The organism is Streptomyces sp. NPDC006997 (assembly GCF_040635175.1).
Taxonomy (GTDB): domain Bacteria; phylum Actinomycetota; class Actinomycetes; order Streptomycetales; family Streptomycetaceae; genus Streptomyces.
The window spans coordinates 1-57,671 of the sequence record NZ_JBEYHH010000035.1 but is presented as its reverse complement, the minus strand read 5'-3'; the positions used below and the strand labels follow the sequence as shown (position 1 = coordinate 57,671).

Genomic DNA, 57,671 nt, shown 5'->3' with positions numbered 1-57,671 from the left:
CAGCAGGGCCTCCGTGAGGTCGATCGCCCGCGTGTTGACCGCGTACAGCCGCTCGATGAGTTCGCCCCGGTCCCGCGTGGGGTCCTCGCGGGCCACGTCGAGGAGCGTCCGGGAGATCGCCAGCGGGGTGCGCAGTTCGTGGGAGGCGTTCGCGGCGAACCGCCGCTGCTCCGCGACATGGGACTCCAGCTGTTCGAGCATGGTGTCGAACGCGTCGGACAGTTCACGGAACTCGTCCTGGCGGCCCGCCATCCGGATCCGGTGGGACAGCGAACCGCTCCCCGCCCGGCGTGCCGCGTCGGTGATCCGGCCGAGCGGGGCGAGCATCCGCCCGGCGAGGAGCCATCCGCCGACGAGGCCGAACGCGAGCAGGAACGCCATCGCCACGGCCGCCGCGGGCCCGAAGGTGTGGATGAGGAGGTAGCGGTTGGGTGAGACCCCGAGGAGGCCTTGCGAGTTGTCGGGCACGTAGCGCAGCAGGTACATCCACACCACGGCCAGCAGCAGCGCGCCCGCGACCATGAGGAACCCCGCGTAGCTGAGGGTCAGCTTCAGCCGGGCGCTGAGCCCCGGCCGCCTAGTCACGGTCACCGCCGGTCCCGTCGGCGTCGATGCGGTAGCCGACCCCCGGCACCGTGGCGATGACCCACGGCTCGCCGAGCCGTTTGCGCAGCGCCGACACGGTGATCCGCACGGCGTTGGTCAGCGGGTCGGCGTGCGCGTCCCACGCCCGCTCCAGCAGCTCCTCGGCGCTGACGACCCCGCCCTCGGCGGCGACCAGCACCTCAAGCACCGCGAACTGCTTGCGGGTGAGCGCCACGTACCGTCCGTCGCGGAACACCTCCCGGCGGAACGGGTCGACCCGCAGCCCCGCGATCTCCCGGACCGGGGGCCGGGCGTAGGCGCGCCTGCGGTCGAGCGCCCGCAGCCGCAGCACCAGCTCCCGCAGGTCGAACGGCTTGGTGAGGTAGTCGTCGGCGCCCAGCTCGAACCCGGACGCCTTGTCGTCGATCCGGTCGGCGGCGGTGAGCATCAGGATCGGGATGCCGCTGCCGGAGTCGACGATGCGCCGGGCGACCTCGTCACCGGAGGGGCCGGGGATGTCACGGTCCAGGACCGCGAGGTCGTAGGAGTGGACGCCGAGCATCTCCAGGGCCGAGTCGCCGTCGCTCGCGATGTCGGCGGCGATCGCCTCCAGCCGCAGTCCGTCCCGGACGGCCTCGGCCAGGTAGGGCTCGTCCTCCACGATCAGTACGCGCATGGGCGCAGCCTAGGCAGCGCGGCATATCGCCGACGTATGCGCACGCTGCCTCCCCCCCTACGCCGCGGGTGCCAGCGCCGGACGGTCCCGGTCCGAGGGCGCCGGTGCCTGCCGGCCCCGCCACCAGCGGCGCGACGCCAGCCCGGCCAGTACGGCACCGGCGGCGTTGACCAGCACGTCGTCCACGGACGACACCCGGTCGAGCTGGAACACGTACTGCGCGGTCTCCACCAGCACCGAGCAGCCCGCCCCGAGCGCGAGCACCCGCGGCACGGACGCCAGCGCCGCCCACCGCACCGGCCCGAAGAACCCCAGCGACGCGAAGACCAGCAGGTTGCCGACGATGCCGAGCGGCCCCATCACCAGCAGGTCCCGCAGCGGCACCAGACTCACCCGGGCAGGGGCCACCCCCGGCTGGGCGCCCGGCATCAACGTCAGCCACACGAACGGCACCGTCCCGTGCACCATGCCCACCTCGGCCAGCGACATCCGCCACGCCCCGGCGACACCGGCGGCGCGCCGACGCCGCGCCAGCGCCCACGCCAGCAGCACGGCCAGCGGCACCGAGGCCAGCGTGACCAGCACCACCCCGTTGAACGTGTCGAGGCAGCCGTGCCACCGCCCGGCCACACAGGTGGGGGCGGCCATGAAGAGCGCTCGCCGCATGACGAACAGGACGACTGCCGGGCCGAGGACCATCACACTGAGCAGCACGGTCCCACGCGCACGGCGGACCGCCGCCGCCACTGATCTGTTGTGGTTCATGCCCCCATTGCAGACGGCGCCCGGTTGCGACGGCGTATGCGGTTTCCGATACGCCCGCGATACCCGCCCGGCCCGGACCCTCGGTTCAGGAGCCCCGGCACCGGCGCAGCCGCTCGTTGTGCCAGGCCACGGCGCGGCGGATGTCGGGTTCGTGCAGACCGGTGCGGCAGCCGAGCTGCTCCAGGGTGAGCACCGGCGGGCCGGAGGTCAGCGCCCGGGTGATCTTCGCCGCCCAGAGCTCCTCCTCGACGAAGGGCCGCCGCCGGTACGTCTCCCGCAGGGCCTCCAGATGCGCCTCGCAGCAGGCCGTCAGACGGCGTGTCCCGTCGAACCGGTCATGGGTGGGGTGGGTGGCGGAGGAGTCGGGCGCGTACCCGGTCACCGCCTCGCTCTCCGGGAAGGCGGCGGCACACAGGTCGCACAGCTCCAGACGGCTCACCGCGCTCACGCGGGCCGCCTTCCGGCGTCTCCGTCCCCACATCGGTGCTCCCTCCGGGGACGCTCAGCGCAGGGCCTGGTAGACCGAGGCGGTGGTGAGGCCGTAGGCGAGGTGCGGCACCACGTCGGACGCCCACGACGACCCGCTCCACGACGTCGGGTCGGTCACGCCCAGCGCGGTCGCCGGGCCGTCGCTGCCCGCCATGGCGGCGATGCCGAGCAGCGGGGTGGCCGCCCACGCGGGCAGGGCGCCGTCCCGGCGGCGGCTCAGCAGGCCGTACGCCGCGCCGACGCCGAGGCCCGTCACGTAACCGAGGAGCGTGCCGACGGCCTGCTCGCGGTTCGACCTGGACTCCTCGTCGCCGAGTTCCACCCCGGTGCGCTCGACGAGCCGGTCCGCGACCTGGGTGGGCACGTCGCTGGAGCCCCGGCCGCGCAGCAGCATGTCGCCGTAGGTCACGACGTTGAGGGCGACGGTGCCCGCGGCGCCTGCGAGCAGACCCTTCGTGACGGTCCTCATGGGTGTCCTCCTGGAGGTGCGGACGGGGCGGCGTCCGGGCCGGGTGCCCGCCGGTGCCGGGCCCGAAAACGACCGGAGCGGCAGGACCCGCGCCACGGCGGACGCCGTGGGTCGGTCCACGGCCGGTTCGGTCCTGCCGGGCGGGGTACCTCGGGCACGTTGTGATGATTCACCGAACGACGGGCGTCGGCCACCGGTGGACGGCGAGCGTCAGAAAGGCGGAACCATGCGGGACCGTCCGGCCTCCCCCGGCACCCTGCCCCCGTCCGTCTCCCGGGCCGCGTTCGCGGGCGGGCTGCGCGACCTGGTCAGCATGGGCCTCGTCGCGGTGGCGGTGTGGCTGTTCCTGGGCGGCTGGGTGCTGGCCTACCCGTCCGGCGACCCCACCAACGACGCCCGCCTGACCGAGACCGTGGTGTGCGTGGTCGTGCTGATCACGGCGGTCACCCGGCTGGTCAGGCCCTCCGGCCTCCCCTCCGACCTGGTGCTCCTCGCCGCCGGCGGGTGGCTGGTCGCGGCGCCCTTCGCGCTGGGCTACGGCGACACCCCCGTGGCCGACGCCGCCCGCTACAACGACGTCGCCCTGGGCGGCGTGATCGTCCTGGCGGCCCTGGTGTCCATGGCGCTGCGCTCCGCCGCCCGCCGCCGGCGGGACGTTTCATCCGCCGGTTCCCGAGGCACCCCAGGCTCGCAATGACCCACCGCTCGTTCAGGAGAAGCCCATGAGCCAAGTCGCCGACTACGTACTGCAACGTCTGACCGAGTGGGGCGTCCAGCGCGTGTACGGCTATCCGGGCGACGGCATCAACGGCCTGCTGAGTGCCTTCGACCGGGCCGACGGGAGCCCGGAGTTCATCCAGGCCCGGCACGAGGAGATGGCGGCGTTCATGGCGTGCGCGCACGCCAAGTTCACCGGTGAGGTCGGCTGCTGCACGGCGACGTCGGGTCCCGGGGCCGTACACCTGCTCAACGGTCTCTACGACGCCAAGCTGGACCACCAGCCGGTCGTGGCCGTCGTCGGCCAGCAGAAGCGGCTCTCGCTCGGCGCCCACTACCAGCAGGAAGTGGACCTGGAGAGGCTGTTCGCGGACGTCTCCGAGTACTGCCAGATGGTCGTGCACCCGGGGCAGGCCCGGCACGTGATCGACCGGGCCTTCAAGACCGCGCTGACCACGCGCGGGGTGGCCACCGTCATCATCCCGAACGACATCCAGGAGGAGGACGCCCAGCCGTCCCCGCCGAAGAAGCACGGCTCGGTCTTCTCCAGCGTCGGCTGGAGCCGCCCGCGCGTCCTGCCGGACCCGGACGAGGTGCGCCGGGCCGCCGACATCCTCAACGAGGGCGACAAGGTCGCCATGCTCGTCGGACAGGGCGCCGCCGTGGCCGAGGCCGAGGTCGTGGAAGCGGCCGAACTGCTCGGCGCGGGCGTCGCCAAGGCCCTGCTGGGCCGCGAGGTGCTCCCGGACGACCTGCCGTTCGTCACCGGCCCCATCGGGCTGCTCGGCAGCAAGCCGAGCGACGAGATGATCCGCGGCTGCGACACCCTGTTCATGATCGGCAGCAGCTTCCCGTACGCGGAGTGGCTGCCCGACGAAGGGCAGGCGAGGGGCGTCGAGATCGACATCGACGGACGGATGATCGGCATCCGCTACCCCATGGAGGCGCACCTCGTCGGGGACGCCAAGGAGACCCTGAAGGCGCTGATCCCGCTGCTGCGGCGCAAGGAGGACCGGTCCTGGCGGGAGAAGATCGAGAAGGGCGTCGCGGAGTGGAACGACCTGTGTGAGCGCTGGGCCTCCCAGCACTTCGGCGGCGTCATCAACCCGCAGGCGGTCGCCGCGGAACTCTCGCCCCGGCTCCCGGACGGCGTCATCCTGACCGCCGACTCCGGCTCCGGCACCAACTGGTGGGCCCGGCACATCAAGCTCCGCGACGGGATGCAGGCGTCGCTGTCGGGGACCCTGGCGACGATGGGCCCGGGAACGCCGTACGCCATCGCCGCGCGGTTCGCCTACCCGGACCGCCCGGTCATCGCGTTCGTCGGGGACGGCGCGTTCCAGATGAACGGCATGAACGAGATGATCACCGTGAAGCGGTACCTGGACCGGCTCTCCGGTCCGGCGCCGTTCGTGTTCTGCGTCTTCAACAACCAGGACCTCAACCAGGTCACCTGGGAGCAGCGCGCCATGTCCGGCGACCCCAAGTACCCCGGCTCGCAGGACATCCCCGACATCCCCTACGCGTCCTACGCGGAGCTGATCGGCCTCAAGGGCATCCTGTGCGACGACCCGAAGAAGATCGGGGCCGCCTGGGACGAGGCGCTCGCCTCCGACGTGCCGGTGGTCCTGGAGTTCAAGGTGGACTCCGAGATCGCGCCCATCCCGCCGCACATCATGGCCGAGCAGGGCAAGAAGGCGGCCAAGGCGGCCCTGCACGACCCCGAGAAGGCGGGGATCGCGGGCAAGGGAATGCGCCAGAAGCTCACCCAGTACGCCGAACACCTGCCGGGCCGGGGGAAGTCATGACGGCACGGCACCAGGACGGCGAGCACCCCGAGGTCGTGGTGGTGACCGGCGGCAGCGGCGGCGTCGGCCGCGCCACCGCCCGCGCCTTCGCCGCGCGCGGCGCCCGGGTCGCCCTGCTCGCCCGGGGCGAACGGGGCCTGGACGCGGCGGCCCGCGACGTCCGGGAGGCGGGCGGCCAGGCGCTGCCCCTGGCCGTGGACGTCGCCGACCCGGAGGCCGTCGACGCGGCGGCCGACCGCGTCGAGCGGGAGCTGGGCCCGATCGACACCTGGGTGAACGCGGCCTTCTCCACCGTCTTCGCCCCCGTCCAGGAGGTACGCCCGCAGGAGTGGCGGCGCGCCACGGAGGTGACGTACCTCGGCTTCGTCTACGGCACCCAGGCGGCCCTCAGGCGGATGGTGCCGCGCGACCGGGGCACCATCGTCCAGGTCGGCTCGGCGCTGGCCTACCGCGCCGTCCCCCTCCAGGCCGTGTACTGCGGGGCCAAGCACGCCATCAAGGGGTTCACCGAGTCACTGCGTTGCGAACTGCTCCACGAGGGCAGCGGGGTACGGGTCACCATGGCCCAGCTGCCCGGTGTGAACACGCCGCAGTTCTCCTGGGTGCTGGCCAAGCTCTCCCGGCACCCGCGCCCCGTGGCGCCGGTGTACCAGCCGGAGGTCGCCGCGCGGGGCATCCTGTACGCCGCCGACCACCCCCGGCGGCGTGAGCACTGGATCGGCGGCTCCACCGTCGCCACCCTGCTCGGGCAGCGCGTCGCCGCCGGGCTTCTGGACCGCTACCTGGCCCGCACGGCGTACGACTCCCAGATGACCGACGAACCCGTCGACCCCGACCGTCCGGTGAACCTGTGGGAACCCGTCGACGGCGCCGACGGCCGGGACCACGGCGCGCACGGCGTCTTCGACGACGAGGCGCACGGCCGCAGCGTCCAGCTGTGGCTGTCCCGCCACCGCGCGCCCCTGGCGGTGGGCGCGGCCGTGGCCTCGGGCGCCGGGACCGTGCTGGCCGCCGGACTGCGCTCCCGTCATCACGGCAGCGGACCGGTGCCGTCGCTGAGGCGGACCGCGCACTCCAGCAGGAGGGCGTGGACGAACGCCTGGGGCAGGTTGCCCCTCAGCTGACGCTGCCGCACGTCGTACTCCTCGGCGAACAGCCCGGGCGGCCCGCAGGCGGCCCGGGTCCGCTCGAACCAGCGGAACGCGCCGACGCGGTCGCCGAGGCGGTGGGTGGCCAGCGCCATGTGGAAACCGCACAGCAGGAAGGCGCCCTCCTCGTCGCCGAGGGGGGCGTCGTGCTCGAAGCGGTACAGGTAGCCGTCCCGCGCCAGCCGTTCCTCGACGCGGGCGCGGGTGCGCGCGGCGCTCGGCTCGTCGCCGGACGTGCAGCCGCGGGCCAGCGGCACCAGCAGCGCAGCCTCGGGTCCGTCGTCGTCGGCGGCCCGGCGCCAGTACCCGTCCGGGTGCAGACAGCGTGCGCGGGTCTCCTTGAGGACGGCGTCGGCGGTCTCCGCGCAGCGGCGGCCGTCCGCGCCGGGCAGCACCTCCGCGATCCGGCGCAGTCCGCACACCACGCTGAGCCGGGAGTGCGTCCACCAGCGCTCCTCCAGCTCCCACAGCCCCGCGTCCGGCTCCCGCCAGCGCCGCTGTACGGCCTCGACGGCGACCCGCGCCGCCCGCACCGTGTCCGCGTCGAGCCGGTCGTGGCGGGCCGCCGCCGCGAACAGTTGCAGCACCTCGCCGAAGGTGTCGAGCTGGAACTGCCGGGCGGCCCGGTTGCCGAGCCGGTTGCCGCCGCCCGGGTAGCCGGGCAGCGGCAGCTCGCGCTCCGGGGGCGTCGGCCCGCCGGTGACGGTGTAGGCGGGCCGCAGGTCGTCGCCGTCGGCGAGGACCCGCTCGGTGGTGAACCGGACGGCGGAGTCGAGGAGTTCGTGCGGCCCGTGCGCGGCGACGGCCAGGCCCGCGTAGCACTGGTCGCGCAGCCAGGCGAAGCGGTAGTCGTAGTTGCGGCCGGCGTTGGCGCGCTCCGGCAGGGACGTCGTGGCGGCGGCGACCATGCCGCCCGCGCCGCTGGTCAGTCCCCGCAGGACTGCGTAGGCGTGCCGCGCGTCGCGAGGGGCGACCAGGTCGGAGCAGTCCGGTACGGCGCGCCGCCACTCCCGCTCGGTGGCCCGCCACAGCGCGGCCGGGTCGAGCCGGTCCACGGGCTCGGCGCCGGTGTCCGTGGACAGCTCCAGCACCAGGTCGTGTTCCTCCCCCTCGGCCAGGCGGAACTCACCGCGCAGCCCGTCCCGGGGGTCCCACGTCGCCTGTGCGGCCCCGGCCAGCCGCATCCGCAGCCCCGGCCCGGCGGCCGTCCACAGCCCCTCGCGCAGACGGGGCTCCCGCATCCGGTGGGCGCCGAACCCCGGGCGGGGGTCCAGCTCGAGGCGGAGCGGCGCCCCGCCGCGCACGGCCCGCATCCGGCGCAGCAGACGCAGCCGGTCCGGGGCGGCGGGCAGGGCCAGCGCGTCGCGGCACTCGACCACGGCGTCGGCGGTCACCCAGCGGTGCACCCGGATCAGGGTGCCCTCCTCGTAGGCGCCGCCCCACACGTGCCAGCGGTCGGCGGGCCGCACCGCGAAGTGCCCGGGAGCGCCGACCAGCGCGGAGAACACCGCCTCACTGTGCCAGCGCGGGGCGCACAGCCACACCACCCTCCCGTCCGGGCCCACGACCGCCCCGCGCTCGCCGTCGGCGAGGACGGCGTAGTCCCGCAGCACCCAGGGCGGAGCGGTCCCCGGGTGGGCGTCCGGCATGTCGGCTCTCTCGTTCATGCGGGCGGAGTGTCCCGCCCGGGCGGCCGGAAACCGCCGGGCCAGCAGCGGGAACCCCTCCGGACGCCGGTCCGCGACGGTGACGCGGGCGGGTCCGGCGGCGCCCCGGCACGCTCGCCGCGCCACGAGGCCGCCGCGAAGGCGGAGGCCACGCACAGGTCCGTCAGGGCCGCCGCGCGCCAGCGGTCACCGCGCAGGGCCAGGGCGGCCATGCTCGCGGCGTGCACCGCGTCGGGCACCGCGGCCCAGGCCGGGGGCAGCGTGCCGCGGGCGGTGACGGCAGCCTGGAGCAGGTGGCGTACGCCGAGCACCCGCGCGACGGCGGCACCGGTCCCGTCCTTAGGGGTCGCCGGGCAGCGGCGCAGGAGGGCACGCGGGAACAGGACGAGGGCGGTTCCCCACCCGACACGGGCGGCCTGGACGAACGGCATCGGGGTCACCTCACGCGGGGGGCGATTGTCTCGGTCGGGTGGGCGGGGGCGGTCTCCCGCGCGGGGTCGCCGCCGTCCGTCCGGCTGCCGACCACCTCGGCGGTCACCGCGTCGACGTCGTAGGTGCGGGTGCGCCGTGGGTCGATGGCGGCCACGGTGACGGACCAGACGGCGCGGTTCTCCCGGTCCCTGGCCAGCCGGACGCCGGTCACCTTGCCGTAGTGGGGGTCGTGGACGGCGCCGGCCGCCGCCTTCTCGACCGCGTCCTCCGGCAGCACCTCGGCGTCCGAGACGAGTCCGGCCGTACGGGTCCGCTCCGCGGGCGGCCGGTCGGCCGGTTCGGTGGGGCCCAGCACGTCGCCCAGCGACGCGTCGACCCGGACCACGCGCAGGCTGTCGTCGGGAGCGACCACCTCCGCACGCCAGACCGGCTGCGCGGTGGCGCCGTCGCGCAGCCCGACCGCGTACAGCTTGGCGCCGGGAACCTCGGCGAGCGCCTTGCGCACGGCACGGTCGTAGGTGGCGTCGACCTGCCGGAGCACCTCGGGGCGGTGGGCGGGCGGGGGACCGTCGCACGCGGCCACCAGCACACCGGTGGTGAGGAGCAGCGGCGCGACGGATCTCCACCCGCGGCGGTCGACGAGGGGCCGCCTGCTGGTGCGAGCCATGCGCGTCTGCCTTCCGCTCGGGTGCGCGTTCCGCGGGGGTGCTTCGCCGAGGCGGGGCGGCGGCCGGGCCACCGCCGCGGAGGGAGTGACGCGGCTGGGCGCGGTTGCCGCCGTCCGGCGCCCCGCACGCCGCCGTACGGGGTCTCCGACGGACGACGGCACGGCGGCGCCCGCGCGACGGGGGGCCGGTCGGGCGCGCGGCGGACGCCGCCCCGGACCACCCGCGGGCCCGGCCGCCGTGGCCCGGCGCACGGGCACCGCCCGGCGCGCGGGGCAGCGGTCCATGGGCTGGCGTCGCGGACGCCGCGCGGGCGCCGCCGTCGGACGTGCCGGGGGCGGCGTTCGGCGCCGGGGCGTCGCGCCGGGCGGGGAGGCGGCCGGCGGGGGAGTGGCGGACGCCCGCCGGGGGAGTCCTCCGCGGCTGCTCGCCGGTGCGCGGCGGTTCGGTCGTCAGCAGGGCCTCGCGCAGGCGGTCGTAGCACTGCCGGAGGATGCGGGAGATCTGCATCTGGGAGACGCCGACGGCGTCCGCGATCTGCTGCTGGGTCTGTTCCTCGTAGAACCGCAGACGGAGGATCCGCTGGTCGCGGGGTGGCAGGAGCCGTACCACGGCGGTCAGGGCCGCGTGGTCGACGACGCGGTCGAGAGCGGGGTCCTCGGCGCCGACGAGGGCGGCGAGCGGGGGGCCGTCCTCCTGGTCCACCGGTGTGTCCAGGGACCGCGGGCGGCACTCGTGCACCGCCCGCAGCGTGGCGCGCACCCGCTGGTGGTCGAGGCCCGCGTGCCGCGCGATCTGCTCGCTGGTCGGCGTCCGGCCGCCGTTCCGCTGCTCCAGTTCCTCGACGCTTCGGAAGACCTGGCCGCTCGCCTCGTACAGCGGGCGCGGCAGCCGCACGGCGGGTGTGCGGTCGCGCAGGTGCCGCCGCAGCTCCCCGGTGACCTTGGGCAGCGCGTACGACAGGAACGCGTGGCCCAGCGCGGGGTCGTAGCCGTCGACGGCCTTGATCAGACCGAGGACGGCGATCTGGGCGAGATCGTCGGCATCCTCTCCGCGGCGCCGGTAGCGGCGCGCCACGCGGCGGGCGAACGGCAGCAGCAGCCGGATCACCCGGTCCCGCAGGGCGGCCCGCCGCGCGCCGGGAGGCTGGGCCGACATCTCGCGCAGCAGCGCGTCGAGGTCGTCCGAGGTGGGCCCCGGCGGGGCGGCGCCGTTCGACGTCCGAGGCTGGTCGGTGGCTGGGGAGCGCATGAGCCTTCGTGGGGGACGGGGACTTATGGCGGCGGAAGAACAGATCTGGGGGACGGAAGGACAAATCGCGTCATGGAGTGACCCTCCATGCGCACTCCGAAACATCCGGTCACCCGAAGCCACGGAAGTCGTAGGCCACCGGAGTGACCCGGAACCGCCCCCGCGGGTCCGGCCATGCGGGTGGGGGAGCCCTCCGGGACCGTTTGAACGTCGGCAGCCCGGTCACCCGCTGGTGTCGTCAGAGACGTGTCCCAGGGAGTACGAACATGAGGCTGGTCGCCGATCCCGCACCGCGCCGCCCGTCCGGTCCGCCGGAGCGGCGCGCGTGACCGCCGCGGGCGCGCGGCTCGACGGGTGCCGGGTCGAGTCGGTCGACGTGCACGCCTTCGAGGTGCCCACCGACGGACCGGACGGCACCGAGCAGGACGGGACGCTGGAGTGGGACTCCACGACCCTGGTCCTGGTGCGGGCGCACGCCAGAGGCCGCACCGGCCTCGGCTACACCTACGGGGACGTGTCGGTGGCCTCCTTCGTCGCGTCGAAGCTGGCCCCGCTCGTGACGGGCCAGGACGTGTCCGCGCCCCCGGCGGCGTGGCACCGCGCGGGCCGGGCGATCCGCAACGCCGGGCGGCCCGGCGTGGGCGCGATGGCGCGCAGCGCGGTCGACATCGCGCTGTGGGACCTCAAGGCCCGGCTGCTGGACCTGCCGCTCACGCACCTCCTGCCCGCCTACCACGACCGGGTCCCGGTGTACGGCAGCGGCGGCTTCACCAACTACCCCGTCGGCCGTCTCGCCGAGCAGCTCGCCGGTTGGGTGGAACAGGGCGTCGGGCGAGTGAAGGTGAAGACCTCCCGCGACCCGGAGGCGGACCCGCGGCGGCTGACCGCCGTACGCGAGGCGATCGGTGACCGGCCGGAGCTGTTCGCCGACGCCAACGGAGCCCTCGCCCGCAAGGAGGCCCTGTACTGGGCCCGCCGGTTCCACGAGGAGTGGGACGTGCGCTGGTTCGAGGAACCCGTCAGCTCCGGGGACCTGGAGGGGCTGCGCCTGCTGCGCGAGCGGGGCCCGGAGCGGCTGGAGGTCGCGGCGGGGGAGTACGCCTTCACCGCCACGGACTTCGTGAACCTGCTGGAGCCGCCCGCCGTGGACTGCCTCCAGGCCGACGTCACCCGCTGCGGCGGCATCACCGGCGTCCTGGAGGTGGGCGGTCTGACCGCCGCCCGGCACATCGACCTGTCCGCGCACTGCGCCCCGGCCGTCTCGGCGCACGCCTTCTGCGCGGTGCGCCGACTGCGGCACCTGGAGTACTTCCACGACCACGTCCGCCTGGAGGGGTTGCTGTTCGACGGCACCCTCGCCCCGGACGGGGGAGCCCTGCGGCCCGACCCGGGCCGCCCGGGACTGGGCCTGGACGTCCGGTGGGCCGATGCCGAGCCCTACCGCGTGTACGGATCGCGACCGGCCTGACCGGGTCGCGACGCGAAGGAGAGATGGAGAGCCGATGGCGAAGGCAGCACGGCACGCGACGCGTGACATCCCGGCCAAGACGCACCCGGGGATCGCCGGGCCGCCACGGGCCCGGCAGACCCTGGACGTCGGCGCCCTGGAGCGCGCGCTGCGCAAGGCGGTCAAGGGCGAGGTCCGCTTCGACACCGCCTCGCTGGGCCTCTACGCGCAGGACGCGTCCAACTTCCGGCAGGTCCCGGTCGGCGTCGTCGTCCCGCGCTCCGTGGACGACGTCGTGGCCGTGCACCGGGTCTGCCACCGCTTCGGGGCGCCGGTCCTCAACCGCGGCGGCGGCACCAGCCTGTCCGGCGAGACCGTCAACGAGGCCGTGGTCATCGACCACTCCAAGTACCTCACCGCCATCGGCGAGACGGACGCGGACCGCCGCCTGGTCACCTGCGAGACCGGCGTCATCAACGAGGACCTCAACCGCCACACCGGCCGTCACGGCCTGGTCTTCGGCCCCGACCCGTCCTCCCACTCCCGCTGCGCGATCGGCGGGAACATCGGCAACAACTCCTGCGGCATCCATTCCGTGCAGTCCCAGCTCTACGGCCCCGGCCCGCGCACCAGCGACAACGTCGACGCCCTGGAGATCGTCACCTACGACGGCGCCCGTTTCTGGGTCGGCGTCGACGAGGAGGACCAGCTCGACGCGATCATCGCCGAGGGCGGCCGCAAGGGCGAGATCTACGCGGCGCTGCGCGACCTGCGGGACCGGTACGCCGACACCATCCGGGCGACCTTCCGCTCCGAGACACAGGTGCCGCGCCGGGTCTCCGGCTACAACCTCGACGAACTGCTCCCCGAGCGCGGCTTCAACGTCGCCCGCGCCCTGGTCGGTACCGAGAGCACCTGCGCGACCGTGCTGCGCGCCCGGCTGAAGCTGACCCCCGCGATGCTGGAGCGCACCACCGTCGTGGTCGAGTACGAGGAACTCGCCGACGCCGCCGAACACTGCCTGGAGATCATCGAGCGGTTCCGGCCGATCGGTCTGGAGGCCCTCGACCACGAGCTGATCCGCAGCCAGCAGCTCGGCGGCATGAACGTCGAGGACATCGAGGAGCTGCCACGGGTCGGCGGCGGCGCGTGGCTGGTCACCCAGTTCGGCGCCGACACCGCCGAGGAGGCGGTCTCCCAGGCCCACGCGTTCGTCCGCTGGCTCACCGACGACAAGGGCTACGCCCCGGACCGGGTGCGCGTCGCCAGGAGCCAGCAGGAGGGCGGCACCAGCGAGCACCTGTGGGCGATCCGGGAGAGCGGCCTCGGCGCCACCGCGTTCCCGCCCGACGGCCGCGACCACTGGCCCGGCTGGGAGGACTCCGCCGTACCGCCGGACCGGATCGGCGCGTACGTGCGCAAGCTGCGCGAGGTCATGGACCGGCACGGCATCACCGGCGCCATGTACGGCCACTTCGGCCAGGGCTGCATCCACTCCCGCCTCAGCTTCGACCTGCGGACCGCCGACGGCCTGGCCACCTACCGCGCCTTCATGGAGGAGGCCGCCGACCTGTGCGTCGGCATGGGCGGCTCGGTCTCCGGCGAGCACGGCGACGGACAGCAGCGCGGCGAACTGCTGGAGAAGCAGTACGGGCCCGAACTGGTCCGGGCGTTCCGCGAGTTCAAGGCGGTGTGGGACCCGGAGTGGAAGATGAACCCGGGCAAGGTCGTCGACGCCTACCGCATGGACGAGAACCTCAAGCTCGGCACCGACTACAACCCGCCGCGCCCCGAGGTGAAGTTCGCCTACGAGGAGGACGGCGGCGACTTCGCGCACGCCACCCTCCGCTGCGTCGGCATCGGCAAGTGCCGCGTCCCGGAAGCCCAGACCACCATGTGCCCCAGCTACCAGGTCACCCGCGAGGAGAAGCACACCACCCGCGGCCGGGCCCGGCTGCTGTACGAGATGCTCAAGGGCGACGTCATCAAGGACGGCTGGCAGTCGAAGGAGGTGTACGACGCCCTCGACCTGTGCCTGTCCTGCAAGGGCTGCACCAACGACTGCCCCGTCAACGTCGACATGCCGACCTACAAGGCGGAGTTCCTGCACCACCACTTCAAGTCGGCCCGCCGCCGGCGCCCCCGCCACGCCTACGCCTTCGGCTTCATCGACCAGGCCGCCCGGCTCGCCTCCCGCATCCCCGAGGTGGCCAACCTCGCCACCCACACCCCGGGCCTGGCGTACCTCGCGAAGCTGGTCGCGGGCATCGACCGCCGCCGCCCGCTGCCCCGTTTCGCGCCGATGAGCCTCCAGGAGTGGTTCGCCCGGCGCGGCGGCACCGCCAACCCCTCCGGCCGCCCGGTCGTGCTGTTCCCGGACACCTTCAACAACTACTTCCACACCGGCGTCGGCGTGGCCTGCGTCGAGGCGATCGAGGCGGCGGGCTGGCGCGTCATCATGCCCGAACGGCACGTCTGCTGCGGACGGCCGCTGTACGACTACGGCTTCCTGGACGCCGCCGAACGCTATCTGCGCCACGTCCTGGACGAACTCCGGCCCCACCTGCGGGCGGGCGTGCCGGTCGTCGGCATGGAGCCGAGCTGTCTGGCCGTCTTCAAGGACGAACTGCCCAAGCTGCTGCCGCACGACGACGACGCCCGGCGCCTGGTTCAGTGCGCCCACCACTTCGCCGAGTTCTTCCAGAGCTTCGGCATCCAGCCCCCCGCCCTCGACGGCGGCGGCGAGGCCCTGCTGTGGGGCCACTGCCACCAGCGCGCCACCGGAGGCATGACGCCCGACCAGCAGGTGCTGGAGAAGATGGGCATGGAGGTGCGCAACCTCCAGGGCGGCTGCTGCGGCCTCGCCGGTTCCTGGGGCTTCGAGGACGGCAAGTACGGCATCTCCATGGACTGCGGCGAACAGGCCCTGCTGCCCGCCGTCCGCGCCGCCGACGAGGACACCCTGGTCGTCGCGGACGGGTTCTCCTGCAAGACGCAGATCAAGGACGCGGGCACCGGACGCCACGCCCTGCACCTCGCCGAGGTGATGAAACGGGCCCGGGACCGCACGGACGGGCCCACGCCCCGCCCGGCCCCGCCGCTGCGGGAACGCGCGCGTCGGGTCGCCGCCGCCGGAGCCCTCGGCGCCGCCGTCACCGCGCTCGGCGTGCGCGCGGCGCGCCGGACGGGGGGCGGCGGCTGACGGGGCGCCCGCGGCGCAGTGTGTCTGCGCCCAGGCCACCCAAGCTGCCCGTAATGTCCGGATAGCTCTGCTCGGAAGGGCGCAACGCCCGGCACGGTTCCGCCCGACAGGTGGAGGAGGAGGCGCGAAGTGCGGCAACGTCACATCTTCGGCGAGGTGTTCACGGTCGAGTCGATCATCGCCGGGGTGGTGTTCGCCGTCGTCCTCGCCCTGTTCCTCTACGCACTGCTGCGCCGCCGGGCGACACGGCGCGTGACCCCGTCCGAGCGCGCCGAACGGCCCCGGCTGGAGGCGTACTACGTCGGCGGCCTGGCCGCGTTCGCCGTGTTCCTCATCGCGTGGACCGCCTGGCAGAACAACCGGGAGCACACGGCCGCCGGCTCCGGGCGGCCCGTACGCGTGGACGTGTCCTCCTTCCAGTGGTGCTGGGCCTTCGCCTACCCCCAGGCAGCCGACCGGCGCGGCGTCTCCGGCACCTGCCGGGAGGGCGACGTGCCCACCCTCGTCGTACCGACCGGCCGCCCGGTGGAGCTGCGGCTGACCTCACGGGACGTCATCCACTCGCTGTGGGTGCCGGAACTCCGCTACAAGATGGACGCCTTCCCCGACCACGTGAACTCCTTCACCCTCACCCTGGACAAGGAGGGCCGCTGGCTCGGCAAGTGCGCCGAGTTCTGCGGGATGCGCCACCACGTCATGAACTTCTGGATCAAGGCCGTCTCCCCCGAGGAGTACGACGACTGGCTCCAAGGCCAGCAGGACGGCGCGGGCCGGGGAGCCGCCGTATGACCGTCGCGCCCCCCGCCACCGAGGAGACCACCGGCGGACGCCCGGTGTCGCCGGGCGGCTGGCTGGGCTGGATCACCAGCACCGACCACAAACGCATCGGCGTCCTCACCACCGCCACCTCCCTCGTCCTGATGCTGGCCACGGGCACCCTCGCCCTGACCATGCGCGCCCAACTGGCGCAGCCCGCACAGCACCTGGTGAGCACCCACACCTACGACCAGCTGTTCACCATCCACGGCTCCGGCATGATCTACATGGTCGTCACGCCGTTCGCGCTCGGCATGGGCCTGTACCTGGTGCCCCTCCAGATCGGCGCACCGGGAATCGCCATGCCCCGTACGACCCTGCTGGGGTACTGGCTCTACGCGCTCGGCGCGCTGGTCATGCTGGCGGGCTTCGCCACCCCCCGGGGAGCCGCCACCAGCGGCTGGTTCTCGTACCCGCCCCTGGCCGACAGCGTCAACTCACCGGGGCTGGGCGGCGACCTGTGGATCGCGGGCGTCTTCCTGGCCACCACCGGCACCATCATCCTGGGCTGGGCGGTGCTGTGGACCGTGCTGCGCAGGCGGGCGCGGGGCATGACGATGCTGCGTCTGCCCGTCTTCTGCTGGTCGATGGTCGTCTCCTGCCTGATGGTCATCGGCGCCTTCCCCGCCCTCCTCGCCGCCCTCGGCCTGCTCGCCGCCGGACGCGCCGACCCGTCGGTCTTCGACGCGAACGTGTGGAACATCGGCTACCAGCACCTGTTCTGGTTCTACGGCCACCCCGTCGTCTACGTCATGTTCTTCCCCTACCTCGCCGCGGTGGTGGAGGTGCTCGCCGTCTTCTCCGGGCGCCGCTTCTTCGGCTACAAGGGGACTGTCCTGTCGCTGCTGGTCTTCGCCGCGCTGTCCATGAGCGTGTGGGGCCACCACATGTTCGCCACCGGTCAGGCGGCCAACGACTACTACTCCCTGACGTCCCTCGCCCTGCTCGTGCCCGCGGGCGTCGAGTACTTCGCGATGCTCGGCACCATCGTCGGCGGACGGCTGCGGCTCACCCCGCCGATGCTGTTCGCCCTCGCCTTCATCCCGCAGTTCCTGGTCGGCGGCCTCACCGGCATCATGGTCGGCACCCCGGTGATCGACTACCACGTCACCGACAGCTACTTCGTCGTGGCCCACCTGCACTACGTGCTCTTCGCGGGCAGCGCCTTCGGACTCTTCGCCGCCGTCTACTTCTGGTTCCCGAAGGTCACCGGCGTGATGCTCGGCCACGGCATGAGCCGCCTGCACTTCTGGCTGCTGGTGATCGGCACCAACCTGACCTTCCTGCCCATGTTCGCCCTCGGCTACCGCGGGATGCCGCGCCGCGTCTCGACGTACGCGGAGTTCGAGGGGTTCGGCTGGCTCAACCTGCTCTCCAGCATCGGGGCCGCCTTCCTCGCCGCGGCGATGGTCGCGTTCGCCGTCAACGTGCTGTGGACGCTGCGCGCCCGGGCCCTCGGCTCCGCGGAGCGGGCACCGGACGACCCCTGGGGCGGCCACACCCTGGAGTGGGCCACCACCTCGCCCCCGCCCCGGCTGAACTTCCCCGCGGACCGCCCCCTGCCGCCCGTCACCAGCTTCGCCCCCCTGCTCGACCTGCGGCAGCGGCAGGCCGCCGAGACCGCCGCCGAGGGGAGCCGGGCGTGAGGCGCCACCAGTCCGCCGTGGTCGTGGCCGGATGGGCCCTGCTGAACGCCGTACTGCTGACCGTGCTGGCCGTCTACGGCGAGAACACGCTGGTGTACTGGCTGTGGGGCGGCGTCGTCCTGCTGCTGGCGCTGACCGCCGGACTCGTCCTGGTGTCCTCCCGCTCCGGCCCCGAACAGCACACCCGCTACCGGGTCCCCGACCGCGGCGCCGCCGCCGTACCGGCCGCCGCGTTCGGCTTCGTGCTCGTCGCGCTGGCGTTCGTCCACGGCTGGTGGCTGCTCGCCCTGGCCGGACCGCTGCTCGCCGTCGCCGCGGCCCTCGCCGTGCGCGGCACGACCGCCCGGGAGGAGTGAGCCCGCGTGGACCACCCCACCCACGGCACGGACCTGTGGCCCGTGGCCGCCATGGCCTGCTCGGGCCTGCTGCTGACCGTGGCCGTACCCGGCGTGGTACGGCTGCTGCGTCGGGCGCCGTGCTGGGAGCGGCTGAGCCTGCACCCCGGAGCCGCCCTGCCCCTGCTGGTCCTGGCGCACGCCTGGGTGGTGCTGGCCGACCTGTTGGCGTCGCTCCCCGCCGCGGTCACCCTCGTATCGGAACTGGCGCTGCTCTGGGCCGCGGTGCTGTTCTGGCTGCCCGTGGTGGCCCACACCCGGCACCGCCTCAGCGACCCCGGACAGTGCCTCTACCTCTTCCTCGCCGCGCCGCTGCTCGACCTCCCCGCCCTCGGCGTGATCGCGGCCGGGCACGCGGCGGAAGGTCTCGCCATGATCGTGGGCATGTTGCCGCTCGGCATCGCCGCGGCGGCCGTCACCTGGTCCTGGATCCACCGCGAGGAGCGCGGAGCCGCCGCCGTCGCCCTCCCGCTCACCCCGGAGGCAGCCCGGTCCCATGGCGGCTGACAGACTCCCGGACGTCGTCGTCCTCGACGTCAACGAAACCCTCACCGACATGTCCCCGCTCACCGCCCGCCCACGCACCGGGCGGCCGGGCTGGCGGAACTGGCCCGCCGCGCGGGCGCGGCCTGACCGCCGCCGCTCGGGGCGGCGGCAGGGGGTCACCCGTCCTCCTCGCCCTGCCCCTCCTCAGCGGGCCCGGCCCGCAGTGTCTCCACCTGCCGCCGCTGCCACGGGGTGGCGGGCATCTCCACCCGCCTGCCGAAGTACCACCGGCTGAGCGCGTTGCGGATCCGGTGCTTGCGGAAGAAGCGCCACACCTCCGTCCCGTGGGTGCGCGGCTCAGGCTCGGCGCGTACGAGGATCCGGTACGCCTCCTCCCGGGGCGGCGTCGTCCGGCGGCGCGGCGCGTAGCCGCCGTCCCCGGCGCGGACCACCTCCGCCGTGGGGCGTCCCTCCAGCAGGCGTCGGCGGTCGGCCGCCTGGAGGCCCAGACACGCCCGCTTCGTGACGTGGTAGGCCAGGAACGGCACCACGAACAGGGCGGTGCGCAGCGCGTAGTTCAGGAACTCCAGCGGAATCCCCAGCACGTAGGAGATGACGTCCTGGCCGCCCGTCAGCAGCAGCACCCCGTAGCAGCTGAGGGCGGCGACCCCCAGGCCGGTGCGGGTGGGCTGGTTGCGGGGGCGGTCGCACAGGTGCTGCTCGGGCACCGGTCCGGTCAGCCACCGTTCGACGTACGGATAGCCGTACAGCACGACGAAGAGCAGCGTCGGCAGCACGACCGCGGGCAGGAAGACGTCCCAGACGACGGTGTGCCCGGCCACGTTCGTCTCCGCGGCGGGCATCGTGCGCAGCGCGCCCTCCAGGAAGCCCACGTACCAGTCCGGCTGCGAGTCGAGCGAGACGTGGTCGGGCCGGTAGGGGCCGAACGACCAGATCGGGTTGATCTGGAGCAGCGCGCCCAGCACCGACAGCACGCCCGCCACCAGGAAGAACAGCCCCACCGACTTGGTGGTGTACTGCGGCACGAACGGCTTGCCGACCACGTTCCGGTTGGTCCGTCCGGGCCGGGCCCACTGGGTGTGCTTGTTGTAGATGATCAGCGCCAGGTGCACCGTGACCAGCGCGACCAGCAGGGCGGGCAACAGCAGGATGTGCGCCACGTACAGCCGCGGGATGATCTCGTCCCCCGGGAACTGGCCGCCGAAGAGGAAGAACGCCAGATAGGTCCCGACGACGGGGACCGACAGCACGATGCCGTGTGCCGTGCGCAGACCGGTGCCGGACAGCAGGTCGTCGGGGAGCGAGTAGCCGCAGAAGCCCTCCAGGATGGCCAGGAGGAACATCGTCACCCCGACCGTCCAGTTGGCCTCGCGCGGACGACGGAACGCGCCGGTGAGGAAGATCCGCATGAGGTGCACGCCGATCGCCGCGACGAAGACCAGCGCTCCCCAGTGGTGGATCTGACGGATCAGCAGGCCACCGCGCACGTCGAAGCTGATGTGCAGCACCGAGGAGTACGCCTCCGACACCAGCACACCCTGGAGCGGCACGTAGGAGCCCGTGTACGGGCGCTCCGCCATGTCGGGGTGGAAGAAGAACGTCAGGAAGACACCCGTCAGGACCAGCACCGCGAAGCTGTACAGCGCCAGCTCGCCCAGCAGGAACGACCAGTGGTCGGGGAACGCCTTGCGCAGGAACTTCCTCGCCGCGGAACTGACCGGCAGCCGCCGGTCGAGGACGCTCACCACGCGCTCCCCGGGCTGGGCCGAATTGCCGCCGTCAGCCACCGTCACGGTGCGTTCGCCCTCCTGCCGCGCGCTTCGGCGACCGCTGCGCGTGTGCGACCGCCGACTGCCTGTTGTCGAGCGTGGCACGGGTGCCCTCGGCGCGCGCGGCCGAAACGGCGTTGGGGGGACGGCGGGACACCACCCCTGCCGACACCGCGTCAGACGGTCGTGGCGTACGCCGCCTCGATGGCCGTGTCGACCCGCGCGTGCACCACCAGCCGGTGACCGCCCGTGTCGGGGTGTGCCTCCAGGAGCCGTCGCACGGGGGCGCTGTGGGTCGCCACGGACAGCAGGGCGCCGAGCCGGTCGCACGTCCGGTGGGCGCGCAGGACCGCGCAGACCGCCGCCTCGTGCGGGACGCGCTCGTCCAGGACGATGACGACGGGCCCCCGGGCGTAGGCGCGGACCAGGTCCTCGATCCCGGCCGACGGCGCCGCCCGCTCGGCCGCGGGACGACCGGGCGCGGGCCGCCGCGCACCGGTCGGTCCCCACCATCGGCGGTGATCCATGTCCCGGCTCCTTGATGACACCGGCTCCCTGTGGCAGACGGCGGCCGAGGCGGTGCCGCGCGGTTCAGACCGCGACCGGCGCCTTGATGGCCGGGTGGTGCCGGTAGTCGAGCACGCTCACGTCGGAGTAGGCGTAGTCGAAGAGCGAGTCGGCCCGCCGCAGCCGCAGCCGGGGAAAGCCGAACGGCGTGCGCGTGAGCTGCTCGGCCACCTGGTCGACGTGGTTGTCGTAGATGTGGCAGTCACCGCCGGTCCAGATGAAGTCACCCGGTTCGAGGTCCGCCTGCTGCGCCACCATGTGGGTGAGCAGGGCGTAGCTGGCGATGTTGAAGGGGACGCCGAGGAAAAGGTCCGCGCTGCGCTGGTACAGCTGGCAGGAGAGCCTGCCGTCCGCGACGTGGAACTGGAACAGCGCGTGGCACGGCGCGAGCGCCATCGCGGGCAACTCGGCGACGTTCCACGCGGACACCAGCATCCGGCGGGAGTCCGGGTCTCGCCGCAGCGTGTCGAGTACGGTGCTGATCTGGTCGATGTGCGTACCGTCCGGCGCGGGCCAGGACCGCCACTGGGCGCCGTAGACCGGGCCGAGGTCGCCGTTCGCGTCGGCCCACTCGTCCCAGATGGTGACGCCGTGCTCGCGCAGCCACCGCACGTTGGAGTCGCCGCGCAGGAACCACAGCAACTCGTACACGACGGACTTCAGGTGCACCTTCTTCGTCGTGACCAGCGGGAAGCCCCGCGCGAGGTCGTAGCGCAGTTGGTGCCCGAAGACACTCCGGGTGCCGGTGCCCGTCCGGTCGCCCTTGGCGGTCCCGGACGTGAGCACGGTCCGCAGCAGGTCTTCGTACTGGGTGTCGGCCACGGTGGGCGAGTCTAACCGGCGGCCCGCGACGCCTGCGCCCCGCCGACCACGTCGTACCCCCGGAACAGCGGCGCTCGACGGGTGTCCGCTGGCCAGAGGCGGTCCAGGACGGCGGCGGAGGGCGGGAAGAGCAGCGTGGACGGGGGCACGGCGGCGCGGGCGAGCCACTCCCACCGCACGATCTTGTCGGGCTCGGTGACCCGCGCCGTCCCCGCCACGCCCTCGGCGACGGCCGCGGCCGTCACGCGTGTCAGTCCGTGCAGCCCGTCGACCAGCACCGCCAGCACCCGCACTCCGGACGGCGGTACGACCAGCCCGGTCTCCTCGGTCAGCTCCCGCGCCGCCGCCGTCTCGAAGTCCTCGCCCGCGTCCACCTTGCCGCCGGGCAGCTCCCACCGGCCGTCATGCGCCAGGCCCAGCAGGACCCGGCCCTCCCGGTCGAGGACGGCGACGCCGACTCCCGTCAGGCTGCTGGCGGCGGGACGCGCCCGCTCGGGACGCTCGGTGGTGTGTCGTGGCGTGTTCACGTGGGCCATTCCACCCCATCCCGCGTCCGGCGGTCACCAGAGCCGCGGCCGGGCCGTCTGGGCCGCGGACCGACCGGAAACCCGGCACGGGCCGGAAGCACACCCCTCGACGCCCGGAGGGACGGAGCAGGCAGGCCGTCGTGTGGCCCGGAGTCGGTGACATCCGGCTCGACAACGTGCCCGAGCCCCCCGTCAAGGACCCCGCACGACGCGATCGTACGAGTCACCGCCTCCGCGATGCGCGCTACCGACCTGCGGAGGCGACGCTCGTACGCGCGGCAGGCCGGTGTGGCCGGGTGGGCCCCGCCCCGCTCGCCTCCTGGCTGCGGTCACCTGGTGGACCCGGCGAGGACGGCGTCCAGCCGTCTGCCGAGGGCCGCCAGAGGCGGGCGGCTCACGGCGTCCCGGACTGACTGAGCACGCCGCGCGGGCCAGCGAGGGGTGTGCCGGGCCGAGCTGTTCCCGGCACGGAGCCGGGCGGGACCGTCCTGGTGTGGTGATCCGGTGCGGGCGCCAGGCGCAGACGGGCGCTGATCCACTTTCCCGTCCCGTTCACCGTGACGGCGACTCGGTCGCTGACCGTGTGCACCAGGTACAGTCCGTGGCCTCCCACGCGGTGCGGGTCGCGCGGGTTCACCGTCGGCGCTGTCGCCGAGGTGTCCCACACGCTGATCGTCAGGTCATCCGCAGACAACTCCAGGGTCATCGCGCAAGGGCCGGGCGCGTGTCGGACGGCGTTCGTGACCAGCTCGCTGACGACGAGTATCGCGTCGACAGCGAGGCCAGCGCGCAGGGGGCGGGGGGCGCTGGCTGGCAGGGCGCGGCCGAGGAAGGCGCGCAGGGTCTGACGAGCGTCCCCGGCGCGGGCCGCGCCGTCGGCCCAGACCGCGCCACAGCGCGGGGTGGGCTGCCTGTCGTCCCCCTGCTCATCCTCCGCCTGCTTCATAAGCGGGATGACCATACGTGCTCTTTCGTTGTGTCCGCCGCACCTGGGCGCTTTTCGCCTGGCGTTTACCCGGGTGACGCGTGCGCACACCGGGGACGGGCTCCCGAACCGCCGTCGCGTACGTCGTGGCAGGTGAGCCGCGTGGGCGCGGAGAGCATCCACCCGAACAGACCGCGGGCGGATGCCCAGCCGCCGCCCTCGCCTCTTCCAGGACGGAGGCTCCCGCCCGGCTGCCTCCGCACTCTCACGGCCCCCAACTCCCCGTACGGGGACCGCCGGGCGCGCCAAGCCGCCCGGCGGCCTCCTCGACTCCCGGGAGGACGGGGGTCAGGCGGGGTCGGTGCGGTCGGTGCGGACTCGCTGGGCGACGTCACGGAGTTTGATGTTGTGGTGCTGGGAGATGCGGCGCAGCACCTGGAAGGCGTCGTCCTCGCTCAGCCGGTGGCGTTCCATCAGGATGCCCATGGCCTCGCCGATGGCGTGCCGGGTCTCCATGGCGTGCTCAAGCTGGTCGATGGTGCGGGCGTCGGCCAGGGCGACGGCGGCGTGCGAGGCCAGCAGCCAGCCCGCGACCTCGATGTCCTCCCCGAACGTCCCGGGCTGACGGGCGTACAGGTTCAGCGCGCCGAAGTCCGCGTCGTCGGTGTAGAGCAGGACGCCGGTCATGCTCCCGACGCCCAGCTCACGGGCTCCCGAGGCGTACCGCTCCCAGGCGGGCTGCGGCTCGGTCAGGTCCGCGATCCGGTACACGCGCTGGCCCCCCTCACCGTGGGCGAGGTCGAAGCACGGGCCCTCGCCCAGCTCACCCTGGAGGCGGTCCGACTCACGCACCATGTCGCCGTGGGCGGCCAGGGTCACGGCCCGGCCCTTGCGCACCGCGAGGATGCCGGCCGCGTCGCAGCCGTCCACCAGCCTCACCGCGCTCGCCGCGATCTCGTCCAGCGTCGCCTGGACGGAATCCTGGGCCAGCAGGTTCCGCGCGAGCAGGGCCATCTGCTCGGCGTACTCACGCCACTTCACCGCTACCACCCACTCGATCGAGGTGCGGCCACCGTACCGCCGGGGTGCGTCTCCGGCCCTGCCGCGGCGCCGGGAGCGGGTCCGCCTGTGCGGCCGTACGGGACCCGCTTCACGTCGCGAGGGGTGTGCGCAGGGTGAACAGGACGACGTCGTCGTCGTTGTCGGCGGGGCGGACCCGGCGCAGTAGCCGGTCGGTGAAGAGGGGCAGGGGGCGGTGGACGAGGGCCGCGGCGTGTCGGCGCAGTCGGCGCAGGCCCTCGTCGAGGGACTGGCCGGGGGCTTCGATGAGGCCGTCGGTGTAGAGCAGGAGGGTCGATCCGGGCGGGAGCGGGGCGGTCGCGTCCGGCCGCACCTGCTCGGTTCCCGTGCCCAGGAGGATGCCGTGTCCGTCGGTGAGGTAGTGGGCCAGCCCCTCGTGGGTGACCAGCAGGGGCGGCGGATGGCCCGCGTTGGTCCAGGACAGGTGCCACCGGCCGTCGGCCGTCTTCTCGATCCGGCCGAAGACCAGGGTGGCCATCGGTACGTCGGCGATGTGCGTGACCGCCTGGTCGAGCCGCTCGACGATGCGGCTGGTCGGCTCCTGGTATGCCCAGGCGTAGGCGCGGAGCATGTTGCGCAGTTGGGCCATGCCCGCCGCGGCGTCCAGGTCGTGCCCGACGACGTCCCCCACGGCGAGGGCGGTGGCGCCGTCGGAGAGGGGGAAGGCGTCGTACCAGTCGCCGCCGACCTGGGAGGCGTCCGGCGCGGGCAGGTACCGGGCGGTCATCTGCAGACCGGGCACCTGCGGCAGCTGGGGGAGCAGATGGCGTTGCATGGTCTCGGCGATCGCGCGCTGGCGCTGGTAGAGACGCGCGTTGTCCAGGGCCAGACCGGCGCGGCGGGCGATGTCCTCCAGCAGGGCCAGGTCGGACGGGGTGAACGGCTCCGGCGTCTGGGAGCGGCCCAGCGTCACCGCGCCCAGGACCTCGCGGGTGCTGCGCAGGGGCGCGATGGCCGCGGAGTGGATGCCGGTGACCTCGAACAGGCGGCGCTGTTCGGCCGTGATGCCGGAGTCCGGTGGCTGCCGCTGGTAGGTCTGCGGGCTGGTGAGGGCGGAGGCTCTCCCGCGCAGGGCCCGCGACAGGGGCATCGAGGAGTCCACCGGCACCGGCGGCATCGGGCCCTGCAGGTCCTCGTGGTGCGTGACGGCACCGTCCTCGGCGTGGGCCACGACGGCCCGCCGCACCTCGTCCCGTTCGCGGATCAGGTCGACGACCACCCAGTCCGCCAGCCGTGGCACGACCAGGGACGTGAGCCGACGCACCGTCTCGTCGGCGTCCAGGGTCGAGGTCAGCCGCGTGGTCGTCTCGGCCAGCAGCGCCAGCCGCTCCAGCTCCGGCAGCGACCGCGCCACCTGCCGCGACTCAGTGGGGCGCGCGGCGGCTTCGACGACGTCGGGGCTGTGGAAGACGACCAGCGTCAGACCCCGGGAGTCACCGTGGCCCGGCAGGTCCAGGGGGCAGGTCAGCCAGGAGACGGGTAGCGCGCCGCCGTCCCCGCGGGTGAACCACTCCCGGTCGTCCTGGGCCGCCCGGCCCGCGAGGAACGCGGGCCGCATCGCGCACTGGGCCCTGGGCAGCGGCTGACCGTGCGCGTCGCGGTGCAGGAGATCGTGTGCGTCGCGGCCGACGAGGTCTGCGGCGGGCCGGGCGAGCAGGTGCTCGGCGAGCGCGTTGACGGCGATGATGCAGCCCTGCGCGTCCACCACGTAGGCCGCCACCCTGAGCGCGGCCAGGACCCCGGCGACCGTCCCTGGCGAGGGCTGGCCGGGAGCAGTGTTCGTGGCATCCGGTCCCGTCATCCCCGCGCCTCCTCGTCTGGTCGCCGGTCATCCCGCCCGCGTCCTGTTCCCGCGTCCTCTCTCGGATGCCCCGTGCACACCACGCAAGTCATCCCCACCATCCTCCACCGACGCACGGCCACCTCGACCGGGCGCCGCGCGTCCGCGCCGGTCCCCGCACCCGGCGTGAGCATCGCCTCCGCGCCGGGAAGCTCACCGGGCGTCGCCTCGAAGACGCCCAGGACGTGCGGTCGGCAGCCGCGGTGACGCACCACGAGCCCGGCCGGGACGCGCCGGTGCGGTACGCGCGACAGTGGTCCCCGCGCTGGTCCGGCAGCCGTGGCCACGCCCGGGGACTCCGCCGGGTCAGTGCCCCCACTCCTCGGGACCGCCGCCCCGCCACTCGATCAGTGAGGACTCGCGCACCCAGTCGTCGTCCACGTCCTCCAGGCCCGCCAGTCGCAGGAACTCGACGATGTCGAGCACGCCGTAGGCCATCCCGAGGAACTGGTCGTTGGCACGGACCCGCCGACCGTTGTCCCCGGCCGGCGGGTAGATCACGATGGGCTGCGCGGCTGCCATGCCACCACCCTGTGGCCCGGGCGGAGAGCGCGCATCCCGGCACCCGCCGCCTCAGGGGGTGGGCGCCCCGGCCGGGCCACCGCGGCGGTGATCGGTACGGGCGCGTGGTCCAGCGCCCACGGGGATCCGTCCCACGCGGGAGCGCCGCCCTCACCGCGCGCGCCCGGGCCGCTCACCTGGACGGGCGGGCGGCCCTGACGGGGGGCTGGGGCCCCGGTCAGCCGGACGCGGTCCCGACCCGCAACCGCACCTTGCCGCAGCGAGCCGTACACCGTGGCCTGCACGAGGACGACGGCCACCCACGGAGCCATCAAGGCCCATCGGATCGCCGAGCCACTCGCGGGCCACCAGCCAGACCAGCAGCGCCGCCGCCGCGGCCTTCAACGACTGCACGGCCAGATCCCGCTCCCGCCCTCGCCCCCGCCGGGCGGCACACGCGGCCCGCAGCACGGAACGGGCTTCGGCGCCGCTGGCGGAGGTCGCCCGACGCCACGGGAGCCCCCCCTGCCGAGGCCGTCGCCCGTCGCCGTGCCTGATAGCCGGAAAGGATCACCGGACCTGAGTATCCGCTGTTCAGGCGGTCATGCGGGGCGAGGCGGGGTGAGCTGGTGCCGCACGCGGTGTGACCGGCTCCTGGCTGTCAAGAGGGCGTTGGCCGATTCTCGCGTGGCCGATCTTTGGGCTTGTCTTGACCTTCCCTATACGACACCTTTGCTCGTGGTGCGCCGGGAAGTCTGGTCGGCAACGCGGTCCGTCATGGGCGGACGCCGGTATGCCGTCGACCAGGGTGGGGGCAGATGTTCCAGCGCGTCGCACGAGAGCTTCTTTCCGGACTGACCGTGGCGATAGTGGCGCTGCCACTCGCGATCGCCTTCGGCATCACCGCGACGGGCACGCCCGAGGGCGCGCTCGTCGGGCTGTACGGCGCGATCTTCGCGGGGCTGTTCGCCGCGCTGTTCGGCGGTACGCCCGCCCAGGTGACCGGTCCCACGGGGCCCATCACCGTCGTCGCGACGGGGGTCATCGCCGCGCACGGACTGGACGCCGCGTTCGTCGCGTTCACCATGGCCGGTGGCTTCCAGATCCTGTTCGGGCTGTGCGGGCTGGGCTCGCTCATCCGGTACATACCCCACCCGGTCGTGTCGGGGTTCATGGGCGGCATCGCGCTGATCATCATCCTGGGCGAGCTGGACCAGGTGCGGCGGAGCTTCCTGGTGGTGGCGGGCACGATCGGGCTCATGCTCGTCGCCGCCCGGGTGGTGCGGGTGGTCCCGGCGAGCCTGATCGCCCTCCTGCTCATCACCCCGGCGCTGCGGCTCACGGACTCCGCGCTCCGGGACGTGCGCCTCGGCCCGGTCACCCTCAGCGCGGGCGTCGACTACATAGGCCGAATACCGGAGGCGCTGCCCTCGATCGCCGTGCCCGACCTCGGCGGGTCGACGCTGCTCTCTCTGGTTCCGGCCGCGCTCAGCATCGCCCTGCTGGGCTCCATCGACTCGCTGCTGACCTCGGTCGTCATGGACAACATCACCGGCCGTCGGCACCGCAGCAACAAGGAACTGGTCGGGCAGGGCATCGGCAACGCCGTCAGCGGCCTGTTCGGCGGGCTCGCCAGCGCGGGCGCCACCGTCCGGTCCGTCGTCAACGTCCGGAGCGGGGGCCGTACCGCCTGGTCGGCCGCCGCGCACAGCGTCGTACTCCTCGTCCTCGTGGCCGGGCTGGGCGCCGCCGTGCAGTACATCCCCCTCGCCGTGCTGTCCGGGATCCTGATCCTCACCGCCGTTGGCATGTTCGACTGGGAGAGCCTGCGCAAGGTGCCGGTCTCGCCGTGGGGTGACGTCGTGGTGATGTTCGCGACGATGGTCATCACCGTGGTCCTCGACCTGACGGTGGCGGTCGCCGTGGGGGTGGGCGTGGCACTCGTCTTCCACGCGGTGCACGCGCGACGGCGCCGGGCCACCGTCGTACGGGTCGGCGACGGCGCCTACCGCGTGCAGGGGCCGCTGTCCTTCCTCGCCGTCGACCGGGTGTTCACCGCCCTGCGCGAGGACGACCAGCCCCGCCTCTCCGTGGACCTGCGGCACGTCGACCACATCGACCTGTCCGGGGCCAGGGCGCTGCTGACCTTCCTCGACCACGCGCACCGCAACGGCGTCGAGGTCGCCGTCGTGGACGTCCCGCCGCACGTACGGGACCGCGTGCTCGCCCTGGCCACCGCCGAACAGCGGACGCGGCTCGACGCCGCCCCCGGGAACAGGGCGGGGGAGACCGTCCACTGAACCGGCCGCTCCGGCGGCACCGCTCCCGCGCGTGCGTCACCCGGGCCGCACGGTCCCGTCCATGGCGAGCCCGGGGACGGTGGCCCCGGGACAGGGACGCGCGAGGGAGACGGCAGTCCCGCCAGGGGCCGCTGATCGGCCGAGAACGTGTACCCGCCGTCGGGGCAGGCGTGGTGCCCCGGGGGCCGGGGTTCGCTCGTCAGAGGACGGCCGGGAAGACGGCCGGGAGGGCAGCCGCCCTCGTCCCCGGTCCCTGGGCGCCGGTCGGTCAGGTGTCGCTGCCCGTCGTCACCGGATGCCGACCGGGGGCGTCCGTGTCGGCCGTCTGTTCGAGGCGGGAGCGTGCCCGGGTGGCGTAGGGCTCGTCGCCCAGCCGCACACACACGGTCAGGTCGGCCCGGCAGCCGGTGACGTCGCCGATCTCGGCACGGCAACCGGCGCGTTCCCAGAGCAGTTCGGCCCGGTCGGCGTCCGGCAGGTCGAGGGCGGCGGTGTAGTCGTGGATCGCGTCCCGCCAGTGCCCGGCCGCCCGGTGCACGTAACCGCGGTTGTAGAGCAGCGACGCGTTGGGCCCCACGAGTTCCAGGGCGCGGGTGAGGTCCGCGATCGCGTCGGGGGACCGTCCGCGGTCCTGCCAGATGACCGCCCTGTTGGCCAGCGCCTCGTACAGCGTCGGATCGAGTTCCAGCGCCGAGGTGAAGTCCCGCAGCGCGGCGTCGGCGTCGCCGTCCTCCAGGCTGAGCAGTCCGCGGGTGCACAACAGGTCGGCGCTGTCGGGGTGATGGGTGAGCCCGGCCGACACGTCCTCGCGGGCACCGGCCAGGTCACCGGACTCCAGCCGCAGGGAGGCACGGTTGACCCGTGCGCGCAGGTCGTCCGGCTCCAGCTCCAGCACGTAGCCGAAGTCACTCAGCGCACCCTCGATGTCGCCGGTCTCGGCCCGCAGATCGGCGCGGTTGTAGTGCGCCTCGGGGAACGGCGGGCTGATGTCCATGGCCGTCTGGTAGTCCGCGAGGGCCGCGTCGGTGTCGCCCAGCCGCCGGTACAGCGAGGCGCGGTCGAAGTAGTACTCGGGGTGGTTGGGGTCGGCGTCGATCACCTGGGAGATGTCGGCGATGCCCTCCTCCACCCGGCCGAGCGCGGCGCGTACCTGTCCGCGGTTGTGGAGCAGGACGGAGCGGTGCAGCAGGTGTTCGCCCGGCGCCAGCTCGGCGTCGAGCCGGGCCAGCCCCTCGGAGACCAGCCGTTCGGCTTCGGGGAGGTTGCCCAGGTGCATCTCGATCAGGGCCAGCCCGTTCTGCTGGAACACCGTCTGGAAGCTCTCCTGCGCGTCAGGGAGGTTCGCCGCCAACGCGATCGCGGTGTGCAGGTGCACACGGGCGGTGTGGTGGTTGCGGGCCTCGGGGCCGCGGTGCCGGGTGTAGATCATCCCGAGCGCGTAGTTGGAGAACAGGTGGACCATCGGCGTGGTGAACCGGCCGCGCAGGTCGAAGTAGATCTCCTCCGCCTCGTCCGTGTGCCCGAGGACGGCCAGCGAGTTGGTCAGCCTGGTACTGGCCAGGCAGTACGCCTGTTCGTCCCGCGCGGGGTCGGCCAGGGCCCGCGCCCGGCGGCCGAGGTCGATCGCGGCGTGGTAGAAGCCCATGTCCACGCAGTGGCCGGACGCCTCCAGCAGCGACCGCAGACCCGCGCCGCGCGGGTCGCTCCCGTGTTCGCGGTGGTAGGGGATGGCCCCGAGCCGGAAGGACCGCGACAGGGTCTCCTCCAGGACAGCGGCCCGCTCGTCGTGCAGGGCGGTCCGCAGCCCGGCGGGTGCGCTCTCGTAGGCGGCCCGTTCCTCGGCCACGTCGGACGTTCCGTCGGACTCCACGTAGGCGCGGACCAGGTCGGCGCTCTCCCGGACCCCGGCGGTGGTGTCGTCGGCGGCCGGGGCGTCGACGCGTACGGCGTGCCGGAGCAGGGCACTCGTCAGCTCGGCGGCGTGTTCGGGCAGGGGGCTTTCGGTGGTGCCGACGATGACGCGTAACCGGGCCGGGTCCGCGCGGCGCAGGAGAACGGCCAGGAGCTCCTGTTCGGTGGCGTCCGCGGCGTGGACCGCGTCGAAGCGGACGGCGACGGGTTGGCCGGCGACGGCGTCGGCGTAGGCGTTGAGGAACTCCACCATGCCGTGGACGAGCCGTCGGGTACGGCCGGGGCCGTAGAACCGGGTGCGCTCCTCGGGGACGGCCAGGGAGGTGAGCGTTTCCCGCGAGGGCTCCACGACCGCTTCCAGGCCGGGGGCCATCGACAGCAGTTCCACCTCATGGGCGTCGATCAGCGCGGGTGCGCCGGCCCGCACCTTCGGCACGATCCGGTTGAGCAGCGCGGCCGTGCCGGAGTACGGGCCGCGGCACCGGCGGTGACTGTTGACGGCGTGGAACTCCACGGTGCCGAGGGCGGGCAGGGCGAGGTCGCGCTCGCGACGCGTGGCACCGACGATCCACAGGTGCGCGGGTTGCTCGGTCATCAGGTCCGTTCCTGTTCTGCGGAGTTGGGGGAGGGGGCGCTGGTCGCCGGCCCGGACGGCGTGGAGGAAGCGGACGAACGCCGCTTGCCCCTGGAGCGGTCACGCAGGGCCACCACGCCTGCCATGCCGAACTGGGCGATGCCCAGCACCAGGAAGCCGAGCGTGTCCCAGAAGCCGGGGTCCGGCTGACCGGGGTGGTCCAGGCGGTCGGCCAGCAGGTGGACGAAGTGGGAGAGGGTGGGTACCGCGGTACCCACCGCGGTGGCCAGCATGACGAGCACACCTGTGGCGGCGAACGGTGCGTACCAGCGCGCGACCTGCCGGTCCCGGGCGGACCACTGCTCCTCGTCGGTCATGCGGTGTCGGACGCGCAGCAGGCGCCAGAAGGTGTTTCGGATGACCGCGCGGGTCGCGTCATGCAGGGCGACGCATCCGAGTGCGGTGGCGAAAACGTAATAGAGATCCGTGCGGAGGAACAGGTAGAACTGCCACACGAACCGTAGGGCCGTCACAAATGCCATAGCCACGGCGAAGCGGCCCAGTACCGAAAGCTGGCCGCCATTCACGGCTGAATCCACGGCAGCGGCACAGATCAGCAGGCAGAAAGAAACGGTATCGGCGACCATCCCGGCCAGGAAAGGTAGATAGCGTTTTCTTCGGGGAACGCCCAGGAGCCCGTTCAGCGTGGTCTCGAACACGACGAAATACAATCGGCGCCCGATACCCAGGCGGGAGGGGAGCCCGAGCCGCCGACCGGCCAGCGCGTGGAACGACTCATGCAGGAAGACCAGGGGGAGCTGCGCGACGATCAGCCCCACCTGCATCACGAGCAGTGAGCTGGTGAAGAACACGGACGTGGGCCGGGGGCGCAGCTCCGGTTGGCGCGCCAGCAGCGCGGCGCACACCACGAGGACCAGGGCGTAGACGGCCCAGGCGGGCGGGGAGAACAGGGCCCCGCCCAAGCGTCTGAAGCGCACCTCGGCGGCGGGCGCGGGGGCCGGTGCCGCGTCGTCCTGGCGGATGAACCCCAGGTCGGTCAGCGTCTCCAGGAAGTCGTCCATGTCCACGGGCTCGTGGTACGTCGCGGTGTACCACGCGGCGGCGTCGGCCACCGGCATCCCTTGGCTCAGACGCGCCAGCAGGGCCGCGCCGTCGGCGGGGAACAAGGCGTAGGAGTCGGTCCGCGGGCAGCCTATGAGGACGTCGTCCCCCTCGGGGACGAACGTGAGTTCATGGAAAGCGAGTGCTGTCGGCTGCCGTGTCTCCGTCATAGCGTCTCCGTGTCCTCTCGCCCTGGAACCTGACCGCCGCCTCCCGGACACGCGTGATCGTGGTGCCCGGAACCACGTGCTTCACGTGCTTCCGGGCACCACGTCTCGCGCATGTGCTAGTTGGGCATGCACATGGGCGGCCAGTAGGCGCTCGCGCTGGTGGTGAGCTTCACGCCACCGGTCTTGCGGACAGCGATCTTCTTCATGAGGACACCTCCTCTCCGTAAGTGAAAGGAAATACCTGGAACTGCTCCGTCGGGTTCTGGCGGAACATTACGGCCAATTGCGTGGAGCCCGATATTCATAGCACCGGCTTCTGAGGGTCTGCCAGAGTGCGAAGTCCCGTGTGGCGGCCGGTTGCATGGATTTCGGCCTTGCCTGGTGGAAAGGTTTGAAGACCGCGCATTCCGATTGCCAGCATGAATGACGGAGGTGACTGAGCGGATCTGATCATTCCCTTTCCGGTGGCGGTCGGACGCGAAGTCGACGCCCACCCGGAAAACGGTCGCAGCGATGAGATCCGGCCGTCGGCGGGGGAATCAGGACAGTCGGATGCCGGGGGATTGGGGGTTGATCCCCTCATTCGGCGCGGAATCCTCCGGCCCGCTGTCCCGGGGTGCCTCAGGCCCCGGCCTTCCTGGCCGAAAGTAGACGTGGGCGCAGGCTCAGAGCCGAACGCCGACGAAAGGCGTACGGGAGTGGTTCGGGGTGTCGCTGGTGACGCCCGCCGCCCGGACGCGGCCTGGCTGCCAGGATGTCGGCGCCCTCCGGGCCGACCTGGGGGCCCACGGACCCGTATGCCGCCGTGGCCGCCGCCACGGGCAGCGGCTCGGCCGTCCAGCTCGTGCCCCCGGGGCGGCAGACGCCGCGGACCGGCGCCCGCGCACCGGCTCGCGAGGGGGCGGCGCTCAGCGGCCGCGTACCTCCGCCACGGTGAACGGTGTCCCTGGGGCGCCCAGCCCCGGGGGCCGCCCTTGTCGAACCGGGACCGCACGAGGAGGAGCCGTCCCCGGTCGCGGACCAGTGTGGTCGGGACGTGCGGCGTCGGGTCGGTCACCTGGCGCTCCAGGCGTGCCGTGTCGCCGTCCCGGCTGAGCCGCCCCCGGCTGATCGTGTGGGACGGCGCGTCACCGAGGAGGGCCGCGCCGTCCTCGCCGATGCCGACGTACGGGCCGTCCGCGTGGAGCGGGCGCTGGCCGCCGAGTTCACGACCGAGGAGAGGGGCACGCTCCCGGACTCGCCGGGACGGTGCGTCGAACTGCTGGAGCAGGTGCGGCCGCGGACGCCACGGGCACGGACGCCTTCCTTCGTGGGCTTGGCTACGGCCGTTGCCCGGAGGTCCCGGGCCGGCGGACCGGTGGCCACGCGGTCGCCGCGTCCGGGGAGCGCGTACCTGGCGGCGCGACACCGTGCGAGGAGCTCCGTCGGCGCAGGAGTTGAGCTCGGCTCATCTTTCACGCCGTGAAAGTTTTCGCCCGCTGGATGCCGAGTCTCCTGCACATCTGCGTTTGCGCTGGACCAGACCACCAGAGGTGCCTGGAGGTGCTTTACAGCCGCGGAATCTACGTGCGTAACTAATGACGCGCGCACGTCAAATCTCAGATCGTCCTGGTGGCATCCGGCCGACGTCACCTGCTCCCCATCCCCCTACGTACCAGGAGACCGCCATGCGCTCGCTCCGACGTCCCGCGACCTCCCTCCGCAGACGGTTAGTCACGGTCGTCACCGTGCTCGGCGCCGCCCTCGCGCTGACCGCCACCTCCACCTCGGGTGCCTTCGCGGCCCCCGACCCCGGCAAGGGCCGCCCCCAGATCGACGAGGGCGAGGCCTACATGGGCGTGGGTATCCGCATCCACCAGGGCGACCGCGCCGCAGCCGACGAGCCGTCCGTGGGCGTCCTGGGCCAGACGGACGGCGTCCAGGGTATCGACGTCTCGCACTGGCAGGGCGCCATCAACTGGACGTCCGCCCGGAACGCGGGCATCCAGTTCGCCTGGATCAAGGCGACCGAGGGCACCAGCTACAAGGACGACCGGTTCAACACGAACTACACCAACGCCTACTACGCGGGCGTCATCCGCGGCGCGTACCACTTCGCCCGGCCCAACCTCTCCAGCGGGGCCGTCCAGGCCAACTACTTCGCCTCGAACGGCGGTGCCTGGTCGCGCGACAACCGGACCCTGCCCGGTGTGCTGGACATCGAGCACAACCCCTACGGGGCGATGTGCTACGGCCGGTCCACCACGCAGATGCGCAGCTGGATCAACGACTTCTACAACACCTACAAGTCGCGTACGAGCCGCGACGTGGTGATCTACACCACCGCGAGCTGGTGGAACACCTGCACGGGCAACTGGACCGGTATGTCCAGCAAGAGCCCGCTGTGGGTGGCGCACTGGACCAGCGCGTCCTCCCCGACGATCCCGAGCGGCTTCCCCTACTGGACGGTGTGGCAGTACACGAGCACCGGCTCGGTCAGCGGTGTCTCCGGGAACGTGGACCGGAACAAGTTCAACGGCTCGCGCGACCGGCTCCTGGCGCTCGCCAACAACACCTGACCGACGGCAGCGGCGTCCCGCGCACCCTCCCCCCACTCTCCTCCGAGGAGTGATCGTGACCACTGAGAACGCCCTGCGCCGCCGCCTGCTGCTCGCCGCCACGGCCGGACTGGTGACCGGCGCCGTCGGCCTGGGCACCGCCCACCAGGCCCTGGCCCGCGGCGCCGAGGCGCTGGAGCCGGACATCGACTCCACCACGGCCTGGGGCGCGCGCCCGCCCCGGGGGACCATCACCACCCTCCAGTACCGGCCGACCAAGATCGTCGTCCATCACACGGTGAGCGCCAACACCTCCGACTTCTCCCGCGGTCAGGCGCACTCCCACGCCCACTGGGTGCAGGACCTGCACATGGACAAGAACGGCTGGGTGGACACCGGTTACCACTTCCTGGTCAGCCGGGGCGGCTGGATCACCGAGGGCCGCCACGGCAGTCTGCGCACCCTCACCGGCGGCTCTACCTTCGTCCAGGGCGCGCACACCTCCGGCCAGAACAACCAGGCCATCGGCATCGCCAACGAGGGCTCCTACCACGCGGGTGCGGTGCCTCCCGCGGCTCAGTGGGAGGTCCTGGTCCTGATGTGCGCGTACGTGTGCGATCAGTACCGCATCCCGGCCGCCCGGATCTACGGTCACAAGGACTTCGGCGACACCCTGTGCCCCGGCGTCATCCACGACATGCTCCCGCGCCTGCGCGACGAGGTCGCCAGCCGCATGTGACCGTGACGGTGTCGAAGGCGTGGGCGAAGGTCGAACTCATGCGCCAGCGAGGGGTGCGGTGTCACCCCTCGGATCGTCACCCCATCTGATGAGTCCCGCTGGGCGTGGGCGTGTCCTCGCGGTGGCGGTGCAGTCGACGGACAACGGCCGCTCCGAACGGTGGTGCGGCCCAGAGCATCGGAGACTCGCATGACCGTTCCTCCTACCCCCCAGCCGCCCCAGGGCGGCGGTGCCGCCGACAGTCCGCTCGGCGCCCTGCTCGGCAGCCTGATTGGTGGCAGTGGCGGCATGGGCGGCCTGCTGGACGCCCTCGCCGGTGGTGTCGGTCAGCCGATCACGCAGCAGATGGCTGAGCAGGCGCAGCAGGTGAAGTCACTGGCCCAGCAGATCCAGAGCCAGTTGCCCGGCCTCTGACCTCCCCCGGCCCGGTGTGGTGCGGCACCGGCCACGAGGGATCTCAGTCGGTCCTGTGGGCCCCCTCCGCCTCGAAAGAGGCGCAGGGGGCCCACTCGCTGTGCCGGTGCAGCGCCTACCCGGCGATCGTCCAGGCCGTCGCACGGGCCGCCGACGCCCCCGGCACCGCGTCCCCCGCGGGCGGCCCGGCCGGTTCCGGTTCCGCGTCCGAGGAGGCCGCCGCGTGAGGGAGTTCGACTACCGGAGGGCCCCGGACGTGTCCGGCGCCCTCGCACTCCTCGACGACGATGCCGACGCGCGCTGCCTGGCGGGCGGCACCAACCTGGTCGACCTGATGAAGAGCGGCGTGGAGCGCCCCGCCCGCCTCGTCGACGTGCGGGAACTGCCCCTGGACCGCGTCGAGTCGACCCCGGACGGCGGACTGCGCGTCGGCGCCACGGTCACCAACAGCGACCTCGCCGCCCACCCGGACGTCCGCGACCGCTACCCCGTGCTGGCGCAGGCGGTGCTCGCCGGTGCCTCCGGCCAGCTGCGCAACATGGCCACGGTCGGTGGCAACCTCCTCCAGCGCACCCGCTGCGCCTACTTCACCGACACCACCAAGCCGTGCAACAAACGCCTCCCCGGCAGCGGCTGCCCGGCCCGCGACGGCGAGCACCGCAACCACGCGATCCTCGGCGCGTCCGAGAGCTGTGTGGCCGTACACCCCTCCGACATGGCCGTGGCGCTGACCGCCCTCGACGCCGTCGTGCACTACGAGACCGCCGATGGCGCGGGCACGTTGCCGGTCGGCGCGTTCTACCTGCCGGTGGGTGACACCCCGCACCGTGAGACGGCCCTCCCGGCGGGCGCGCTGGTCACCGGCGTCTGGCTGCCGCCGGTGCCGGTCGCGGCCCGCTCCCGCTACCGCAAGGTGCGCGACCGCGCCTCCTACGCCTTCGCGACCGGGTCGGTGGCCGCCGCGGCCCTGCACGAGGAGGCCGTACGCGACCCGGCCTTCGGCGGCCCGGTCGGCGCCGACCTCGCGCACTACCACGTGGCCACGCACGCCGACATCCCGGAGATCGAGGCGCACTGGGTGCCCGACAGCGAGAGCGACCCCGACGACCCGCTCGACATCAGGGGCATCGGCGAGGTCGGCATCGTCGGCGCCGCGGCGGCCATCGCCAACGCGGTCTGGCACGCCACCGGCGTACGGCACCGAAGCCTCCCCCTCCGCCCGGACCGCGTCCTGACGGCGGGTCACCGTGCTTGACCTGCTGCCGGAACTGGAGGACTGGCTGGCCGACGGACGTGACCTCGCCGTCGCCACCGTGGTGTCGGTCGGCGGCAGCGCGCCCCGCGGTCCCGGTGCCGCGCTGGCCGTGGACCGAGCGGGCACCGTCGTCGGCTCGGTGTCCGGCGGCTGCGTCGAGGGCGCCGTCTACGAGCTGTGCGCGCGGGCGCTGGAGACCGGGCACAGCGTGCTGGAGCGCTTCGGCTACAGCGACGACGACGCCTTCGCCGTGGGCCTGACCTGCGGCGGCGTCCTTGACGTGCTGGTCACCCCGGTGCTCGCGGACGCGCCGGTCAGGGCGCTGCTGAACGCCGCCCTGGACGCCGTGCAGCGGGGCGAACCGGTGGCCCTGGCCCGGGTGGTCGCGGGTCCGGCCGCGCACCCGGGCGCCGCGCTCCTCGTGTACGGCGACGGTGCCACGGCGGGCGGGCTGGACCTCGGCCAAGACTTCGACGGCGTGGCCGTGGCGGAGGCCCGGGCCGCCCTCGACGCGGGCCGCACGGGCACGGTCGAGCTGTGCGCGGCGGGCGAGCGCGGCGCCGACGGACCCACCCTGCTGGTGGAGGCCGGTACCCCGCCGCCCCGGATGATCGTCTTCGGTGCCGTGGACTTCGCCGGGGCGCTGGTCCGGGTCGGCAAGTTCCTCGGCTACCACGTCACCGTGTGCGACGCCCGGCCGGTGTTCACCACGCGGGCGCGGTTCCCGGAGGCGGACGAGGTCGTCGTGGAGTGGCCGCACCGCTATCTGCGGGGGACCCGCACCGACGCGCGCACCGTGCTGTGCGTCCTCACCCACGACGCCAAGTTCGACGTCCCCCTCCTGGAGGTCGCGCTGCGGCTGCCGGTCGCCTTCGTGGGCGCGATGGGCTCCCGCCGTACCCACGCGGAGCGGAACCGCAGGCTGCGGGAGGCGGGCGTGAGCGAGGCGGAGCTGGGCCGCCTGCGGTCACCCATCGGGCTGGACCTCGGGGGCCGTACCCCCGAGGAGACGGCCCTGTCGATCGCCGCGGAGGTCGTCGCGGCCCGGGGCGGCGGAACGGGCCGCCCGCTGACGGGCCTGGCGGCGCCGATCCACCGGCCCGGGTCCGCCGTCCTGGTCCCGCACGGGTAACTCCCCCTGGTTCGAGCCGGGTTGTGCCGGAGGTCTGGTCCTGTGGCAAACGGTGACGGTGTGGACAGGGCCACGGCTGGGGCGCCACACTCGGCTCGAACCCCCGTGCGGGGGTAGGTGCAGGGCGGAGGCGTGATGCTGCGACGTGCGGTCCGACTACTTCTCTCTATTGTCATGCTCATGACTGCCTGTGTGGGCGGTGCCCTGGCCGTGGCCGGCCCGGCCCAGGCCGACGAGTGCTACACCTGGAACCGCACCCTCTCCGAGGGCATGTCGGGCGCCGACGTCACCCAGCTCCAGATACGGGTCGCCGGGCACGTCGACCACGGCGAGATCCTCGCCACCGACGGCGCCTTCGGCGCGCGCACCAAGGCCGCCGTCACCAAGTTCCAGCAGGCGTACGGCCTCACCGCGGACGGCGTCGCGGGCCCCGCGACCTTCAGCAAGATCTACGCCCTCCAGGACCCGGACTGCACCCCGGTCCACTTCACCTACGCCGAGCTGAACAAGTGCAACTCCGACTGGTCCGGCGGCGCCGTCAGCGCGGCCACGGCCAAGGCCAACGCCCTGCGGACGATGTGGAAGCTGGAGGCCATGCGGCACGCCCTGGGGGACACCCCGCTCGTCATCAGCAGCGGCTTCCGCTCCTACGCCTGCAACAGCGCCGTCGGCGGCGCCTCCCACAGCCGCCACCTGTACGGCGACGCGGCCGACCTGGTCGGCAACCCGTCGCTGTGCACGCTCGCGCAGCGCGCCCGCTCACACGGCTTCGGCGGGATCTTCGGCCCCGGCTACCCGGGCCACGACGACCACACCCACGTGGACGGACGCACCAGCCGCTCCTGGTCCGCGCCCACCTGCGGCGTCTGACCACCGCCGACGGCCATCCGACCCGGGGGCACGCCACCGTGAGCGCGCCCCCGGCCCCCACGAGTAGGAGTGCCCTGAATGTCGTCCCGCCCCCGCTGGCGCGCCCGCGCCGGAACGGCCCTGCTGGCGGTGCTCGCCGGAACCGGCGCGCTGACCGTCCCCGCGCCCGCCCTGGCGGACTCCGCACCCGACGAGGGCCAGCGGACCGTCACCTACCACGGCTACCGCTTCGACGCCCCCGCCGACTGGCGGGTGGTCGACTTCGCCAAGGACCCGACCGCCTGCCCACGCCTCGACGCACCCGCCGTCTACCTGGGCAGACCCGGCGACCAGAGCGACTGCCCCGCCCGCGTCCTCGGCCGCACCGCGGGTATCGTCGTCGAGCCCATCACCGCCCGCTCCGCCGACCGCACGGCACCCGCGACCGCCCGCGCCCCCAAGGGCAGGGCCACCGCCCCCGCCGCCGTCTCCGCCAACGGCACCATCCAGGTCGCCGTCGAGGACGCCGGGGTCCTCGTCACCGCCCACCACACCCCGCGGACCGAGGGCGCCGTACGCGACGTCCTCGCCTCGGCACGGCTCACGCCGGGCGCCCGGCGCACCGAGCTGCCCGGCCCGGGCCAGCGCTCCGCCCCCGGCACCCTCGCCGCCGCCGGACCGCAGCCCGGCAGCTACCTGGGCAAGGGCTTCGACGCCTGCACCGCCCCCTCCCAGTCCGCCATGAACGCCTGGCAGGCCAGCTCCCCGTACAGCGCGGTCGGCGTCTACATCAGCGGCTCCTTCCGCGGCTGCGCCCAGCCGAACCTGACGGCGAGCTGGGTGACCAGCCAGACCAGCAACGGCTGGCACCTCATCCCCATCGATGTCGGCCGCCAGGCGCCGTGCACCAGCTACTCGCTGCGCATGTCCAGCGACCCGGCGACCGCGAAGTCCCAGGGCGTCAGCGCCGCCGCCGGAGCCATCAGCGCCGCCGCCAACCTCGGCATCCCCGCGGGCAGCGCGATCTACAGCGACATCGAGGCGTACAACTCCACGGCCTCCTGCAAGGCGGCCGTCCTGTCGTACCTGTCCGGTTGGACCGAGCGGCTGCACAGCGGCGGCTACCTCTCCGGCTTCTACTCCAGCGCCGCCTCCGGCATCAGGGACGCCGCCAGCGAGTACGACAACAGCGCCTACACCCGCGTCGACCACCTCTTCTACGCCTGGTGGAACGGCGCCGCCGACACCAACACCGGCTCCTACGTGCCCTCCACCTACTGGGCCAGCCACCAGCGCATCCACCAGTACGTCGGTGAGGTCACCGAGTCCTACGGCGGCTACTCGATCAACATCGACCGCGACTACCTCGACGTCGGCACCGGCACCCCGCCGCAGCCCACCTGCGCCTCGGTCAACCTCGGCTTCACCGCCTACGGCACCGTCCAGAGCGGCTCCACCGGCCCCCTGGTCACCGCCGCCCAGTGCCTGCTGAAGGCCGCCGGGTACGACCCCGGCAGCCCCGACGGGATCTTCGGTTCGGGCACCGCCACCGCCGTGCGGAACTTCCAGTCCAGCAGGGGGCTCTCGGCGGACGGCGTGGTCGGGCCGAGGACCTGGACGGCGCTGCTGTCCCGGGGGAGCACGCCGACCCTCCAGAACGGTTCGACGGGCGAGGCGGTCACCCGGCTCCAGCGCGCCCTGACCGCCGCGCTGGGCCGGACCGTGACCATCGACGGCATCTTCGGCTCCGGCACCACCCAGGCCGTCCGCGACTACCAGTCCTCGCGCGGACTGGGCAGCGACGGCATCGTCGGCCCCGCCACCTGGGGCGCCCTCCAGGCGGGGAAGTGAGGAGGACGTCATGAGACAACTCGGCCGTGTCATCACCCTGTTCGCCGCGGTGGCGGCCCTGCTCCTCGGGGCGGGTCTGCCCGCGCAGTCCTTCGCGCAGGCCGCCTTCCCGCTGGTGAGCAACGGCAACCGGGGCACCGACGTCGTCGCGCTCCAGCACCTGCTGGCCGCGCACGGCCGGACGGTCGCCGTGGACGGCGTCTTCGGTTCCGGCACCCGCAGCGCCGTCACCGGCTTCCAGCAGTCCAAGGGGCTCACCGCGGACGGCATCGTCGGCCCCGCCACCTGGGGCGCGCTCGCCGTCACCGTACGGCAGGGCGCCAACGGGCCCGCGGTGAAGGCCGTCCAGTCACTGCTGAACGCCAAGCGGTCCGCCGGGCTGTCCGTGGACGGCGACTTCGGGCCCGCCACCTACTCCGCGGTCCGCACCTTCCAGTCCCACGCCGGGCTCGGCGTGGACGGCGTGGTCGGACCGGCCACCTGGAAGAACCTGCTCTGGCACTACGAGAACATCAACTTCGGCACCGGCACCATGTGCGCGCAGAGCCCCGACGGCAATGCCAACGCCCACTGGGCGACCGCGGGCGCCGTCGGCCAACTGGAGGCAGCCGCCGCCACGTTCGCCGGGACCGGCAACGGGCGGCTGCCCGTCGGCGACGCGGGGTTCGAGCACGGCGGGGACATCCCCGGCCACGCCAGCCACGAGGTCGGCATGGACATCGACGTCTGGCCCATCCGCACCGACTCGGCGCAGTGCACCGCCGGACGCATCACCTGGCAGTCGTCGACGTACGACCGCGCCGCCACCCGGCGGCTCGTACAGGAGATCCGCGCGAAGGCCCCCGGCCATGTCGCGCTGGTCTTCTTCAACGACCCGCAGCTGATCTCGGAGGGCCTGACCACCAGCTACCCCAACCACGACAACCACCTGCACGTCCGCTACCGGTAGCGGACGTGTCAGACCAGGCCGATGTGCTGGGCGACGTCCTCACCGCGACGCAGGTGGTCGTGGCCGGACTCGCCCAGCGCCTCGATGACCCCGGCGATCACCGTCTCGATCACCGCGAGCGTCGGCACCAGGCTGTCGTACGGGGACGGCGCGGTCACCCGGCAGGGCAGCACCACGTCGGCCCTGCTGGTGACCGGGGACAGCCAGGTGTCCGTGAACAGCAGCACCTTGCCGCCCCGGTCCCGGACCAGGCCGGCCATCGCCACCTTGTCCCGCTCGTAGCGCCGGTAGTCGAACAGGACGAGGACGTCGCGGCGGCCCAGCGAGGCCAGCGTCGCCGTCCGCTCCACGTCGCGGTCGGGCAGGAACCGCACCTCCTCCCGCAACTGCATCAGGTGCAGCCCCAGGTACTGCGCGAACAGGTGGGTGAAACGGCCGCCCGCCAGGGTGAGGCGGAGCTTGCCGTCGGCGAGCAGCCGGACCGCGGCGTCCAGGTCGTGCGGCGGCAGCTCCGCCAGCGTCTTGGCCACCTCGGCCGGGAACACCCGCCCCACCCGCTCCAGCAGGCTCCCCCCGTCGGCGGTCTCGTCGACGGGGCGGCCGTAGTCGGGGGCCTCGTAGAGCGACAGGGGAGAGGCGTTGCGCTCCTCCAGCTCGGCGCGCAGGGCCGCCTGGAAGTCCGGGAAGCCGCGGAAGCCGAACCGCGACACGAACCGCAGCACGGTGGGCGCGCTCACCCCCGCCCGTTCGGCGATCGCCGCCACCGTCTCGAACCCGGCGGAGGGGTAGGCGGCCAGCAGCACGCGCCCGACCTTGCGCTCGGCCGGGCTGAGTTCACCCAGTTTGTGGCGGATCTCGTCCGCCAGTACGCCCGTGGCCATGGTGCCCGCTTCCTTCCCGCCCGGCGACCGACATCCTGAACAACGGTCGACCACGTCGAGCCTAGCCTTCCCCTCCGCGCGTCGGCCCCCGGGTGTAACCGCGGGTCACGCCACGGGACCCCCCTCCTCCCCGTCACCCGCGGTCGTCGCCCAGCCGGGCGACCAGCGCGGCAAGCAGGGCCGCGCGGTGGCGCACGGTGGTCAGGTCCAGCCACTCCTCGGGTGTGTGGTCCGCGCCGCCGACCGGTCCCAGGCCGTCGAGGACCGGGATGCCGACGCCCGCGACGAAGTTGGCGTCGCCCACCCCGCCGGTGGCGGTGGCCCGGACCGGCACCCCGAGTTCGGCGCCCAGCTCACGTGCCGTGGCCAGCAGCCGCCGTACCCCGGGGGAGGGTTCCAGCGGCGGACAGAAGTCCAGCTGCTCGACCCGGGCCCGCGTCCCCGGCACGACCGGCCGGGACGCCGCCGCGTCCAGGGCGGCGCGGGCCGCGTCGATACCGGCGGCGGTGGCCGAGCGCACCTCCACCCGCAGCTCCGCCTCCGGGCAGACGATGTTGGCCCTGGTCCCGGCGCGGATCACCCCCACGTTGACGGTGACGCCGTCCCAGTTGCCGTTCAGCGCCTGGAACGCGACCACCAGGTGTGCCGCCGCCAGGGCCGCGTTCGCGCCGCGCTCCGGTTCGATGCCCGCGTGCGCGGCCGTGCCCGTGACGGTGACACGGAAGTCGGCCACGCCCTTGCGGGCGCAGACCAGGTCGCCGTTCTCCCGCGCGCACTCCAGGGCGAGGGCGACGTCGCTCTCCGCGGCCAGCCGCTCGGTCAGCGGACGGCTGGCCGGGGAGCCGATCTCCTCGTCCGGCGTGGCCAGCAGCACCACCTCCCGGTACGCTTCCACGCCCGCCGCCCGCAGCAGGTCCAGCGCGAGCAGCCCGGCGAGCAGCCCGCCCTTGTCGTCGCTGACGCCGGGACCGTGGGCGCGCCCGCCGCGGATCGTGAAAGGCCGTTCCGCCGCCGTGCCGTCCTCGAACACCGTGTCCATGTGGCCGAGGAGCAGCACCCGCCGCCCGCCCTGCGCGGCGGGCAGGGCCCCGGCCCTGCGGGCGACCAGCGCGTCCCCGAACCGCTGTCCGTCCGCGCCGTCCGGCAGCGTGACCCGCTCCACCTCGAAGCCGAGCGCGTCCAGCCGGGCGGTGAGCAGTGCCGCGACCCGGTTCACCCCGTCGGGGCTGTGCGAGCCGGAGTCGACGCCGACCAGTTCGGCCAGGTCGTCCAGGAACCGCGGCAGCCGGTCGCGTGCCAGCGCCAGGAACACGCGCGGGCTCGGCCGCCGCCGTACCGCCGCCGTCACAGCACCTTGGACAGGAAGGCGCGGGTGCGCTCCTGTGCGGGGTCGGAGAGGACCGTCGAGGGCTTCCCGGCCTCGACGACCAGGCCGCCGTCCATGAAGACGGCGGTGTCCGCCACCTCGCGGGCGAAGCCGATCTCGTGGGTCACCACCACCATCGTCATCCCGTCGTCCGCGAGCCGCCGCATCACCTCCAGCACGTCGCCGACCAGTTCGGGGTCGAGCGCGGAGGTCGGCTCGTCGAACAGCATCAGCTTCGGCCGCATCGCCAGGGCGCGGGCGATCGCCACCCGCTGCTGCTGGCCGCCGGAGAGCTGCGCCGGGTAGTGGGTGGCGCGGTCGGCGAGCCCGACCTGGTCGAGCAGCCGCGTCCCGTCCTCCCGCGCGGCGGCGCGGCTGACCCCGGCCACCCGCACCGGGGCCTCGATGACGTTCTCCAGCGCCGTCATGTGGGGGAAGAGGTTGAAACGCTGGAACACCATGCCGATGTCCCGGCGGCGCTCGGCGACCTCGCGTTCGCGCAGCTCGTGCAGCCGGTTGCCCTCCTGGCGGTAGCCGACCAGCTGGCCGTCGACGGACAGCCGTCCGCCGTCCACCTTCTCCAGGTGGTTGATGCAGCGCAGGAAGGTCGACTTGCCCGACCCGGACGGTCCGAGCAGACAGCACACCTGCCCCCGCTCCACGGTCAGGTCGATGCCCTGGAGTACCTCCAGTCGGCCGAAGCGCTTGCGGACGCCCTCGGCGTGCACCATGGGGGCGCTCATCGGACGGTCTCCTTCCCGCGCAGCGCCGCCGCCGCGCCGAGGAACATGCGGCGCACCGGGGAGGCGCGGTGGGTGGTGCTGCCCCGGCCGTAGCGGCGCTCCAGCCACGCCTGCGGGACGCTGAGCACGCTGACGAGGGCCAGGTACCAGATGCTGGCCACCACGAGCAGCGGGATGACCTGGTAGTTCTGCGCGTACACGGCCTGGATGTTGGACATCAGATCGTGCGCGGCGATCACCGACACCAGCGCGGTCATCTTGAGCATGTTGATGGTCTCGTTGCCCATCGGCGGGACGATGACCCGCATCGCCTGCGGCAGCACGACACGGCGCATGGTCAGCGCGGGACGCATCCCGAGCGAGTGGGCGGCCTCGGCCTGGCCCCCGTCGACGGACTGGATCCCGGCCCGCACGATCTCGCTGGCGTAGGCCGCCTCGTTGAGGCCGAGCGCGAGCAGCGCCGCGACCGACGGCGTGAGCAGGGAGTTGGTCTCCGCGCGCAGGAACGTGATGTCGGTGAAGGGGATGCCGATCAGGACGTACTGGTAGAGCGCGGCGGCGTACCCCCAGAAGATGATCTGGACGAGCAGCGGGGTGCCGCGGAAGAACCACACGAAGAGCGACGACAGCCCGTACAGGACCGGGTTGGCGGAGAGCCGCATGACGGCGATCACCGTGCCGAGCCCGAGGCCGAGCGCCATCGCGGCGACCGTCAGCCACAGCGTGGTCGCCATCCCGTCGAAGACGAGCGAGGCGAACAGGTAGTCGCCCACCACGTCCCAGTGCACGTTGGCGTTGCGGGCGAGCGAGCCGACCAGTCCGAGGAGCGCGGCGACGGCGGCCACCACGGCGGCCCAGCGGCCGTAGTGCCGGACGGGGACGATGTCCAGGTCCCGCGCCGGGATCCGCTGGGGCGCGGTGCCGGGCAGGGGTTCGGTGCGGGTCTGCATCAGTCCACCGCCGCGTTCCGGGTGGCCTTGTCCAGGGCGATCGAGCCGACGCCGTACTGGTCGCAGATCCGCTTGAGGGTGCCGTCGTCGATCAGGGCCTGGAGGGCCTTCTGGATCGCGGTGGTCAGTTCGGGGAGCTTCTTGCTGACGGCGATGCCGTTGGGGGAGGCGTTGTAGCCGCCGGGGGCCTTCGGGTCCTCGACGAGGTCGAACGCCTTGCCGTCGTCGGCGGTCTTCGCGGTCCAGCCCGCGGCCGGTTTGGTCAGCACGTCGGCGACCACCTTGCCGGACCGCAGCGCCAGTTGGGCGTCGGAGTCCTTCGGGAAGGTCTGGATGTCGATCTTCCCGCGCCCGGCGGCGGCGCAGTCCTTCTGGTGGCCGGTGAGCAGTTCGAGCTGGTTGGTGGCGGCCTGCACCGCGACCTTGTGGCCGCACAGGTCGTCCAGTCCGGTGATCTTCTCCGGGTTGCCGTCGGCGACCATGATCCCGGACCCGGACTGGGTGTAGTCGACGAAGTCGACGACCTGCTGGCGGTCCTTGTTGTCCGTCATCGCGGACATGGCGACGTCGAACTTGCCCGCCTGGAGGGCGGGCACGATGCCGTCGAACTTCTGCGCGGAGAAGGCGAAGCGGACCCCGAGCTTGGCGCCGAGCGCCTGTCCGAGGTCGTAGTCGAGACCGGTCATCTCGTCGCTGCCCGCCGCGGCGTACATCTCGAAGGGCGGGTAGGGGACGTCGGTCGCCACCCGCACGGTGCCGGACTTCCTGACGGAGTCCGGGAGCAGGTCGTACAGCGCGGCGTCCCGTTGGACGACCGTGCCGGCGATCGTGGCCTTCGCGCCGACGGCGGGCTGGCCGCCGTCGGCGTCGGCGTCACCGCCGCAGGCGGACAGGGCGGACAGGGCGAGCAGGGTGGTCAACGAGGTCAGGGCCGCCGCGGTACGGCGGTTCGAGGAGGTCGGCATGGCGGTCAGGTCCTTCTCGACGAGCGTGCGTACGGCGGTACGGAAGTGCGCCGCCTGTTGAGGGAGGACGTTACATCCAAGGTCATTCTCTGCATAGATGTATCGCACGTTACTTCGCCTTGGGGTGACGCCGTCTTTACGGCGATGTTCCAACGATGAAAGGGTGGTACGGCGACAGCGAGTGATCGTGGCGACTGCTCCGTAGGGGACCGCGGGGCGGTCTGTCGCGCTGCCGGTCGGCGCACGTTGGTGAGTGCGCCGACCGGCGTTTTGGCGTGCCCGTCCTCCCCGGTGGCGTCCGGGTCGGGCCCCCGGACCGGACCGGTCGTGCCGCTCGGTCCGCACGGCGGTACGGCCCGATCGGGTACCTCGACCGGCGCTGCCCGCGAAGCCGCGGAGACGGAATGCTCGGAACCCGCACCCGTGCCCGTGCCCGGGGCCGTGGTGCGGGTGGCGGAGCCGACGGTCGCCGCGCCGGGCAGCCGGATCCGCGTCGGAACGGAAGGACTCCTATGAAGGTTACGGCCGCCCGGCCGGACGGCGACCACGCCGCCCGCGCCGACCGCCCGCCGACCTACGACCACTACCTGCGCCTTCCCGAGCTGCTGCGGCTACAGCAGCCGGTCAGCGACGAACCGGACGAACTGCACTTCATCGTCGTCCACCAGGCGATGGAGCTGTGGTTCCGGCTCCTCCTGCACGACCTGCGCGCCCTCGTCGGACTGCTCGACGACTCCCGTCTGACCGACTGCTGCACCCGGCTGCGCCGGATCAACGACACGATGGGCGTCCTGCTGACCCAGCTGCGCAGCCTGCGCGCCCTGCCACCCGCCGGGTTCCACGCCTTCCGTGGCCGGCTCGCCGGAGCCAGCGGCCTGCAGTCGGCGCAGTTCCGGGAGCTGGAGGTCACCTCCGGCCTGCGCCACGAGGCGTACCTGCGCACGGTGCGCGCCGTCCACGGCGGTGCCCTGCCCGCACCGGTCGCCGCCGCGCTGCGCCACCGCAGCGTCGCCGAGGCCCACCAGGACGCGGCACGCCGGGAGGGACTGACCGGCTGGCCCGAGCTGTACCTCCCGCAGCGCGCCGGGAGCCCGCTCTACCTGCTCAGCGAACTCCTCCTCGACTACGACGAGTCGTGGCTGCGCTGGCGCACCGAACACGTCGCCCTGGTGCGCCGGGTGATCGGCGGCGCCACCCGGGGCACCGGCGGCACCAGCATCACCTACCTCGAACGGACACTCGGCCACCGCTTCTTCCCCTACCTGTGGGAGTCGCGCGACCACCTGCCCGGCGCCGTCCAGGACGCGCACCGGGCCGACCACCCGCCGCTGGAGCCCCCCACCGGCTGTCCGGCACGACACGAAGGAGACAACCGCGCATGATCCGCTCAGTGGTGATCGTCGGCGGCGGCACGGCGGGCTGGATGACCGCCACCTACCTCAAGGCCACCTTCGGGGACCGGGTGCGGGTCACCCTGGTCGAGTCGGCGAGGGTGCCCACGATCGGCGTCGGCGAGGCGACCTTCAGCACCGTACGGCACTTCTTCGACTACCTCGGCCTGGCCGAGGAGGAGTGGATGCCGTCCTGCAACGCCTCGTACAAGCTGGCCATCCGCTTCGAGAACTGGCGGGGGAACGGGGAGCACTTCTACCACCCCTTCGAACGGCTGCGGACCGCCGACGGCTTCACCCTCGCCGACTGGTGGCTGCGGCTCGGACCGCACGAGAAGCGCTTCGACGAGAGCTGCTACGTCCTCCCCGCCCTGTGCGAGGCCAAGCGCGCCCCGAAACACCTCGACGGCACCCTGTTCGAGGAGTCCCTGCACGACGGCGGGGACCGGGCGCGCCGCACCACCATGTTCCAGCAGGACACCCAGTTCCCCTACGCCTACCACTTCGACGCCGCGCTGCTCGCGGAGTTCCTCGCCCTGCACGGCGCGGGCATGGGCGTACGGCGGGTCCTGGACGACGTCGTGGAGGTGCGCCGTGACGAGCGCGGCGACATCTCCGAGGTCGTCACCTGGGAGCACGGCGCCCTCACCGGAGACCTGTTCATCGACTGCACCGGCTTCCGCGGTCTGTTGGTCAACAAGACGCTGGAGGAGCCCTTCGAGTCGTACCAGGACGTCCTGCCCAACGACCGCGCGGTGGCGCTGCGGGTGCCGGTCGACGGCGCCCAGGACGGCATGGCCCCGTACACCACCGCCACCGCGCGGGACGCGGGCTGGATCTGGACCATCCCCCTGTACGGCCGGATCGGCACCGGCTACGTCTACGCCTCCGAGTTCTGCGCGCCCGAGGAGGCGGAGGCGGAGCTGCGGGCGTTCGTCGGACCGCGGGCGGCGGACGCCGAGGCCAACCACATCCGGATGCGGGTGGGCCGCAACCGCCGCTCCTGGGTGCGCAACTGCGTGGCCATCGGGCTGTCCAGCGGGTTCGTGGAGCCGCTGGAGTCCACCGGCATCTTCTTCATCCAGCACGGCATCGAGCAGCTGGTACGGCACTGGCCGGACCGGGCCGACGACCCGCAGCTCGCCCGCGGCTACAACGAGAGCGTCGCCCGCTGCCTGGACGGCGTACGGGAGTTCCTGGTGCTGCACTACAAGGCGGCCACCCGCAACGACACCCCGTACTGGAAGGCCACCGAGGAGCGCGCGCTGCCCGACGGGATGGCCGACCGGCTGCGGCTGTGGGAGTCCCGGCTGCCCTCCGACAGCAGCGTCCACCCCTACTACCACGGCTTCGAACCGTACTCGTACGCCGTGATGCTGCTGGGCCTGGGCCGCCCGCCGCGGCACCCGCACCCGGCTCTCGGCCTGCTCGACCCCGGCGCGGCGCGGGCGGCGTTCGCCGAGGTCCGCCAAGAGGCCGAACGCCTGGTCGCGGCGCTGCCCGGCCAGTACGAGTACCTCACCCAACGGATGCGGTGACGCGGGAGGCGGACACACCGTCGGCGCCGGGCGCGCGGCCCGGCGCCGACGGTCTTCTCGTCGCGCCCGGTGCGTGTGGCGAGGGTCCCGCCCGCCGCCCGACGCCTGGCAGGCCCTAGCGGCGCGACGGCGGCTGGCTCACGGCGCGGGCCAGGTCGCGTAGCGGCGTCGGCCGTAGAGCAGGGGACGCGCCCCGTCCACAGTGGCGACCTGCTCCACGGCGCCCAGCACGACGGTGTGGTCACCCCCGGGCACGGTGCGCAGCACCCGGCACACGGCCGTGGTGTGGGCGTCGGACACCAGCCGCGGCAGCCCGTGCGGACCGACCGGCTCCCAGTCCACGTCGGTGAACGGACCGGGCCCCGGACGGCCGAACACGGACGCGGCGCGGCGCCCCCCGGTGTGCAGCAGGTTCACCGCGAAGACCCCCCGGGACACCGCCGCCCGCAGGGTGCCGCTCCGGTTGTCCAGGCACACCAGCAGACTGGGCGGACACAGCCCCACGCTGCACAGCGACGTGCACGTCATACCGCGCGGCGCCCCCTCGTCGTCGACCGCGGTGACCACGGCGACGCCACTGGGGAAGCCGCTCATGAGGTCCCGGAACGTGCGGACGTCCACCGCCCGTTCGCCCGGGCCGTGGTCCTCCGTGGTGCCGGTGTCCTGGGCTCGGCCGCGCCACGACATCACACGCCCCTCCTTCACTGGTCGACGGGGGAGCTGGTGGTCGCCGTTCACGCTAGGCACGAAGGGGTGGGCGCGACGACGGCCGACCGGGCGCGAGAGCGGGGTACCCGGGTGGGGCGGCCGGTCGGGGACGGCTGCCTCCACAGGTCTCACAGCACCGCCGCCGACGGTGCGGGCGCGGGTATGAGGCCGTCCTTCACGGCGACCACCGCGGCCACGGTCCGGTTCGGGCAGTTGAGCTTCGCCAGCACGTTGGAGACGTGCCGCTTGGCGCCGTTCTCCGAGATGCCGAGCCGGTGCGCGATCTGCTTGTTGCTCATGCCGTGCACCAGCAGGGTCAGCGCCGCCTCCTCACGCGGCGTGAGCTGCGGGCCCCGGTCCCGGCGCCCGCCGGAGGTGGCCTCCGACATCAGCTCGCGCACCAGGCTGGGCGGCACGGGCATCTCACCGCAGGCCACGGCCCGTACGGCGTGCGTGAGCGACTCCTCGGTGAGGCCGCTCTCCAGCAGGAAACCGTCCACGTTGAGCCGCCCCGCGCGGCGAACGCACTCCCGGGCGGCGGTCGGGAGCGTCAGCAGGACCTTGACGCCAGCGCCCCGGGTGAGGTCCAGCACCTCCTGGAGCGGACCCGCCTCGAACGAGGCGGGCAGGATGGCGATGTCCGGCTGACGGCCAGCCAGGACGTCCCGTACGGGCCCGTGTTCGTCGAGCGCGTACACCGAGCCGACCTCCGGAACGGAGCGCAGCAGGGTCATCAGACCGCAGCGGATGACGGCGTCCTCGTGGCACACCGCCACGTCCAGGGTGTGGGGGGCTGTGCGGTGGTCCCTCGAAGTGGTGGTGACGTCCTGATGGTGGAGTGCGTGTTCGCTCACCGACCATCCTCCTCGTGATTGGGCGAGCTTATGGGGGGATTGGGTTCCGCGGGGGGACCGTGCTGGGCGTGGCCCAGCGTTCCGCGCAACCATGACATGGACGTTACAACCAAGCGAGTTGGACGGGAAGATGAAACGCGAGGCGCGTCGCTCCGGCCCGGCGTTTCCACCTCGGGGAGGCGGTCGCGCGGATCGCGCACTGTTACAACCGGCCCTGCCACCGGGTGGGTTGTTCGCTCCGCCGGGTTTCAGCCGCGAGCCGGTCGGCGGTCGCCGCAATCCGCCAGCACCGTGACCAGCGCCTCGATCAACGCCAGCGTCGGCACCAGGCTCGCCCGCGGGGACGGCGACCGCACCACCGCCGTGAGCACCACGTCGGCGATCTCCGTGACCGGCGAGAACGTGGGGTCCGTGAACAGCAGGATCCTCGCGCCCGCCGCCTTGGCCTGGTGCGCGAGGCGCGCGGTGCGTTCCTCGTACGGCCGGTGGTCGAACAGCACCACGACGTCCGAGCGTCGCAGGTCCCGGGCGACGGCGGCCAACTGCACCGGATGGTCGGGCAGCCGCCGCACCCCGTCGCGCAACCCCATGAGCCGCAGCTCCAGACACTGCGCCAGGACGCCCGTGAACCGGCCGCCGTCGAGGAAGACCCGGTGCCGCTCCGACGCCAGCAGCCGCACCGCCGCGTCCAGTTCGGCCGGTGGCAACGATGTCAGTGTCTCCCGCGTCGCCTCCGCCAGCAGCACCCCCGCACGGGCCACCGCGGTCTGCGGCACCCCGCGACCGGCGCCGACGGGAACGGGTCGCGACGCGGCGGCGTCCGCCCGCGCGGGCCCGGCGGCGACGGCCCGCGCACCGGGGACGCCCAGCGCCCGCGGGTCGGCGCACGCCGCCAACTCGGCCCGCAGCGCCTCCCGCAGGGCGGGATAACCGGAGAAGCCGCACCGCCGAGCGAAGCGCACCACCGTCGGCGCGCTCACCCCCGCCCGCCGCGCCAGCAGCGCGACCGTGTCCGTGCCGACCGCGGGATCGGTCAGCAGCAGCCGGGCGATACGCCGCTCACTGCGGGTGAACCGCCCCATGCCGCACCGCAACCTGGCGCTGACCCCCCGGAGCCCTGCCTCCACCCCGCTCACCCCCTCGACCAGGCACCGTACCCCACACCCCCCGGCCCCGCTCCACGCCGACGGGGCGGCCGTGCGACGACATGGTCCGGGGTGCCCGGGCGAGCGACGGACCGCCCGATCCGGTACCCCGTCCGACGCCCCCAAGGGGCGGGCGGCACCGCCCCGGTCGGGTGGAGCGGACGAGCCTGGGGCACGACGGCCCCCGATGGCACGGTGAACCGGCGAGTGCCGCGCACCCCCCGTGAACCCGGCGCGCACCGCTGTGGAGGGAGCCGTGATGACCCACACCGTGCAAGGCCGCCCGGCCAGGAACGCGACCCCTGCCGACGTCCTGCGCTCCCTGTGCGAGCGGGCCGCCGACCGCGAGGTGCTGCGCGTCGTCCGGCCGTCGAAGGAGCCCGGCGCGCCCGACGCCACGACCCACGTCACCCGCGGCGACCTCCTGGCACGCGCCCACGCCGTCGCCGCCTCCCTCACCGACCGGGTCCGGCCCGGCGACCGCGTGCTGGTCCTGCTCGACGGCGGCCCCGACCTGTTCGCCGCCTGCCTGGCCGCCTGGCACCTCGGCGCCGCCGCCGTCCCCCTGCCGCCGCCCGTCGGCCGGGACCCCGAACGGGCCGCGCGGCTCGCGGAGATCGCCCTCGACGCGGAGGCCGCCGCCGTCGTCACCACCCGGCCGGTACGGGAGGTCTGCCGCGCCGCCTGGCAGCGCCGGGGCGCCCTGCCCCTGGCCTGGCGGTGCGTCGACGACCTGCCCGCCACCACCACACCGCCCCCCGCGGCCCGCGTCCGCCCCGCCGACCTGGCGCTGCTGCTCTACACCTCGGGATCCACGTCCAGCCCCAAGGGCGTGGCCGTCCCGCACGAGCGGCTGCGGGCCACCCTGGAACTGCAACGGGAACGCACCGGCCTCCCCGACGGCGGCCACGTCGTCAACTGGCTGCCCGCCCACCACGCCCTCGGCTTCGGCAGCGTGCTGCTCGCCGCCTGCGTCGGCGGATCCGCCACCCTGATCCAGCCCGGCGACTTCGTCGACGACCCGCTGCGCTGGCTGCGCGCCGTCTCCGCCGCCGACGCCCCCGTCCTCAGCGGCGGCGCCCCCTTCGGCTACGAACGCTGCACCGCCGCGGCCGACGCGGAGCGCTGCGCCGGACTCGACCTGTCCCACTGGCGTACGGCACTCATCGGCGCCGAACGCGTCAGGCCCCGCACCCTCACCGAGTTCACCGCCGCCTTCGCCCCGTACGGCTTCGACGAGCGGGCCCTGTTCCCGGCCTACGGCCTGACCGAGACGATGCTGATCGTCACCGGGCACCGCGGCGGCCCCGTCGTCCGCGTCGACGCCGACGCCGCCGCCCTCGAACGGGGCCGGGTCCGACCGGCCGGCGCGGACACCGAGCGCGTCCAGACCCTGGTGGGCTGCGGAACCCCCGGCCCCGGCGCGGACCTCCTCATCGTCGACCCGGAGACCCGCCGACCCTGCCTGTCCGGCCAGGTGGGCGAGGTGTGGATCGCCGGACCGGTCGTCATGGACGGCTACTGGCACCGCACCGTGGAGACCGCCGCCACCTTCCACGGAATGCTCGCCGACGGCGGCCGACGCCACCTGCGCACCGGCGACCTCGGCTTCCTGCACGACGGCGAACTCGTCGTGTGCGGACGCCTCAAGGAACTCGTGATCATCCGTGGCCGCAACCTGCACCCCCAGGACATCGAACTCTCCTGCCGCCAGGCCGACCCCCGGCTCGCCCAGCAGCCCACGGCCGCCTTCTCCGTCGAACGGGGCCAGGGAGAGCACCTGGTGGTGGTGCAGGGCGTCGACGACGACACCGCCGTCACCGGCGACCTCACACCCCTGGCCCGCGCCCTCGCCACCGCCGTCACCGCCGCCCACGACGTCGAGGTCGACGACCTCGTCCTCGTACCGGCACACCACGTCCCGCGCACGGCGAGCGGCAAGGTACGCCGCACCGCCTGCCGCACCGCCTACCTCGACGGCGACCTCACCGCCCTGGCCCGCGCCGGGACGGCCCACCCGGCCGACGCGGCACCCCGCCCCTCCCTCGCGGAGACGCTCCACGCCGCCCCCGCCGACGCCCGCGCCGACGTCCTGCTGCGCGAACTGTCCCGCCTGCTGACCGACGCCCCCGCCGCCGAACACGCCGACCGGACGCTGCTCCAGCTCGGCCTGGACTCCCTGCGCACCATGGAACTGCGCGCCCTCCTCCACCGCGAGCTGGGCGTCCTGCTGCCCCTGTCCCAACTCGGCGGCAGCACCCCCCGCGACCTCACCGCCACCCTCCTCGACCGGCTGCCCACCCACACCGCCGAACCCCCCGCGCCCGCCGCCCCCGCGCTCACCCCCGACCCGGCGGCACGCCACGACCCGTTCCCGCTGACCGACCTCCAGCACGCCTACCTGGCCGGACGCGACCCGGAGTTCCCGCTCGGCGGCGTCGCCACCCACTTCCACGCCGAGTTCGACGCCGACGGCCTCGACCCCGCCCGGCTGCGCGACGCCCTGAACCGCCTGGTCACCCGGCACGACATGCTCCGCGCCGTCATCGGCACCGACGGCACCCAACGCGTCCTGCCACCGGAACTCGTCACCGGCGGCGGCGCGCCGGGCGCCCCCCTCACCGAGTACGACCTGCGCGGCGAACCCGCCGACGAGGTACGCCGCCACCTGGACGCCGTACGCGAGGAGATGTCCCACGCGGTCCTGCCCACCGACCGGGCCCCGCTGGCGGACCTCAGGATCAGCGTCCTGGACGCGGGCCGCTGCCGCGTCCACGTGGGCCTCGACCTGCTCGTCTTCGACGTGTGGAGCCTGCGGCTGTTCTTCCGCGAGTGGCGCTCGCTGTACGAGGGCCGCGACCACACCCTGCCCCCACTGGAACTGACCTTCCGCGACTACGTCCTCGCCACCCGGCAGCAGTCCGACGCCGCCGCCCAGGAGACGGCACGGGCCTACTGGAACGACCGGCTCGACACCCTCCCCCCGGGCCCCGAACTCCCCCTGGCCCGCCCCGTCGCCACCTGCTCAGGCCACCGCTTCCGACGCCTGGACCACCGTCTCGCCCCGGACGCCTGGACCACCCTGCGCGACCGCGCCACCGTCCTCGGCCTCACCCCCACCTCGGTGCTGCTCGCCGCCTACGCGACCGTCCTCGGCCGCTGGTCCCGCTCCCGCCGGTTCACGCTCAGCGTCCCGACGTTCAACCGCCACCGCGTCCACCCCGGAGTCGACGACCTGATCGGTGACTTCACCTCGGTCACCCTGCTGGAGGTCGACCTCGACGACACCGATCCGGGCCTCGCCGCGCTGGCCACCCGGATCCAGCGGCGCCTGTGGTCCGACCTCGAACACCGCGCCCACAGCGGCGTCCAGGTCCTGCGCGACCTGGCCCAGCGGCGCGGCGCGACCGACGGCCTCTTCGCCCCCGTCGTCTTCGCCAGCGCCCGGGGCCAGGCCCCCGACGGGGATCCCGACCTGCCCGTGGAGTGGCTCGGGGAGTGGGTCCACGGCATCTCCCAGACGCCGCAGGTCCTGCTCGACCACCAGGTCTGGGAGGACTCCGCCGGACTGTCCTTCAACTGGGACTTCGTCGAGGAGCTGTTCCCGGCGGGGCTGGTGGACGACATGTTCGGCGCGTACTGCCGGTTGCTGGAAGGACTGGCTGGTGAGGAGGGGTCCTGGTCGGCGGGGCTGGGGGAGTTGGCCCCGGCCGTGGTGGCGGAGGCGAACGACACCGCGGGGCCGGTGCCGGAGGGGCTGTTGCACTCGGGCGTGCTGGAGCGGGCGGGGGAGTGCCCCGAGAAGGTGGCGGTCGTCGCCGTCGACGGGACGCTGACCTTCGGGGAGCTGACGCTGCGGGCGGCCGCGGTGGCGCGGCGGCTCGCGCCGGGTGAGCTGGTCGCGGTGTCGATGGGCAAGGGCCGGGAGCAGATCGTCGCGGTACTGGGTGTGCTGATGGCGGGCGCGGCCTACCTCCCGCTGGACCCGGAACTGCCCGCCGAGCGCAGGCACGCGCTGCTGGAACGTTCCGGCTGCCGGGTCGTCCTCACCTCCAGCCGGGAGACCCCCCTCGACTGGCCGCACGGCGTCACCGAGGAACTGGTCGACCTGAGCGGGCCGGTGGTGGAGCAGCCGGTACCCGAGGTGACGACCGGTGCCGGCGACCTGGCGTACGTGATCTACACCTCCGGCTCCACGGGTGTGCCGAAGGGCGTGGCGGTCTCGCACCGGGCGGCGCTCAACACGTGCGTGGACGTGAACGAACGGTTCGGCGTCGACGCCTCGGATGTCGTCCTGGGGCTGTCCTCGCTGAGCTTCGACCTCTCGGTCTTCGACGTCTTCGGCGTGCTGGGCGCGGGCGGCACGCTGGTGCTGCCGGGGCCCGGCACGGGGCGCGATCCGGGGCACTGGCAGGACCTGGTGACCGAGCACGGTGTCACCGTGTGGAACTCGGTGCCCGCCCTGATGGGCATGTTCGTCGAGCACGTCGACGAGACCGTCCCGTTGCGGCTGGCGCTGCTGTCGGGTGACTGGATCCCGGTGGACCTGCCGGACCGGATCCGCGCCGTCGCGCCACGGGCGCGGGTGGTGAGTCTGGGCGGGGCGACGGA

At 73.4% G+C, this 57,671-nt stretch carries 47 protein-coding genes and 2 pseudogenes (1 of these 49 running past the window's edge); 21 read left to right on the top strand and 28 right to left on the bottom strand.

The annotated features are described in order from the left end of the window. The 5 genes from ABZ659_RS28780 to ABZ659_RS28760 all read right to left on the bottom strand — a co-directional run. On the bottom strand, positions 1–585 hold the 5' portion of the coding sequence (locus ABZ659_RS28780) for a HAMP domain-containing sensor histidine kinase (RefSeq protein WP_360225437.1). Its footprint begins 549 nt before the window's first position; the window shows 585 of its 1,134 coding nt (coding positions 1–585); the start codon lies at positions 583–585; its stop codon lies beyond the left edge, outside the window. Then, a complete protein-coding gene (locus ABZ659_RS28775) occupies positions 578–1,261 on the bottom strand; it encodes a response regulator transcription factor (RefSeq protein WP_360225417.1) in 684 nt (227 codons plus the stop codon). Before ABZ659_RS28775 ends, ABZ659_RS28780 begins: the two co-directional genes overlap by 8 nt. A gap of 57 nt (positions 1,262–1,318) precedes the next feature. Continuing rightward, on the bottom strand, positions 1,319–2,026 hold the full coding sequence (locus ABZ659_RS28770) for a VanZ family protein (RefSeq protein ID WP_360225415.1): 708 nt from the start codon (positions 2,024–2,026) through the stop codon (positions 1,319–1,321). Positions 2,027–2,111: 85 nt separating this feature from the next. After that, positions 2,112–2,507, bottom strand: a complete 396-nt coding sequence (locus ABZ659_RS28765; protein ID WP_360225413.1) for a hypothetical protein — start codon at positions 2,505–2,507, stop codon at positions 2,112–2,114. A gap of 21 nt (positions 2,508–2,528) precedes the next feature. After that, positions 2,529–2,984: a hypothetical protein gene (locus ABZ659_RS28760; RefSeq protein WP_360225411.1), complete on the bottom strand. Its 456-nt coding sequence runs from the start codon at positions 2,982–2,984 to the stop codon at positions 2,529–2,531. A gap of 226 nt (positions 2,985–3,210) precedes the next feature. Between ABZ659_RS28760 and ABZ659_RS28755 the strand changes: the two genes are divergently transcribed. Genes ABZ659_RS28755 through ABZ659_RS28745 form a run of 3 tightly spaced genes read left to right on the top strand, consistent with a single transcriptional unit; the run spans position 3,211 to position 6,633 of the window. After that, positions 3,211–3,681: a hypothetical protein gene (locus ABZ659_RS28755; RefSeq protein WP_360225409.1), complete on the top strand. Its 471-nt coding sequence runs from the start codon at positions 3,211–3,213 to the stop codon at positions 3,679–3,681. 25 nt (positions 3,682–3,706) lie between these two features. Beyond that, the gene (locus ABZ659_RS28750) at positions 3,707–5,509 is read left to right on the top strand and encodes a thiamine pyrophosphate-requiring protein (RefSeq protein ID WP_360225407.1); all 1,803 of its coding nucleotides are present in this window, start codon (positions 3,707–3,709) and stop codon (positions 5,507–5,509) included. Further along, positions 5,506–6,633 (top strand): SDR family oxidoreductase, encoded by a 1,128-nt coding sequence (locus ABZ659_RS28745; RefSeq protein WP_360225405.1) that lies wholly within the window; start codon positions 5,506–5,508, stop codon positions 6,631–6,633. Before ABZ659_RS28750 ends, ABZ659_RS28745 begins: the two co-directional genes overlap by 4 nt. Here ABZ659_RS28745 and ABZ659_RS28740 read toward each other — a convergent pair. From ABZ659_RS28740 to ABZ659_RS28725, 4 genes and pseudogenes are all read right to left on the bottom strand, one after another. Further along, on the bottom strand, positions 6,540–8,324 hold the full coding sequence (locus tag ABZ659_RS28740; RefSeq protein ID WP_360225403.1) for a glycoside hydrolase family 15 protein: 1,785 nt from the start codon (positions 8,322–8,324) through the stop codon (positions 6,540–6,542). The genes ABZ659_RS28745 and ABZ659_RS28740 overlap by 94 nt on opposite strands. Further along, positions 8,321–8,755 (bottom strand): hypothetical protein, encoded by a 435-nt coding sequence (locus ABZ659_RS28735; RefSeq protein WP_360225441.1) that lies wholly within the window; start codon positions 8,753–8,755, stop codon positions 8,321–8,323. The genes ABZ659_RS28740 and ABZ659_RS28735 overlap by 4 nt, the downstream gene beginning before the upstream one ends. Before the next feature lie 5 nt (positions 8,756–8,760). Beyond that, a complete protein-coding gene (locus ABZ659_RS28730) occupies positions 8,761–9,423 on the bottom strand; it encodes a PepSY domain-containing protein (RefSeq protein ID WP_360225401.1) in 663 nt (220 codons plus the stop codon). A 514-nt stretch (positions 9,424–9,937) separates the two neighbouring features. Beyond that, positions 9,938–10,579, bottom strand: a pseudogene (locus tag ABZ659_RS28725) (sigma-70 family RNA polymerase sigma factor); the annotation flags it as partial. Between the two features lie 418 nt (positions 10,580–10,997). Between ABZ659_RS28725 and ABZ659_RS28720 the strand changes: the two are divergent. The 6 genes from ABZ659_RS28720 (at position 10,998) to ABZ659_RS28695 (ending at position 18,685) form a co-directional block, all read left to right on the top strand. Continuing rightward, positions 10,998–12,140: an enolase C-terminal domain-like protein gene (locus tag ABZ659_RS28720; RefSeq protein WP_360225399.1), complete on the top strand. Its 1,143-nt coding sequence runs from the start codon at positions 10,998–11,000 to the stop codon at positions 12,138–12,140. Positions 12,141–12,174: 34 nt separating this feature from the next. Then, a complete protein-coding gene (locus ABZ659_RS28715; protein ID WP_360225397.1) occupies positions 12,175–15,321 on the top strand; it encodes an FAD-linked oxidase C-terminal domain-containing protein in 3,147 nt (1,048 codons plus the stop codon). 129 nt (positions 15,322–15,450) lie between these two features. Further along, a complete protein-coding gene (locus tag ABZ659_RS28710) occupies positions 15,451–16,110 on the top strand; it encodes a cytochrome c oxidase subunit II (RefSeq protein WP_360225395.1) in 660 nt (219 codons plus the stop codon). Then, the gene (locus ABZ659_RS28705; protein ID WP_360225393.1) at positions 16,107–17,783 is read left to right on the top strand and encodes a cbb3-type cytochrome c oxidase subunit I; all 1,677 of its coding nucleotides are present in this window, start codon (positions 16,107–16,109) and stop codon (positions 17,781–17,783) included. Before ABZ659_RS28710 ends, ABZ659_RS28705 begins: the two co-directional genes overlap by 4 nt. Beyond that, complete coding sequence (locus ABZ659_RS28700; RefSeq protein ID WP_360225391.1) at positions 17,780–18,139, top strand: hypothetical protein; 360 nt, start codon at positions 17,780–17,782, stop codon at positions 18,137–18,139. The genes ABZ659_RS28705 and ABZ659_RS28700 overlap by 4 nt, the downstream gene beginning before the upstream one ends. A gap of 6 nt (positions 18,140–18,145) precedes the next feature. Further along, on the top strand, positions 18,146–18,685 hold the full coding sequence (locus ABZ659_RS28695) for a hypothetical protein (protein ID WP_360225389.1): 540 nt from the start codon (positions 18,146–18,148) through the stop codon (positions 18,683–18,685). A 155-nt stretch (positions 18,686–18,840) separates the two neighbouring features. Here ABZ659_RS28695 and ABZ659_RS28690 read toward each other — a convergent pair whose 3' ends face one another. From ABZ659_RS28690 to ABZ659_RS28650, 9 genes and pseudogenes are all read right to left on the bottom strand, one after another. Continuing rightward, the gene (locus ABZ659_RS28690) at positions 18,841–20,478 is read right to left on the bottom strand and encodes a cytochrome bc complex cytochrome b subunit (RefSeq protein ID WP_360225387.1); all 1,638 of its coding nucleotides are present in this window, start codon (positions 20,476–20,478) and stop codon (positions 18,841–18,843) included. Between the two features lie 152 nt (positions 20,479–20,630). After that, positions 20,631–20,981 (bottom strand): hypothetical protein, encoded by a 351-nt coding sequence (locus ABZ659_RS28685; RefSeq protein ID WP_360225385.1) that lies wholly within the window; start codon positions 20,979–20,981, stop codon positions 20,631–20,633. Positions 20,982–21,045: 64 nt separating this feature from the next. Then, positions 21,046–21,843 (bottom strand): thymidylate synthase, encoded by a 798-nt coding sequence (locus ABZ659_RS28680; protein WP_360225383.1) that lies wholly within the window; start codon positions 21,841–21,843, stop codon positions 21,046–21,048. An 11-nt stretch (positions 21,844–21,854) separates the two neighbouring features. After that, positions 21,855–22,370, bottom strand: a complete 516-nt coding sequence (locus ABZ659_RS28675) for an NUDIX domain-containing protein (RefSeq protein ID WP_360225381.1) — start codon at positions 22,368–22,370, stop codon at positions 21,855–21,857. A 394-nt stretch (positions 22,371–22,764) separates the two neighbouring features. Beyond that, positions 22,765–23,331 carry an ATP-binding protein gene (locus tag ABZ659_RS28670; RefSeq protein ID WP_360225379.1) on the bottom strand — a complete coding sequence of 189 codons (567 nt, stop codon included), beginning with the start codon at positions 23,329–23,331 and terminating at the stop codon, positions 22,765–22,767. Positions 23,332–23,643: 312 nt separating this feature from the next. Beyond that, entirely contained in the window at positions 23,644–24,336 is a 693-nt protein-coding gene (locus ABZ659_RS28665; RefSeq protein WP_360225377.1) for a GAF and ANTAR domain-containing protein, read from the bottom strand. A 109-nt stretch (positions 24,337–24,445) separates the two neighbouring features. Continuing rightward, on the bottom strand, positions 24,446–26,176 hold the full coding sequence (locus tag ABZ659_RS28660; protein ID WP_360225375.1) for a SpoIIE family protein phosphatase: 1,731 nt from the start codon (positions 26,174–26,176) through the stop codon (positions 24,446–24,448). A gap of 345 nt (positions 26,177–26,521) precedes the next feature. After that, positions 26,522–26,737, bottom strand: a complete 216-nt coding sequence (locus ABZ659_RS28655) for a hypothetical protein (protein ID WP_360225373.1) — start codon at positions 26,735–26,737, stop codon at positions 26,522–26,524. Positions 26,738–26,988: 251 nt separating this feature from the next. Further along, positions 26,989–27,187, bottom strand: a pseudogene (locus ABZ659_RS28650) (FUSC family protein); the annotation flags it as partial. 347 nt (positions 27,188–27,534) lie between these two features. On the opposite strand from ABZ659_RS28650, the gene ABZ659_RS28645 reads away from it, so the two are divergent. Further along, positions 27,535–29,016: a SulP family inorganic anion transporter gene (locus ABZ659_RS28645; protein ID WP_360225371.1), complete on the top strand. Its 1,482-nt coding sequence runs from the start codon at positions 27,535–27,537 to the stop codon at positions 29,014–29,016. 268 nt (positions 29,017–29,284) lie between these two features. On the opposite strand, the gene ABZ659_RS28640 is transcribed toward ABZ659_RS28645, so the two are convergent. Both ABZ659_RS28640 and ABZ659_RS28635 read right to left on the bottom strand, forming a co-directional pair. Beyond that, positions 29,285–31,522 carry a tetratricopeptide repeat protein gene (locus ABZ659_RS28640; protein ID WP_360225369.1) on the bottom strand — a complete coding sequence of 746 codons (2,238 nt, stop codon included), beginning with the start codon at positions 31,520–31,522 and terminating at the stop codon, positions 29,285–29,287. Beyond that, entirely contained in the window at positions 31,522–32,688 is a 1,167-nt protein-coding gene (locus ABZ659_RS28635) for a hypothetical protein (RefSeq protein ID WP_360225367.1), read from the bottom strand. The genes ABZ659_RS28640 and ABZ659_RS28635 overlap by 1 nt, the downstream gene beginning before the upstream one ends. A 1,772-nt stretch (positions 32,689–34,460) precedes the next feature. On the opposite strand from ABZ659_RS28635, the gene ABZ659_RS28630 reads away from it, so the two are divergent. From ABZ659_RS28630 to ABZ659_RS28595, 8 genes are all read left to right on the top strand, one after another. Continuing rightward, positions 34,461–35,351 carry a lysozyme gene (locus ABZ659_RS28630; protein WP_360225365.1) on the top strand — a complete coding sequence of 297 codons (891 nt, stop codon included), beginning with the start codon at positions 34,461–34,463 and terminating at the stop codon, positions 35,349–35,351. Positions 35,352–35,406: 55 nt separating this feature from the next. Next, complete coding sequence (locus ABZ659_RS28625; protein WP_360225363.1) at positions 35,407–36,069, top strand: peptidoglycan recognition family protein; 663 nt, start codon at positions 35,407–35,409, stop codon at positions 36,067–36,069. Positions 36,070–36,258: 189 nt separating this feature from the next. After that, complete coding sequence (locus ABZ659_RS28620; RefSeq protein ID WP_360225362.1) at positions 36,259–36,483, top strand: hypothetical protein; 225 nt, start codon at positions 36,259–36,261, stop codon at positions 36,481–36,483. A gap of 223 nt (positions 36,484–36,706) precedes the next feature. Further along, positions 36,707–37,738, top strand: a complete 1,032-nt coding sequence (locus ABZ659_RS28615) for an FAD binding domain-containing protein (protein WP_360225360.1) — start codon at positions 36,707–36,709, stop codon at positions 37,736–37,738. Further along, the gene (locus tag ABZ659_RS28610) at positions 37,731–38,870 is read left to right on the top strand and encodes an XdhC/CoxI family protein (protein ID WP_360225358.1); all 1,140 of its coding nucleotides are present in this window, start codon (positions 37,731–37,733) and stop codon (positions 38,868–38,870) included. The genes ABZ659_RS28615 and ABZ659_RS28610 overlap by 8 nt, the downstream gene beginning before the upstream one ends. A gap of 135 nt (positions 38,871–39,005) precedes the next feature. Then, positions 39,006–39,740 (top strand): D-Ala-D-Ala carboxypeptidase family metallohydrolase, encoded by a 735-nt coding sequence (locus ABZ659_RS28605; RefSeq protein ID WP_360225356.1) that lies wholly within the window; start codon positions 39,006–39,008, stop codon positions 39,738–39,740. Between the two features lie 78 nt (positions 39,741–39,818). Further along, the gene (locus tag ABZ659_RS28600; RefSeq protein WP_360225354.1) at positions 39,819–41,570 is read left to right on the top strand and encodes a glycoside hydrolase domain-containing protein; all 1,752 of its coding nucleotides are present in this window, start codon (positions 39,819–39,821) and stop codon (positions 41,568–41,570) included. A 10-nt stretch (positions 41,571–41,580) separates the two neighbouring features. After that, positions 41,581–42,519, top strand: coding sequence for a penicillin-insensitive murein endopeptidase (locus ABZ659_RS28595; RefSeq protein ID WP_360225352.1), 939 nt, complete (start codon positions 41,581–41,583; stop codon positions 42,517–42,519). Between the two features lie 8 nt (positions 42,520–42,527). Here ABZ659_RS28595 and ABZ659_RS28590 read toward each other — a convergent pair whose 3' ends face one another. The 5 genes from ABZ659_RS28590 to ABZ659_RS28570 all read right to left on the bottom strand — a co-directional run bounded on the left by ABZ659_RS28590 (position 42,528) and on the right by ABZ659_RS28570 (position 47,424). Next, positions 42,528–43,400, bottom strand: a complete 873-nt coding sequence (locus tag ABZ659_RS28590) for a MurR/RpiR family transcriptional regulator (protein ID WP_360225350.1) — start codon at positions 43,398–43,400, stop codon at positions 42,528–42,530. A 133-nt stretch (positions 43,401–43,533) separates the two neighbouring features. After that, positions 43,534–44,748, bottom strand: a complete 1,215-nt coding sequence (locus ABZ659_RS28585; RefSeq protein WP_360225348.1) for a M20/M25/M40 family metallo-hydrolase — start codon at positions 44,746–44,748, stop codon at positions 43,534–43,536. After that, complete coding sequence (locus ABZ659_RS28580) at positions 44,745–45,509, bottom strand: amino acid ABC transporter ATP-binding protein (protein ID WP_360225346.1); 765 nt, start codon at positions 45,507–45,509, stop codon at positions 44,745–44,747. The genes ABZ659_RS28585 and ABZ659_RS28580 overlap by 4 nt, the downstream gene beginning before the upstream one ends. Then, positions 45,506–46,459 carry an amino acid ABC transporter permease gene (locus ABZ659_RS28575; RefSeq protein WP_360225344.1) on the bottom strand — a complete coding sequence of 318 codons (954 nt, stop codon included), beginning with the start codon at positions 46,457–46,459 and terminating at the stop codon, positions 45,506–45,508. The genes ABZ659_RS28580 and ABZ659_RS28575 overlap by 4 nt, the downstream gene beginning before the upstream one ends. Further along, positions 46,459–47,424: an ABC transporter substrate-binding protein gene (locus tag ABZ659_RS28570; RefSeq protein WP_360225342.1), complete on the bottom strand. Its 966-nt coding sequence runs from the start codon at positions 47,422–47,424 to the stop codon at positions 46,459–46,461. The genes ABZ659_RS28575 and ABZ659_RS28570 overlap by 1 nt, the downstream gene beginning before the upstream one ends. Positions 47,425–47,936: 512 nt before the next feature. Between ABZ659_RS28570 and ABZ659_RS28565 the strand changes: the two genes are divergently transcribed. Together ABZ659_RS28565 and ABZ659_RS28560 are read left to right on the top strand one after the other, a co-directional pair. Continuing rightward, a complete protein-coding gene (locus ABZ659_RS28565; RefSeq protein WP_360225340.1) occupies positions 47,937–48,806 on the top strand; it encodes a tryptophan 2,3-dioxygenase family protein in 870 nt (289 codons plus the stop codon). Then, positions 48,803–50,353 carry a tryptophan halogenase family protein gene (locus ABZ659_RS28560; RefSeq protein WP_360225338.1) on the top strand — a complete coding sequence of 517 codons (1,551 nt, stop codon included), beginning with the start codon at positions 48,803–48,805 and terminating at the stop codon, positions 50,351–50,353. Before ABZ659_RS28565 ends, ABZ659_RS28560 begins: the two co-directional genes overlap by 4 nt. A 138-nt stretch (positions 50,354–50,491) precedes the next feature. Here ABZ659_RS28560 and ABZ659_RS28555 read toward each other — a convergent pair whose 3' ends face one another. The 3 genes from ABZ659_RS28555 to ABZ659_RS28545 form a co-directional block, all read right to left on the bottom strand. Next, complete coding sequence (locus tag ABZ659_RS28555; RefSeq protein WP_360225336.1) at positions 50,492–51,040, bottom strand: flavin reductase family protein; 549 nt, start codon at positions 51,038–51,040, stop codon at positions 50,492–50,494. Positions 51,041–51,189: 149 nt separating this feature from the next. Next, a complete protein-coding gene (locus tag ABZ659_RS28550) occupies positions 51,190–51,915 on the bottom strand; it encodes a response regulator transcription factor (protein WP_360225334.1) in 726 nt (241 codons plus the stop codon). A 248-nt stretch (positions 51,916–52,163) separates the two neighbouring features. Next, on the bottom strand, positions 52,164–52,997 hold the full coding sequence (locus ABZ659_RS28545) for a MurR/RpiR family transcriptional regulator (protein ID WP_360225332.1): 834 nt from the start codon (positions 52,995–52,997) through the stop codon (positions 52,164–52,166). Between the two features lie 322 nt (positions 52,998–53,319). Between ABZ659_RS28545 and ABZ659_RS28540 the strand changes: the two genes are divergently transcribed. After that, on the top strand, positions 53,320–57,671 hold a 4,352-nt coding region (locus ABZ659_RS28540), incomplete at its 3' end, for an AMP-binding protein (protein ID WP_360225330.1).

Excerpts from the sequence above, each read along its gene's own strand:
- ABZ659_RS28775 (WP_360225417.1), bottom strand. The coding sequence starts at position 1,261 with ATGCGCGTACTGATCGTGGAGGACGAGCCCTACCTGGCCGAGGCCGTC.
- ABZ659_RS28770 (WP_360225415.1), bottom strand. The coding sequence starts at position 2,026 with ATGAACCACAACAGATCAGTGGCGGCGGCGGTCCGCCGTGCGCGTGGG.
- ABZ659_RS28765 (WP_360225413.1), bottom strand. The coding sequence starts at position 2,507 with ATGTGGGGACGGAGACGCCGGAAGGCGGCCCGCGTGAGCGCGGTGAGC.
- ABZ659_RS28760 (WP_360225411.1), bottom strand. The coding sequence starts at position 2,984 with ATGAGGACCGTCACGAAGGGTCTGCTCGCAGGCGCCGCGGGCACCGTC.
- ABZ659_RS28755 (WP_360225409.1), top strand. The coding sequence starts at position 3,211 with ATGCGGGACCGTCCGGCCTCCCCCGGCACCCTGCCCCCGTCCGTCTCC.
- ABZ659_RS28750 (WP_360225407.1), top strand. The coding sequence starts at position 3,707 with ATGAGCCAAGTCGCCGACTACGTACTGCAACGTCTGACCGAGTGGGGC.
- ABZ659_RS28745 (WP_360225405.1), top strand. The coding sequence starts at position 5,506 with ATGACGGCACGGCACCAGGACGGCGAGCACCCCGAGGTCGTGGTGGTG.
- ABZ659_RS28740 (WP_360225403.1), bottom strand. The coding sequence starts at position 8,324 with ATGAACGAGAGAGCCGACATGCCGGACGCCCACCCGGGGACCGCTCCG.
- ABZ659_RS28735 (WP_360225441.1), bottom strand. The coding sequence starts at position 8,755 with ATGCCGTTCGTCCAGGCCGCCCGTGTCGGGTGGGGAACCGCCCTCGTC.
- ABZ659_RS28730 (WP_360225401.1), bottom strand. The coding sequence starts at position 9,423 with ATGGCTCGCACCAGCAGGCGGCCCCTCGTCGACCGCCGCGGGTGGAGA.
- ABZ659_RS28715 (WP_360225397.1), top strand. The coding sequence starts at position 12,175 with ATGGCGAAGGCAGCACGGCACGCGACGCGTGACATCCCGGCCAAGACG.
- ABZ659_RS28705 (WP_360225393.1), top strand. The coding sequence starts at position 16,107 with ATGACCGTCGCGCCCCCCGCCACCGAGGAGACCACCGGCGGACGCCCG.
- ABZ659_RS28685 (WP_360225385.1), bottom strand. The coding sequence starts at position 20,981 with ATGGATCACCGCCGATGGTGGGGACCGACCGGTGCGCGGCGGCCCGCG.
- ABZ659_RS28670 (WP_360225379.1), bottom strand. The coding sequence starts at position 23,331 with ATGGTCATCCCGCTTATGAAGCAGGCGGAGGATGAGCAGGGGGACGAC.
- ABZ659_RS28660 (WP_360225375.1), bottom strand. The coding sequence starts at position 26,176 with ATGACGGGACCGGATGCCACGAACACTGCTCCCGGCCAGCCCTCGCCA.
- ABZ659_RS28655 (WP_360225373.1), bottom strand. The coding sequence starts at position 26,737 with ATGGCAGCCGCGCAGCCCATCGTGATCTACCCGCCGGCCGGGGACAAC.
- ABZ659_RS28645 (WP_360225371.1), top strand. The coding sequence starts at position 27,535 with ATGTTCCAGCGCGTCGCACGAGAGCTTCTTTCCGGACTGACCGTGGCG.
- ABZ659_RS28640 (WP_360225369.1), bottom strand. The coding sequence starts at position 31,522 with ATGACCGAGCAACCCGCGCACCTGTGGATCGTCGGTGCCACGCGTCGC.
- ABZ659_RS28630 (WP_360225365.1), top strand. The coding sequence starts at position 34,461 with ATGCGCTCGCTCCGACGTCCCGCGACCTCCCTCCGCAGACGGTTAGTC.
- ABZ659_RS28620 (WP_360225362.1), top strand. The coding sequence starts at position 36,259 with ATGACCGTTCCTCCTACCCCCCAGCCGCCCCAGGGCGGCGGTGCCGCC.
- ABZ659_RS28605 (WP_360225356.1), top strand. The coding sequence starts at position 39,006 with ATGCTGCGACGTGCGGTCCGACTACTTCTCTCTATTGTCATGCTCATG.
- ABZ659_RS28600 (WP_360225354.1), top strand. The coding sequence starts at position 39,819 with ATGTCGTCCCGCCCCCGCTGGCGCGCCCGCGCCGGAACGGCCCTGCTG.
- ABZ659_RS28595 (WP_360225352.1), top strand. The coding sequence starts at position 41,581 with ATGAGACAACTCGGCCGTGTCATCACCCTGTTCGCCGCGGTGGCGGCC.
- ABZ659_RS28590 (WP_360225350.1), bottom strand. The coding sequence starts at position 43,400 with ATGGCCACGGGCGTACTGGCGGACGAGATCCGCCACAAACTGGGTGAA.
- ABZ659_RS28580 (WP_360225346.1), bottom strand. The coding sequence starts at position 45,509 with ATGAGCGCCCCCATGGTGCACGCCGAGGGCGTCCGCAAGCGCTTCGGC.
- ABZ659_RS28575 (WP_360225344.1), bottom strand. The coding sequence starts at position 46,459 with ATGCAGACCCGCACCGAACCCCTGCCCGGCACCGCGCCCCAGCGGATC.
- ABZ659_RS28570 (WP_360225342.1), bottom strand. The coding sequence starts at position 47,424 with ATGCCGACCTCCTCGAACCGCCGTACCGCGGCGGCCCTGACCTCGTTG.
- ABZ659_RS28565 (WP_360225340.1), top strand. The coding sequence starts at position 47,937 with ATGAAGGTTACGGCCGCCCGGCCGGACGGCGACCACGCCGCCCGCGCC.
- ABZ659_RS28560 (WP_360225338.1), top strand. The coding sequence starts at position 48,803 with ATGATCCGCTCAGTGGTGATCGTCGGCGGCGGCACGGCGGGCTGGATG.
- ABZ659_RS28555 (WP_360225336.1), bottom strand. The coding sequence starts at position 51,040 with ATGTCGTGGCGCGGCCGAGCCCAGGACACCGGCACCACGGAGGACCAC.
- ABZ659_RS28545 (WP_360225332.1), bottom strand. The coding sequence starts at position 52,997 with ATGGGGCGGTTCACCCGCAGTGAGCGGCGTATCGCCCGGCTGCTGCTG.